This is a genomic window from Sphingopyxis sp. LC363 (assembly GCF_000756385.1).
Classification (GTDB): domain Bacteria; phylum Pseudomonadota; class Alphaproteobacteria; order Sphingomonadales; family Sphingomonadaceae; genus Sphingopyxis.
The window spans coordinates 1-57,671 of sequence record NZ_JNFC01000072.1 but is presented as its reverse complement, the minus strand read 5'-3'; the positions used below and the strand labels follow the sequence as shown (position 1 = coordinate 57,671).

51 protein-coding genes (1 of these 51 running past the window's edge) are annotated in these 57,671 nt (G+C 66.0%); 22 read left to right on the top strand and 29 right to left on the bottom strand.

Features of this window, described 5'->3' with window-relative positions:
• On the bottom strand, window positions 1-331 hold the 5' portion of the coding sequence (locus FG95_RS18750; RefSeq protein WP_037557838.1) for a TetR/AcrR family transcriptional regulator. Its footprint begins 296 nt before the window's first position; the window shows 331 of its 627 coding nt (coding positions 1-331); it begins with the start codon at window positions 329-331; its stop codon lies beyond the left edge, outside the window.
• Window positions 332-492: 161 nt separating this feature from the next.
• Here FG95_RS18750 and FG95_RS18745 point away from each other — a divergent pair, with 161 nt between their 5' ends.
• Both FG95_RS18745 and FG95_RS18740 read left to right on the top strand, forming a co-directional pair.
• On the top strand, window positions 493-1,350 hold the full coding sequence (locus FG95_RS18745; RefSeq protein WP_037557835.1) for a metal-dependent hydrolase: 858 nt from the start codon (window positions 493-495) through the stop codon (window positions 1,348-1,350).
• Window positions 1,347-1,760 carry a DUF2147 domain-containing protein gene (locus FG95_RS18740; protein ID WP_037557832.1) on the top strand — a complete coding sequence of 138 codons (414 nt, stop codon included), beginning with the start codon at window positions 1,347-1,349 and terminating at the stop codon, window positions 1,758-1,760. The genes FG95_RS18745 and FG95_RS18740 overlap by 4 nt, the downstream gene beginning before the upstream one ends.
• A 57-nt stretch (window positions 1,761-1,817) precedes the next feature.
• On the opposite strand, the gene FG95_RS18735 is transcribed toward FG95_RS18740, so the two are convergent.
• Complete coding sequence (locus FG95_RS18735; RefSeq protein WP_037557830.1) at window positions 1,818-2,576, bottom strand: AraC family transcriptional regulator; 759 nt, start codon at window positions 2,574-2,576, stop codon at window positions 1,818-1,820.
• 176 nt (window positions 2,577-2,752) lie between these two features.
• Here FG95_RS18735 and FG95_RS18730 point away from each other — a divergent pair, with 176 nt between their 5' ends.
• From FG95_RS18730 to FG95_RS18720, 3 genes are read left to right on the top strand one after another with little or no spacing between them, the layout of a single operon-like run.
• On the top strand, window positions 2,753-3,709 hold the full coding sequence (locus FG95_RS18730) for an alpha/beta hydrolase (RefSeq protein WP_052182517.1): 957 nt from the start codon (window positions 2,753-2,755) through the stop codon (window positions 3,707-3,709).
• On the top strand, window positions 3,706-4,284 hold the full coding sequence (locus tag FG95_RS18725) for an FMN-binding negative transcriptional regulator (RefSeq protein ID WP_037557827.1): 579 nt from the start codon (window positions 3,706-3,708) through the stop codon (window positions 4,282-4,284). Before FG95_RS18730 ends, FG95_RS18725 begins: the two co-directional genes overlap by 4 nt.
• A complete protein-coding gene (locus FG95_RS18720) occupies window positions 4,281-5,294 on the top strand; it encodes a histone deacetylase family protein (protein WP_037557825.1) in 1,014 nt (337 codons plus the stop codon). Before FG95_RS18725 ends, FG95_RS18720 begins: the two co-directional genes overlap by 4 nt.
• Window positions 5,295-5,598: 304 nt before the next feature.
• Here the strand turns inward: FG95_RS18720 and FG95_RS18715 are convergent, their stop codons facing one another.
• Window positions 5,599-7,791, bottom strand: coding sequence for a TonB-dependent receptor (locus FG95_RS18715; RefSeq protein WP_037557823.1), 2,193 nt, complete (start codon window positions 7,789-7,791; stop codon window positions 5,599-5,601).
• Between the two features lie 292 nt (window positions 7,792-8,083).
• Here FG95_RS18715 and FG95_RS18710 point away from each other — a divergent pair, with 292 nt between their 5' ends.
• Both FG95_RS18710 and FG95_RS18705 read left to right on the top strand, forming a co-directional pair.
• A complete protein-coding gene (locus FG95_RS18710) occupies window positions 8,084-10,213 on the top strand; it encodes a S9 family peptidase (protein WP_200880226.1) in 2,130 nt (709 codons plus the stop codon).
• Window positions 10,214-10,555: 342 nt separating this feature from the next.
• The gene (locus FG95_RS18705) at window positions 10,556-11,692 is read left to right on the top strand and encodes a sensor domain-containing diguanylate cyclase (protein ID WP_081933262.1); all 1,137 of its coding nucleotides are present in this window, start codon (window positions 10,556-10,558) and stop codon (window positions 11,690-11,692) included.
• Between the two features lie 71 nt (window positions 11,693-11,763).
• Here FG95_RS18705 and FG95_RS18700 read toward each other — a convergent pair whose 3' ends face one another.
• The 20 genes from FG95_RS18700 to coxB all read right to left on the bottom strand — a co-directional run bounded on the left by FG95_RS18700 (window position 11,764) and on the right by coxB (window position 35,758).
• Window positions 11,764-13,068 carry a sugar MFS transporter gene (locus tag FG95_RS18700; RefSeq protein ID WP_037557821.1) on the bottom strand — a complete coding sequence of 435 codons (1,305 nt, stop codon included), beginning with the start codon at window positions 13,066-13,068 and terminating at the stop codon, window positions 11,764-11,766.
• Window positions 13,069-13,114: 46 nt separating this feature from the next.
• The gene (locus FG95_RS18695) at window positions 13,115-15,595 is read right to left on the bottom strand and encodes a glycoside hydrolase family 3 protein (RefSeq protein ID WP_037557966.1); all 2,481 of its coding nucleotides are present in this window, start codon (window positions 15,593-15,595) and stop codon (window positions 13,115-13,117) included.
• A 100-nt stretch (window positions 15,596-15,695) separates the two neighbouring features.
• A complete protein-coding gene (locus FG95_RS18690; RefSeq protein WP_037557820.1) occupies window positions 15,696-16,889 on the bottom strand; it encodes an MFS transporter in 1,194 nt (397 codons plus the stop codon).
• A complete protein-coding gene (locus tag FG95_RS18685) occupies window positions 16,882-17,943 on the bottom strand; it encodes a LacI family DNA-binding transcriptional regulator (RefSeq protein ID WP_152567711.1) in 1,062 nt (353 codons plus the stop codon). The genes FG95_RS18690 and FG95_RS18685 overlap by 8 nt, the downstream gene beginning before the upstream one ends.
• Window positions 17,943-18,884 carry a glycoside hydrolase family 16 protein gene (locus FG95_RS18680; RefSeq protein WP_052182515.1) on the bottom strand — a complete coding sequence of 314 codons (942 nt, stop codon included), beginning with the start codon at window positions 18,882-18,884 and terminating at the stop codon, window positions 17,943-17,945. Before FG95_RS18680 ends, FG95_RS18685 begins: the two co-directional genes overlap by 1 nt.
• The gene (locus FG95_RS18675; protein WP_037557817.1) at window positions 18,884-20,383 is read right to left on the bottom strand and encodes a tryptophan halogenase family protein; all 1,500 of its coding nucleotides are present in this window, start codon (window positions 20,381-20,383) and stop codon (window positions 18,884-18,886) included. The genes FG95_RS18680 and FG95_RS18675 overlap by 1 nt, the downstream gene beginning before the upstream one ends.
• Entirely contained in the window at window positions 20,380-21,411 is a 1,032-nt protein-coding gene (locus FG95_RS18670) for a cupin-like domain-containing protein (RefSeq protein ID WP_037557815.1), read from the bottom strand. Before FG95_RS18670 ends, FG95_RS18675 begins: the two co-directional genes overlap by 4 nt.
• The gene (locus tag FG95_RS18665) at window positions 21,404-22,123 is read right to left on the bottom strand and encodes a SapC family protein (protein ID WP_037557814.1); all 720 of its coding nucleotides are present in this window, start codon (window positions 22,121-22,123) and stop codon (window positions 21,404-21,406) included. The genes FG95_RS18670 and FG95_RS18665 overlap by 8 nt, the downstream gene beginning before the upstream one ends.
• Window positions 22,120-23,679 carry a tryptophan halogenase family protein gene (locus FG95_RS18660; RefSeq protein WP_037557812.1) on the bottom strand — a complete coding sequence of 520 codons (1,560 nt, stop codon included), beginning with the start codon at window positions 23,677-23,679 and terminating at the stop codon, window positions 22,120-22,122. The genes FG95_RS18665 and FG95_RS18660 overlap by 4 nt, the downstream gene beginning before the upstream one ends.
• A 105-nt stretch (window positions 23,680-23,784) precedes the next feature.
• Window positions 23,785-26,796 (bottom strand): TonB-dependent receptor, encoded by a 3,012-nt coding sequence (locus FG95_RS18655; protein ID WP_037557810.1) that lies wholly within the window; start codon window positions 26,794-26,796, stop codon window positions 23,785-23,787.
• Window positions 26,797-26,968: 172 nt separating this feature from the next.
• The gene (locus FG95_RS18650) at window positions 26,969-27,847 is read right to left on the bottom strand and encodes a class I SAM-dependent methyltransferase (protein WP_037557962.1); all 879 of its coding nucleotides are present in this window, start codon (window positions 27,845-27,847) and stop codon (window positions 26,969-26,971) included.
• 4 nt (window positions 27,848-27,851) lie between these two features.
• Complete coding sequence (gene thrC, locus FG95_RS18645) at window positions 27,852-29,249, bottom strand: threonine synthase (protein WP_037557809.1); 1,398 nt, start codon at window positions 29,247-29,249, stop codon at window positions 27,852-27,854.
• A gap of 27 nt (window positions 29,250-29,276) precedes the next feature.
• Complete coding sequence (locus FG95_RS18640; protein WP_052182514.1) at window positions 29,277-29,936, bottom strand: SURF1 family protein; 660 nt, start codon at window positions 29,934-29,936, stop codon at window positions 29,277-29,279.
• Entirely contained in the window at window positions 29,929-30,306 is a 378-nt protein-coding gene (locus FG95_RS18635; protein WP_037557959.1) for a DUF983 domain-containing protein, read from the bottom strand. Before FG95_RS18635 ends, FG95_RS18640 begins: the two co-directional genes overlap by 8 nt.
• A gap of 19 nt (window positions 30,307-30,325) precedes the next feature.
• Entirely contained in the window at window positions 30,326-31,201 is an 876-nt protein-coding gene (locus FG95_RS18630; protein ID WP_037557806.1) for a cytochrome c oxidase subunit 3, read from the bottom strand.
• Window positions 31,202-31,281: 80 nt separating this feature from the next.
• On the bottom strand, window positions 31,282-31,830 hold the full coding sequence (locus tag FG95_RS18625; RefSeq protein ID WP_037557957.1) for a cytochrome c oxidase assembly protein: 549 nt from the start codon (window positions 31,828-31,830) through the stop codon (window positions 31,282-31,284).
• Between the two features lie 8 nt (window positions 31,831-31,838).
• On the bottom strand, window positions 31,839-31,988 hold the full coding sequence (locus FG95_RS20970; RefSeq protein ID WP_168707817.1) for a hypothetical protein: 150 nt from the start codon (window positions 31,986-31,988) through the stop codon (window positions 31,839-31,841).
• Window positions 31,985-32,911: a heme o synthase gene (locus tag FG95_RS18620; protein ID WP_200880225.1), complete on the bottom strand. Its 927-nt coding sequence runs from the start codon at window positions 32,909-32,911 to the stop codon at window positions 31,985-31,987. Before FG95_RS18620 ends, FG95_RS20970 begins: the two co-directional genes overlap by 4 nt.
• 57 nt (window positions 32,912-32,968) lie before the next feature.
• Window positions 32,969-34,636 (bottom strand): cytochrome c oxidase subunit I, encoded by a 1,668-nt coding sequence (gene ctaD, locus FG95_RS18615; protein ID WP_037557804.1) that lies wholly within the window; start codon window positions 34,634-34,636, stop codon window positions 32,969-32,971.
• 15 nt (window positions 34,637-34,651) lie between these two features.
• Window positions 34,652-35,758, bottom strand: a complete 1,107-nt coding sequence (gene coxB, locus FG95_RS18610; RefSeq protein WP_037557802.1) for a cytochrome c oxidase subunit II — start codon at window positions 35,756-35,758, stop codon at window positions 34,652-34,654.
• Window positions 35,759-35,989: 231 nt separating this feature from the next.
• Between coxB and pyrE the strand changes: the two genes are divergently transcribed.
• The 5 genes from pyrE to FG95_RS18585 all read left to right on the top strand — a co-directional run bounded on the left by pyrE (window position 35,990) and on the right by FG95_RS18585 (window position 39,847).
• A complete protein-coding gene (pyrE, locus tag FG95_RS18605; RefSeq protein WP_037557801.1) occupies window positions 35,990-36,577 on the top strand; it encodes an orotate phosphoribosyltransferase in 588 nt (195 codons plus the stop codon).
• Entirely contained in the window at window positions 36,574-37,317 is a 744-nt protein-coding gene (locus FG95_RS18600; protein WP_037557799.1) for a pyridoxine 5'-phosphate synthase, read from the top strand. Before pyrE ends, FG95_RS18600 begins: the two co-directional genes overlap by 4 nt.
• A gap of 139 nt (window positions 37,318-37,456) precedes the next feature.
• The gene (acpS, locus tag FG95_RS18595) at window positions 37,457-37,858 is read left to right on the top strand and encodes a holo-ACP synthase (protein WP_037557798.1); all 402 of its coding nucleotides are present in this window, start codon (window positions 37,457-37,459) and stop codon (window positions 37,856-37,858) included.
• A 7-nt stretch (window positions 37,859-37,865) separates the two neighbouring features.
• Complete coding sequence (gene lepB / locus FG95_RS18590) at window positions 37,866-38,711, top strand: signal peptidase I (RefSeq protein ID WP_037557796.1); 846 nt, start codon at window positions 37,866-37,868, stop codon at window positions 38,709-38,711.
• A gap of 17 nt (window positions 38,712-38,728) precedes the next feature.
• Complete coding sequence (locus FG95_RS18585; RefSeq protein ID WP_037557794.1) at window positions 38,729-39,847, top strand: AI-2E family transporter; 1,119 nt, start codon at window positions 38,729-38,731, stop codon at window positions 39,845-39,847.
• Window positions 39,848-39,897: 50 nt separating this feature from the next.
• Here FG95_RS18585 and FG95_RS18580 read toward each other — a convergent pair whose 3' ends face one another.
• Together FG95_RS18580 and rpsU are read right to left on the bottom strand one after the other, a co-directional pair.
• Window positions 39,898-40,428: an FKBP-type peptidyl-prolyl cis-trans isomerase gene (locus FG95_RS18580; RefSeq protein ID WP_037557793.1), complete on the bottom strand. Its 531-nt coding sequence runs from the start codon at window positions 40,426-40,428 to the stop codon at window positions 39,898-39,900.
• Between the two features lie 392 nt (window positions 40,429-40,820).
• Window positions 40,821-41,027, bottom strand: a complete 207-nt coding sequence (rpsU, locus tag FG95_RS18575; protein WP_037510267.1) for a 30S ribosomal protein S21 — start codon at window positions 41,025-41,027, stop codon at window positions 40,821-40,823.
• 278 nt (window positions 41,028-41,305) lie between these two features.
• Here rpsU and FG95_RS18570 point away from each other — a divergent pair, with 278 nt between their 5' ends.
• From FG95_RS18570 to FG95_RS18550, 5 genes are all read left to right on the top strand, one after another.
• Window positions 41,306-42,070 (top strand): class II aldolase/adducin family protein, encoded by a 765-nt coding sequence (locus FG95_RS18570; protein ID WP_037557791.1) that lies wholly within the window; start codon window positions 41,306-41,308, stop codon window positions 42,068-42,070.
• A gap of 27 nt (window positions 42,071-42,097) precedes the next feature.
• Window positions 42,098-42,643: a (2Fe-2S)-binding protein gene (locus FG95_RS18565; RefSeq protein WP_037557789.1), complete on the top strand. Its 546-nt coding sequence runs from the start codon at window positions 42,098-42,100 to the stop codon at window positions 42,641-42,643.
• 133 nt (window positions 42,644-42,776) lie between these two features.
• Window positions 42,777-43,727, top strand: a complete 951-nt coding sequence (locus FG95_RS18560; RefSeq protein ID WP_037557954.1) for an RcnB family protein — start codon at window positions 42,777-42,779, stop codon at window positions 43,725-43,727.
• Between the two features lie 279 nt (window positions 43,728-44,006).
• The gene (locus FG95_RS18555) at window positions 44,007-45,278 is read left to right on the top strand and encodes a metal-dependent hydrolase family protein (RefSeq protein WP_037557787.1); all 1,272 of its coding nucleotides are present in this window, start codon (window positions 44,007-44,009) and stop codon (window positions 45,276-45,278) included.
• A gap of 136 nt (window positions 45,279-45,414) precedes the next feature.
• Window positions 45,415-46,653: a mechanosensitive ion channel family protein gene (locus FG95_RS18550; protein ID WP_037557784.1), complete on the top strand. Its 1,239-nt coding sequence runs from the start codon at window positions 45,415-45,417 to the stop codon at window positions 46,651-46,653.
• A 16-nt stretch (window positions 46,654-46,669) separates the two neighbouring features.
• On the opposite strand, the gene FG95_RS18545 is transcribed toward FG95_RS18550, so the two are convergent.
• Entirely contained in the window at window positions 46,670-49,309 is a 2,640-nt protein-coding gene (locus FG95_RS18545) for an EAL domain-containing protein (RefSeq protein WP_037557782.1), read from the bottom strand.
• A 414-nt stretch (window positions 49,310-49,723) separates the two neighbouring features.
• On the opposite strand from FG95_RS18545, the gene FG95_RS18540 reads away from it, so the two are divergent.
• Window positions 49,724-50,755: a fatty acid desaturase family protein gene (locus FG95_RS18540; protein ID WP_037557780.1), complete on the top strand. Its 1,032-nt coding sequence runs from the start codon at window positions 49,724-49,726 to the stop codon at window positions 50,753-50,755.
• On the opposite strand, the gene FG95_RS18535 is transcribed toward FG95_RS18540, so the two are convergent.
• The 3 genes from FG95_RS18535 to FG95_RS18525 are packed head-to-tail and all read right to left on the bottom strand — an operon-like array spanning window position 50,756 to window position 53,333.
• Complete coding sequence (locus FG95_RS18535) at window positions 50,756-51,238, bottom strand: asparaginase domain-containing protein (RefSeq protein ID WP_081933265.1); 483 nt, start codon at window positions 51,236-51,238, stop codon at window positions 50,756-50,758.
• A complete protein-coding gene (locus tag FG95_RS18530) occupies window positions 51,235-51,720 on the bottom strand; it encodes a DUF3291 domain-containing protein (protein ID WP_037557776.1) in 486 nt (161 codons plus the stop codon). The genes FG95_RS18535 and FG95_RS18530 overlap by 4 nt, the downstream gene beginning before the upstream one ends.
• Before the next feature lie 11 nt (window positions 51,721-51,731).
• Window positions 51,732-53,333, bottom strand: a complete 1,602-nt coding sequence (locus FG95_RS18525) for a lysine--tRNA ligase (protein WP_037557773.1) — start codon at window positions 53,331-53,333, stop codon at window positions 51,732-51,734.
• 185 nt (window positions 53,334-53,518) lie between these two features.
• On the opposite strand from FG95_RS18525, the gene FG95_RS18520 reads away from it, so the two are divergent.
• The 4 genes from FG95_RS18520 to FG95_RS18505 all read left to right on the top strand — a co-directional run.
• Window positions 53,519-53,887, top strand: coding sequence for a PilZ domain-containing protein (locus FG95_RS18520; protein WP_052182511.1), 369 nt, complete (start codon window positions 53,519-53,521; stop codon window positions 53,885-53,887).
• Between the two features lie 79 nt (window positions 53,888-53,966).
• Complete coding sequence (locus FG95_RS18515; RefSeq protein ID WP_037557770.1) at window positions 53,967-54,284, top strand: GIY-YIG nuclease family protein; 318 nt, start codon at window positions 53,967-53,969, stop codon at window positions 54,282-54,284.
• A 52-nt stretch (window positions 54,285-54,336) separates the two neighbouring features.
• Window positions 54,337-57,087 (top strand): ATP-dependent DNA helicase, encoded by a 2,751-nt coding sequence (locus tag FG95_RS18510; RefSeq protein WP_037557768.1) that lies wholly within the window; start codon window positions 54,337-54,339, stop codon window positions 57,085-57,087.
• 56 nt (window positions 57,088-57,143) lie between these two features.
• Window positions 57,144-57,671, top strand: a 528-nt coding sequence (locus FG95_RS18505) for a SixA phosphatase family protein (RefSeq protein ID WP_037557766.1), incomplete at its 3' end; no start/stop codon positions are given.

Genomic DNA, 57,671 nt, shown 5'->3' with positions numbered 1-57,671 from the left:
CGCCGCCCTTGTCGAAAGCGTCGAACACGCGGTCGGCCACCGCGCGCGGCGCGGCGCTGTCGGTTTTCATGAGTTCGACGACATTGCCGAGCGCGTCGGTCAGGTCGCGCACCATCGATTCCATCAGCGCCGACTGCAGCCCCGCCGCCGAGCCGAAATGATGGAGCACATTGGCGTGCGACATGCCGATCGCCTGCCCCACATTGGCGAGCGTCACCGCGGCGGGCCCGCGATCGAGGAGCAGCCCGCGTGCCGCCGCCAACCCCTCCTCGCGAACCTCGGCCCCCGAACGCTTGCGCCGTTTCTGGTGCGGCCGCGCTTGCTTGTACATGCACAATTTCCTTGCGGCCCCGCGCCCCGCGACGGCCTTCGCTTCAAAAGCCTTACCCGAAAGCGGCGGATTGTCACCCTCATCGTCCCGCTTGCCGTTTCGGAAATCACATGATATATACATTGATGTTAATGTAACTTTGATCGCAGAAAGGTTGCACGATGACCATCCCCCTCCGCACCCCCGACGACATCCGGATCGAAAAGCGCGACCTCAAATTCGGGCGCGAGACGCCGCCGCCGCGCTGGTGGCACAGCGGCGACCCCGGCCGCACCGCCTTTTTCAACGCGCTGTCGTCGACCTTCCCGGTCGGCGAGAAATTCTTCATGACTTCGGTGCGCCATTATCGCGAGGGCACGCCCCAGCCGCTGCGCGGCCAGATCGACGATTTCCTCTATCAGGAATCGATGCACAGCCGCGAACATGTCGTGTTCAACCGCCAGGCCGAGGACGCGGGCTTCGACATCGCGTCGGCCGAGGATCGCGCGCGCCGGACGATCGCCTGGGTCAAGCGCCGCTCGCCGATCCAACAACTCGCCGCGACCTGCGCGCTCGAACATTTCACCGCGACGCTCGCGCACGATGCCCTCGCCAACCCCGTCCATCTGGGCGGCGCGGCCGAAGAGGCGCGGCAGCTGTGGCGCTGGCACGCGATCGAGGAGATCGAGCATAAGGCCGTCGCCTTCGACACCTATCTCCACGCCGCGCGGACGATGACCCCGCTGCGCCGTTGGCTGAAGCGCAGCACGGTGATGTGCGTGACGACGATGCGCTTCCACTATGTTATCTTCCGCAACACCGCCGACCTGCTCGCGCAGGACAGCCACAACAATTGGGCGACATGGAAAGGTCTGCTGGCATGGCTCTATGGCCGCGACGGGCTGATGCGCGCGCTGCTGCGCGGCGTCTTCACCTATATGAAGCCGGGGTTCCATCCGTGGGAGCTCGACGACCGGCCATTGCTCGAAGAGGCGCTCCGCCTGCTCGAAGGCGGCAAGGCGAAGGAGCTGGCCGCATGAGGCGGGCGCTCATCCTTCTCGCCGCCGCCGCATTCGCTACGCCCGCCGCCGCGGCCGACATCACCGGCGTCTGGGCGACGGGCAGTGAGGGCGGGCGCGTCGAAATCTATCGCTGCGGCAAGGCGCTGTGCGGCAAGGTGGTCGACGCCAAACGCCTGCGCGCCAACCCCGACCTCCGCGACGTGCGCAATTCGGACCCCGAGCTGCGCCAGCGCAAAATCAAGGGCCTCGTCGTCCTCAACGGCTTCACCGGCGGCCCGACCGAATGGAAGGGCGGCCCCGTTTACGACCCGGAAACCGGCGATGGCGCCGCGAACGGCCGGCTCAAACTGCTTCCCAACGGCAAACTCGAGCTCAAGGGCTGCATCGCCTTTTTCTGCCGCACCAAGATCTGGACCCGCACCGGATAGAGCGCGATCCTATTGACGAGATAAGGAAGGCAGTGTTTCAATCTAGCGCGATCGCCCTCAATGCTTCAGATACTGGCTCGGCGGGACGCCGAAGGCGCGGCGGAACATCGCGGCGAACCCGCTGGGGCTGTCATAACCGACATCATAGGTGACCTGCGTGATCGACGCGCCCGCCGCGAGCAGCGACAGCGCTTCCATCAGCCGCACCTGCTGCCGCCAGACGGCGAGCCCCATTCCCGTTTCCTGCTTGAAGCTGCGCGTGAAGGTGCGCCGCCCCATCGCCGCGAGCGCCGCCCAGTCGTCGATGTCGCGCGGGTCGGCCGGGTCGGCGATGATCGCGTTGCAGACGCGCAGCAGCCGCGGATTCGACGGCATCGACACCTGATAGGGCGCGTTGGGCATCCGGGCGATCTCGTCGAGCAGCAGCGCGATGATCCGCCCTTCGCGCCCGTCGACATCATAGAGCGCCGGAAAATCGACGACCTCGAGGATCAGCGATTTGACGAGGTTCGACACCTCGAACACGCGGCATTGCTTCTCATGCTCGTGCCCCGCGCACGGCAGATAGAGCGTGCGCAGCGACACCGGGCCGCGGCACGCGACCTCGTGCCGCGTGCCCGCGGGCAGCCATACCGCACGCTGCGGCGGGATCACGAAGCTCGTCTCGGGCGTGCGCACCGACATCACCCCGGCCGAGGCATAGAGGATCTGGATATGGTCGTGGCTGTGCATCGGGTCGACGAAGCCCGCGGGATATTCATCCTGCAGCGCCATCACCGGCCGGCCGGCTGTCAGGACATCGACACTATGCTTCATGGCCCGATCCTCGCAGATATTGGACAAATACGCCATATAGGCCGAACGCCGCGCTGACCAGCCGCGCAGCCTCCACTGGCCTGTCCCGTGCGGTGATTGGCCCGTTTGGGCGATAGAAGCGAGCCTGTAAAAGCTATCAGACGATCAAAGGATCGTTTCGAGAGGATATACCAATCATGTCAAAGGGCTTGAGTGCCATGCAGGACGACATGGCCGACCCCGACATCCGCCGCTTCGTCGATGCGATCAACGCCGCCTATGCCGAACATGCAGCTCCGGCCGGTGCAAGCATGGCGCTGCGCCGCGCGGTCGCCGAACGCGTGCGCCGGCCGTGGCGCGAGGGTGGCCCGATAATGGCAGAGACCCGCGAAATGGATATGGGAGGCGTCCGCCTGCGCCTCCACTGTCCGGTCGCGGACGAAAAGCTCCCCGTCATGCTCTATATCCATGGCGGCGGCTGGATGTTGTTCAGCATCGACACCCACGACCGGCTGATGCGCGAATATGCGGCGCGCGCGCGAATAGCGGTGATCGGGATCGATTACAGCCTGTCGCCCGAAAGCAAATTCCCTGTCGCGCTCGAGCAATGCGCCGCCGCGCTCGACTGGATCGGTGCGGAGGCCGACGCGCTGAACCTCGACGCGGACCGCGTGCTCATCGGCGGCGATTCGGCTGGCGCCAATCTGTCGGTCGCGACCTGCCTGCTGCAACGCCAGCGCGGACGCCCGCTGCCCGCCGCAATGTTGCTCAATTACGGCGCCTTCGCGCCCGAACGCACATCCAGCTATGCACGCTTCGGCGCGGGCGATTATTCGCTCGAGGCCGACGAGATGGATGCCTTTTGGGCCGCCTATATCGACGGGCCCGAGCAGCTCGCCGACCCGCTCGTCGCGCCGCTGCGCGCCGACCTGACCGGGCTCCCGCCCGCGTTCCTGGCGATCGCCGAATGCGACATCCTCGTCGATTGCAACGACGCCTTCGCCCGCAAGCTCGAAGAAGCCGGCGTCCCGACCCGTACCGTCACCTACGGGGGTGCGACGCACAGCTTCCTCGAAGCCATGTCGATCGCGCCGCTCGCGAACCGCGCGCTCGACGAGCAGGCGGCGTGGATCCGTGATACGCTGAAAATATGACCTCGCTCTACGATCCGCGCGACGCCGCCGACGTCGGCCGGCTGATCGCCGGCTATCCGCTCGCGTGGCTCGTCTCGCGCGATTTTCACGCGAGCCCGCTGCCGCTGATCGCCGAGACCGACGCGAACGGAGCGGTGACGGCGCTGTTCGGTCACTGCGCGCGGCGCAACCCGCTCGTCGCCGATTTCCGCACCGACCCGCGCGGGCTGATCCTGTTCACCGGACCCCAGGCCTATGTCCCGACGGCCTTGCTGTCGAAGCCCGACTGGGCGCCGACGTGGAACTATGCCGTGCTGCGCTTCACGGTCGACATCGAGTTCGTCGAGGGCGAAACCAAGGAGGCCATCGAGCGGCTCGTCGCGAAGATGGAAGACGGCACCTGGTCGACAGCGAACCTCGGGCCGCGCTATGCCAAGATGATCGATCAGATCATCGCCTTTCGCGCGCATGTCCGCTCGGCCGAGCACAGCTTCAAGCTCGGGCAGGACGAAAGCGCCGGTGGCTTTGCCGAGATCGTCGCGGGCCATAGCGACCGGACGCTCGCGGCGTGGATGGAAGGACAGGCAGACAGGTGAAGCTTTTCTTCGACGACCGCCAGATGGCCCACGCGCCGGCACGCGAATTGCATAATGGCGACTGGGTGCCCTATGCCGAAAATATCGAGCGGCCGCGTTCGATCGTCGAGGCTTTCACCGACTGGCACGCAGTGCGCGACTTCGGCATGGCGCCGCTGCTCGCCGTGCACGACGCCGGCTATCTCGCCTTCCTCGAACGCGCGCATCGCGACTGGATCGCCGCAGGCCGCAATGGCGATGCGATCGGCTACACCTTTCCGGTCAGGCGGCGGCGGCCGCTGAGTTTCGGGCGCATCGATGCCGATCTCGGCGCCTACAGCTATGACGCCGGGACGCCGATCGCGGCGCGAACCTGGCAGTCGGCCTATTGGTCGGCGCAGGGCGCGCTGACCGCGCTCGACCATCTGGCGACGAGCGGCGAGACACACGCCTTCGCGCTCTGCCGCCCCCCCGGCCACCACGCCGGACGCGACTATATGGGCGGCTATTGCTACCTCAACAACGCCGCGATCGCGGCGCGCGCGGCACGGGACCGCGGCCTTGGCCCGGTGGCGATCCTCGACATCGACTATCACCACGGCAACGGGACGCAGGACATCTTCTACGAAGATCCCGATATCTTTTTCGCCTCGATCCACGCCGACCCGCGCACCGACTATCCCTTCTATTGGGGGCATGCCGACGAGCGCGGCGAAGGCGCGGGCGAAGGCGCGACGCTCAACCTCCCCCTGCCCCGCGGCACCGACGGGCGAAGCTATGCGCCCGCGCTCGACGCCGCGCTGGCCGCGATTGCGGACTGGGGCGCGAAACTCCTCGTCCTGTCCTTCGGCGCCGACACGCACAGCAGCGACCCGATCTCGAGCTTCGCGCTAGAGCGCACCGACTATGTCGAGCTGGCGGGCCGCATAGCCGCGCTCGGCATCCCGACGCTGATCGTGATGGAGGGCGGCTACGCGGTCGGCGACCTCGGCAAGAATGTCGCGGCATTCCTGTCGGGATTTGTGGAATAGGGTCAGCTCTGGAGAGAGAGAGCTGCCATTGCCAACGTTCGTCGGTTTCCATCTTTTCGTCATCCCGGACTTGATCCGGGATCCCGGCGGCGCTGAAGTCATGGACCCCGGATCAAGTCCGGGGTGACGATGATTGAGAGGTCCGCTTCCGGTCGTTAGCGGACGCCCTCAAAAATCCCGCTCGCATCGACTTCGCTCGATGCGAGCGGAGCAGGTTGGGCTGCTTCCGGTCGAAACCAGTCACCCCCACCTCGGCCACGATAAAAAGGCCGCCCCGCCTCCCGACGGGGCAGTCCTCCTCACATCAATCCAGGCTAAACCGCACCGTCGCGCCCAGCGTCCGCGGCCGGGCGACCGAGCCGGCGAACGCAAAGGGCGCATTCAAAATGCCATATTGGTTGAACAGATTCTTCGCGAACAGCCCGAGTTCGATCCGGTCGTTCACCGTCACCGACGCGTTGAGGTCGACGAGGTGGAAATCGCCCTTCTCCAGCGACCCCGCAAAATCGACGGGCGCGCTCGACAGATAGCGGTGCGCGATGCCGAAGCGCGGTTTCAGCGGCGCGTCGGCGAAGCTCAGGTCGAGCGAGTTCGACAGCGTCCATTCGGACGCTCCCGGCAACCGCGTGCCCTTCGCATAGCCGCCGCCCGGCGCGAAGCTGTCGGGCAGCAGCGTCGACAGGCGTGCATCATTATAGGTGATGTTCGACGAGAAGCTGAGGTTGCGCGTCGGCCGCAGGTTCAGGCTGATCTCGACCCCGTCGATGTCGGCACCGCCGCCGTTCACCGTATAGGCGTCGAAATCGACCGGCGTGAACAGGCGCGCCTGCACATTGCCCCAGTCGATATGATAGGCTGTGACGTCGACGCTCAGCGTCCGGTCGATCAGGTCGAACCGCGTACCGATCTCGTAGTTCTTCGTCGTGTCGCTTTCGAAAGTCAGCGGCAGGCCGGGGACGGCGGCCGAATAGACGTTGACCCCGCCGATCCGGAAACCTTCCGAATAGAGCGCATAGATCATGAAGTCGTCCGACGGCTTGTACGTCAGCGAGGCCTTCGGAATGAAATCCGAATCCTTGTCCGCCGCCGGCGCGAAATCGAACGGGTCGACCAGATTGGCGTTGGGCAGATATTGCAGCCGCGGCCGCGAGCGATATTCGAACAGGCGCCCGCCGAGCGTCAGCGTCAGCGTGTCGATGATGTCGAACGACGCTTCGCCGAAGATCGCCTTTTCGGTGACGCGGTTGCTGCTGATCGTCCGCGTCGCAAGGTCGCCGGGGGCGAGTTCGCTGCCCGGCCGCCCGCCGAACTCGCCGGGGTTCGCGTCGATATAGTCGGCGATGCCCTCGACAAAGGTGCCGTCGGTGTTGTTCGAGCGCAGCCGGGTATAATTGGCGCCGAGCAGCCAGCGGAAACGCCCGCTGTCGGGCGAGGCGAGCCGCAGTTCGCCATATTCGGTCTTCGACTTGCCGTCGCTGCTCGCCAGTTCGGGCGTGTCGGTGCGCGGGTCGTTGCCGTTGAAGATCGAATTGTCGAAGGCGAGGTTCGCTTTTTTCTCGGTATAGCTGCCGACCGCGGTCAGTGTCGCAAAGCCCAGATCCTGCTCGATCCGCAGGCTGTGCATCATGAAGCTGGTGTCCTGATATTCGGCGACGTTGGTCGCGCGCTCGAAGGTCTTGGGCGGACCGAAGATCACATAGGTCTGATCGTCGAGATCATATTCCTGATACATGCTCAGCGCCGAAATGCGCGTCGCCTCGGTCGGGGTGAAGACGATCGACCCGCGCAGTCCCCTGACCCTGAGGTCGTTGCTGCCGTCCTTGCCGAGCAAAGTGTTGTCGAGATAGCCGGCGTCGTAGCGCTGGAGCGCGACGAGGCGAACGGCGAGCTTGTCGGTGACGATCGGCAGGTTGACCATACCCTTGACCGCATAGCTGGCCTCGCCGGCGCGCTTGGTCGTCGCGACATTCCCCTCAAACCCCGCGTCGAACCGGGCGGGATCGGCCTCGTTCACGACATAATTGATCGCGCCGCCGAGCGAGGAGGAGCCGAACAAAGTGCCCTGCGGCCCGCGCAGCACCTCGACGCGGCTGACGTCGAAGCTGTCAACGTCGGGGATGACGAGCGGGAAGCCGGGTTCGATCAGCGGCACTTCGTTGAGATAATAGCCCGTCGTCGCCTGATTGGCTTCGTGATAGGTCGAGGAAGCGACGCCGCGGATCACGACTTCGGACACGCCCGGCTGATAATCGTTGAATATGACGCCGGGGACGCGGGTGATATAATCCGAGAGGCTCTGGGCGTTGAGTTTCTGCAGCGTCGCTTCGCTGACCGCACTCACCGATCCGCTGACGTCGCGCACCGACTGTTCGCGCTTGGCGGCGGTGACGACGATCTCGCTGTCGTCGGTCTCCTGCGCCAGCGCGCCCGTCGCATAACCCAGCGCCAGGATCGAGATACCGCATGCGGCGACCCGCCGGATCGATGCAAACCCCATTTTTGCCTCCCTATTTGATAATGCCTATTGGTAGGAAAATCCGACGCTCAAGCTATCACGCGAAACTGGCGTGACGGCGATGGTCGGGCCATTATCCAGCCGGATCGGGCCAGCGCGTGCCCGTAGGAAAGCGCAGTTTCGCGGGGGCTTGCGATCAAATTGCCCGATCGATGGATTGGGCGGCCTGATCGGCGCAGTAAGCCATCGGCGCCGTCATAGACTGGACCGAACATCCCGCCGGTCGAAAGAGGGTCGCATGCGCAGCATCGGAAATATGGGTCGGAGAGCGTTTATGAGCGGTGCCGCGATGGCGGTCTTCCTGCTCGGAAACCGCGCTGTTTGGGCCAAGGGTCCCGCCCGACGCTGGCCCGCGGTCGCGCCGCCGCAATCGCCCCGCATTTCGGACGTGATCGAGCAATTGGGCCGCACGCGCGACGATGCTTATAGCTGGATGAAATTCATTCCGGAAAGCGGCGAGCGCGACCGGACCAACCTGCCCGCGCCGGTCGCGAAGATGCTCGCCGACGAAAACGCCTATGCCGATGCGGTGCTGAAGCCGACCGAGGCGACGCAAGCCGAGTTGGTCCGCGCGATGCTGGCGCGCGGTTCGGATGCCGCTGCGGCGCCCGCGCTCGAAAAGGACGGCTGGACCTATTCCTCCGCGATCCCGCCGGGTGCGACGCACGCGCGCTACAGCCGCCAGCGCGGCGACGATAAGGCCGAACTGCTCGTCGACGAAAGCGTGCGCGCCGAAGGCCAGCCCTATTTCCGCAGCACCGGCCACCAGCCGAGCCCCGACCATCGCTGGTTTGCGTGGGCCGAGGATGTCATCGGCAACGACCGCCACCGCATCTGCATCCGCGACAATCAAGACGGCGCGATCCGCACGATCGTCGACAAGGACGCCTATGGCTATGGCGGGCTCGTCTTCTCGCCCTCGTCGCGCTGGCTGTTCTGGATCTGGCGCGACGCGCGCAACCGGCCGACGCGGCTCTATCGCACGTCGGTCGACGGCAAGACCACCGATCTCGTCTATGAGGAGAAGGACCCGGCGATCTTCATGTCGGTCAAGCGCACAGCGGCCGATGGCTTCGTCGCGCTGACGCTCGCGGGTCCCGAGACCGCCGAAGTCCGCCTCGTGCCCGCGCGCGACGAAACCGCCGCGCCTGCCCCGGTCTGGCTGCGCAAGGCGGGCGTGCGTTACGAAATCGACGAATGGGACGGCGGTCTCGTCGCGCTGACCGACCGTGACGATGCCTTCGACATGCAGTTGCTGCGCCTCGACCCAAAGGATTTCCGCACGCTCGCCGCGCTCGTCCCGCACCGCCCGGGCACGCCGATCCTGTCGATCCTGCCGTTCCAGCGCGCACTCGTCCGGCTCGAACGCGCCGAGGGCCTGCACCGCCTCGTCATCCTCCGCCCCGACGGATCGGAGCAGGCGATCTCCTTCGACGATCCCGCCTATGCGATCGAACTCCCGCCCGAACAAAGCTATGACGCGGCTTCGGTGCTGATCGCGCACCAGTCGCCCAAATCGCCGCGCCGCTGGATCCGCGTCGACCTCGCGAGCGGCGGACAGACGGTCGTTCAGCAGCAGAAGGTCGAAAGCTTCGACCCCGACGATTATCAGGTCGAACGCCTGTTCGCCCCCGCCCCCGACGGCGAATTGGTTCCGATCACCTTGTTGTCGCGCCGCGGCGCGCCCAAGGACGGCAAGGCGCCGCTCCTCCAATATGGCTATGGTTCCTACGGCGTGCCGAGCGATCCCGAATTTTCGATTCCCGCGCTCGCGCTCGTCGATCGCGGCTGGCGCTACGCGATCGCGCATGTCCGCGGCGGGTCGGAGAAGGGCCGCCGCTGGTTCCTCGGCGGCCGCAAATTCACCAAGCGCAACAGCTTCACCGATTTCGTCGCCTGCGCCGAATATCTCGCCGCCGAAGGCTATACGGCGAAGGGCAAGGTCGTCGCCTATGGCCTTTCGGCCGGCGGACTGCTGGTCGGCGCGAGCATGAATATCGCGCCTACGCTATGGGGGGGCGTGATCGCAAAGGTGCCGTTCGTCGACATGCTCAACACGATGAGCGATGCGACGCATCCGCTCGTCCCGCTGTTCCGTCCCGACTGGGGCGACCCGCTCGCCGACCCCAGGGCCTATGACTATATCGCCTCGATCTCGCCCTATGAAAATGTCCGCGCGGCCCCCTATCCGCCGCTGCTCTGCACCGCCGGGCTCAAGGACGACCGCGTCGCCTATTGGGAGCCGGCGAAGCTGGTCGCCGAGGTGCGGCAGAAGTCGACGAGCGGCAATCCCGCGATGTTGATGACCGATATGGACAGCGGCCACCAGGGCAGTGCCGACCTCGCGAGCGAATATAAGGAAATGGCGCTCTTCTGGGCCTTCGCCATGCGCTGCGTCGCGTGAGCGGAAACGCTAAACACTGAGTTCCAACCTGGCCCGCATCCCCGAGCGAAGACGAGGGGCTATGCCGAGCGAAGTCGAGGCAGCGTCACTACGCGGCTCTCGCTCCGCTCGAGCGAGCCCCTCGTCTTCGGCCAAAGGCCGAAGTTTATCCTGAGCGCCCGCCAGGGCAGTCGAAGGGCTCGGGGATGCGGATGATTTAGATTTCGCAGTTCGATCTAAGTCTCTGTTTTGACGAATGGATCGCAGTTCCTCCATCCATGACGCCGCTTGCCACCGCCAAATCCCGCCGAAACGGAGCAAAGTCGCGCTTAAATCCGGCCGCGCGCGCTCGTTAAAGCTCGCATGACCACCAAAGCGACAGCATCGAACGAGCCGGTAGGGCGGCTCCTGGGTTGGCTGGGGCTTCGCCACGCACGCGGCAGCGCCCCCGATGGCGGCCTTGCGCCCCCCGACCCCGGCGGCCCGCGCCATCTGGCGCGCGAGGCGCGTTACGAGCTCGCCGCTTCGATCACCTCTTTCCTCGTCGACAACGACCTCGACGTGTCGCCGACGAACCTCCTGATCGCGCATGGCGCCTTTTCGGGGCGCAACCCGCGGCTCGCGCGACAGATCGTCGCGCAGGCGCAGACCGCCGAGGGGATCAGCCAGAAATGGCTCAACGAACTCGATGATCAGGAAGCGGGCCAGCCCGATCGCGTCGAAATCGACCGGCTGATGACGCGGCTCGAAACGAATATCGAGGCCTTTCAGGCGAATACGAAGGAAGCCCGGACCGTCACGAGCGACTATGGGATCGAGCTCGAACAGCATGTCACCGATCTCGAGCAGCTCGAGAAGACCGGCCGTATCGTTTCCAGCCTCGCGGATCTCGCCAAAGTGATGCTCGACCGCACGCGCAAGGCCGAAGACGATATGCGCAAGAGCGAGGACGAAGCGAAAGCGCTGCGGCGGAGCCTCGAACGCGCCAAACGCGACGCCGAGCTCGACTATCTGACCGGCTTGCCCAATCGCCGCGCCTTCGAGGTCCTGCTCGACCGGCACCACAAGGAAGCGCGCGCCGCTCTCGAACCGCTGAGCGTCGCCTTCTGCGACATCGACGAGTTCAAGAAAGTCAACGACATCCACGGCCACGAGGCGGGCGACCGCGTGATCAAGGCGATCGCCGATACGTTGGCGCGCATCTCGAACGATCATTGCCATGTCGCGCGGCACGGCGGCGAGGAATTCGTCATGCTATTCCGCGGCCTGACCCCGACCGAGGCCGCAGCCAAGCTCGACGACGCGCGCGAAGCGCTTGCCGACCGGCGGCTGATCAACCGCAAGACCGACGAACCTTTCGGCCAGATCACCTTCTCGGGCGGGGTTGCCGACGTCTTCGGCTATGGCGACACGCGCGCCGCGCTCAAGGCGGCGGACGAGGCGCTCTACAAGGCCAAGGCCGCCGGCCGGAACTGCATCCGCATCGCCGACCCGGCCTAGACTTCACTTTCCCGCAAGGGGGGCGGGGGCCCGCGGGCGGCCGGCCCCAGCGCCGGCCGCCCGCGGCACTATCATGCCGTCGCCGGGCGCGTCGTCCACCACCCGAAACTCGCGATGATCGCATAGCAGATCAGCGGGACCGCCAGCGCGATGCGGATATCGCCGCTGAGATCGGCCACCGTTCCGAACAGAAACGGGACGATCGCCCCGCCGATGATCGCGGTGCACATGATGCCCGACCCCTGCGGCGTCCGTTCGCCCAATCCCTCGGTCGCGAGGCTGAAGATCGTCGGGAACATCAGCGAATTGCAGAAGCCCACCAGAATCAGCGCCCAGCCGGAGAGCGCCCCCGTGGTCACCGCCGACAGGATGATCAGCGAAATCGCGCCGGCCGCAAAGGTCGCGAGCACCCGTCCCGGCTTGGCCAGCCGCAGGATGAAACCGCCGAGCAAACGGCCGACCAGCGCGCCCAGCCAGTACATCGCAACCAGCTTGCCCGCCGCCTGGAGCCCCAGCCCCATCACGCTCGGCTCGGCGAGATAGGCCATCAGGTTCGACCCGATCGCCACTTCGGCGCCGACATAGACGAAGATGCACAGCGCGCCGAACTGGACGCGTCGGTTGTGAGTCAAGAGGCCCCAGGTGCCCTCCAGCTTCACAGCGTCGGTCCTGGCGTGGTCGAGCGCCGACCGGTACATCCAGAACACTGCGGCGATGACCAGCATCAGCACGCCGAGCCACATATAGGCGGTGCCGATCGAAGCACCCTCGGCGACGCGATAGGCCTGAATTTGTGCCTCGGTAGAGGTCTCGGCGTCGATCGGCTGCTCATCGCCGAGCAGAAAGGCCGCGCCGCCATAGACCATCAGGAACACGCCGATCGAATTGAACGCCTGCGCAAAGGTCAGCCGGCTGTGCGAGGTTTCGACGGGCCCCAGCGTCGTGATCACCGGATTCATCGCGACCTGAAGCACCGTGATCCCCGCGCCGATGCAGAAGAGCGCGGCAAGAAATCCGGGATAGGATGCCGCGGCCGACGCCGGGATGAACAGGAAGGCGGCGGCCGCCACGATGATGAAGCCGAGCACGAAGGTGCGGATATAACCGAGCTTCGACATGATGATCCCGGCGGGGATCGAAAAGGCGCCATAGGCGATAAAAAACGCCATCTGCACGAGGTTCGCCTCGGCATGCGTCAAATGGAACATCGGCTTGAACTTGCCGACGAGCAGGTCGTTGATGTTCGTCACCCCGCCGAGCAGGAAAAACACCGCGAAGGCGAGGATCAGCACGACTTTGGTGCCGCCCCCTCCCTTGCCGGGCTGTTCGACCGCGTTCGGGTCCACACTCGTCGCAACGCTCGGCGCCAATGCCATGTCTCTCTCCAAACCTTGTTTTCTGGCTATCCCGCGCCCGGTCTTGTCATTTTGCGGCGGGCGGGCAAGGCAGATTCTCGCCGACGGCCTCGACATTCGTATTCAGCAGCGTCGCGGCAAAGCCCTTGTCGGCCTTGACCGTCACCGCATTGTCGACCTGCCGCAAATTCGCCTCCGCATCGGCGAAGCAGCGCAGCGGGACCTTGATCGTCGAAACCTGACCCCGCGCCGCCGCCTTGACCACCTCCGAAATGTCGAACGCCTTGCCGCCCAGCGCGAGGCTGACCGGCGCGCCGCCGGCGGCATCGACCCGCCAGTCGACGCGAAGCGCGAAGCTGTTATTGAGCTGGCGCGACAGGTCGGCATAGGGCCCGGTCAGCTCGAGCGTGGCCGGGCCGGTCCAAGTGAAGCTCTTGCCGTCTTCCTGCGCGCGCACGTCGACCGAGCGCGCCGCGATCATGCCGCCGGGGCTCGCGATCGGCGCCGATTCGACCGGGCGCTTGCCCCCCGCATCGGTGATCGACAGCACCCACGGCGCCCGCGCGCGGCCGCCCGAGAAGAAATTCTCGACGTTCAGCGCCGCCGAAATATCGACGCCCAGCTCTTCCGAGAGCTGCGGCACCGTCGTCGTATCGCCATATTTCAGCCCGTAGCCTGCGGCAAATTGTGGCTTTTCGACCGGCGAGCGCGCATCGGAGGGCCAGGCGAAGGGCAGCGTGCCGGTGAAGCCGCGCGCGGTCTTGCCGTCCTTGCCCGCGACGAGCACGTCGGCGACGCCCGCGCCCTGCGAGCCCGGCAGCCAGGCCGCGACGAAGGCGTCGGCGACGTTGATTTCGGGGTTGGTGAACATCGGCCGCCCCGAGAGGAAGAGCGCGACCACCGGAATGCCCGCCGCCTTCAGCTTCTTGAGCGTCGCCAGATCGGTGGCTTCGGTCGGCTGATAATCGAGCGTCGCGACGTCGCCCTGGAACTCGGCATAGGGCGCTTCGCCGAACACGACGATCGCGACGTCGGGCTTTTCGGCAAAGCTCCCGCTTTCCGACAGCACGGCCTTGCCACCCGCATCGCCGACCGCCTTGTCCAGCGCTTCCCAGATCGTCTGCCCGTTCGGGAAGTCCGACCGCACGACGTCGGTGCCCTGCCAGCTGATCGTCCAGCCGCCCGATTGCATCGCCATATTGTCGGCGCCCGGACCCGTGACGAGCACGCGCGCGCCGGGCTTGACCGGCAGGACATTGCCATTGTTTTTCAGCAAAACGAGCGACTTGGCGACGGCCTCGCGCGCCACGGCGACATGATCGGGCGTCCCGACCGCCTTCACGGCGCTGCGGTCGACATGGCCTTCGGGAAACAGCCCCAGCTTGTATTTGACGCGCAGGATGCGGCGCACCGCATCGTCGAGGCGCGCAGCGGCGATCGTGCCGTCCTTCGCCTGTTTCAGCGTCGTTTCGTAAAGACCCTTCCAGCTGTCGGGCGCCATGAACATGTCGAGCCCGGCGTTGATCGACTGCGCGCAATCGGTGACGCTGCACCCCGCGACCTGCCCATGGCCGTTCCAGTCGCCGACGACGAAGCCTTCGAAGCCCATCTTCTCCTTAAGCGCGTCGGTCAGCAGCCCCTTGTTGCCATGATGCTTGACCCCCTGCCAGCTCGAGAAGCTCGCCATCACGGTCAGCGCGCCCGCGTCGATCGCGGCGGGATAACCCATCGCATGTTTCGCGATCAGTTCCTTCTCGTCGACCTTGGCATCGCCCTGGTCCTTGCCCTCGAACGTCCCGCCGTCGGCGAGGAAATGCTTGGCGGTCGCGGCGACATGGCTTGCATCGACGGTCTTGCCTGGGGCGAGCTTGCCCTGCAGCCCCAGCACCATCGCTTTCGCATATGCGGCGACGAGCTGGGGATCGGCGGCATAGCCTTCATAGCTGCGGCCCCAGCGCAGATCCTGCGGCACGGCGAGCGTCGGCGCGAAGGTCCATTCGATGCCGCTGCCCGCGATCTCGGCCGCGGTGACCGCGCCGATGCGATGGATCAGTTCGGGATCGCGCGCCGCGCCGAGCCCGATATTGTGCGGAAAGAGCGTCGCGCCCGGGATATTATTATGCCCATGGACGGCATCGACCCCGAAAATGATCGGGATCGCGACTCCATTCGCCTGCGGCTTCATCGAGACGGCACGAAATTCGCCGACAAGCTTCGCCCAGTCGGCGGCGCTCGAACGTTCATTGCCATTGGGGCCGCTGTTGCCGCCCGCGAGGATCGACCCGAGCGGATAGGCCTCCAGATCCTTAGGCGTGATCGTGCTGATGTCGCCCTGGATCAGCTGGCCGACCTTCTGCTCGATCGTCATTTTCTTCATCAGCGCGTCGATGCGCGCCTCGGTCGCGGCGTCGGTGATGGCGGCCGGGCTCTTCGCCGCGGGCCAGAGTTCGGGATGGACGGTCGCCGCGCCGCCGGAGTCCTGCGTCGCTGCCATTGCGGTTCCCGCCAGAAGCAGCGCGGTCGCGATCACCATTGCCTGTCGGCGCATCGTCTCTCCCATCCCCATAATGTGAACGTTATCAATATTCGATGTCGCATAGGGGCCGAATGAAATCAAGCACTCTGTTGGGCTTGTTCGGGAGGGTGCGTCAGCGTGGACGCGGCATCGTCGCGAGCAGCAGCACCGCGATCGCGGTGAGCCCGGCAAGCAACAGGAAAAGCGCGTCGAATCCGAAGCCGGGGACGAGCGAAATGGTCAGCCACGGCATGATCAGCGACGGCATCGTATTGGTCAGGTTGAAGATGCCGAGATCGCGTCCGCGCCGGTCCGAACGCGGCAATATGCGCAAGGTCTGGCTGGCATGGAGCGACAGGAACACCGTCGTTGCAACGCCGAACACCAGATAGCTCGCCTTTGCCGTGTCGAGCTCGATCGCGAAGGCCATGCCGATCATCCCGGCTGCCGACACGGCCGCGCTGGCAACGAGCGGCAGGAAGGGCCGGTCGTTGCGGTCGGCCCACCGGCCGCTCGCCAGCGCGATCGGTATCGCAAGCGTCAGCGCGACCCCGAATATACGCGCCTTTTCATTGTCGTGCATATCGGGATCGATCGAACGGAACCAGAAATAGAGATAGGCGAAGAGCGCCGCCTCGGCGATCTGGACCAAGAGGCGCGCGAGCCACATCCGCACCGCCGGCCCGCTCGGGCGCTGCCGGGGCGCATCGGCGGCGCGCGCCGGGGGCGCGGTCAGTTCGGGAAAGGCGCGCGGCCGGCCGAACAGCAACACCGGGAGCACCGCGCTCGCGACGAGCAGCGCGATGACGGCCAAGCGGCTGTCGCCCGAAACGAGGCCCGGCCAGGTCACGAGCGCGCCCGACCAGGCGCCGAGCGCGGGCGAGAAAGCGAGCAGCCCGCCGAGCAGCCCCTTTTGCGCATCGGGGACGCAATCCCCCGCCCAGGCCGAAAGCGGCCCGAGCATCATGTTGAGTGCGAGTTGCCAGCCGAGGATGATAGCAACGAGCGTCCAGACATCGTGCGCGCGCGGGACGAGGAGCAGCAGCGAAATGCTGAGCACCAGCCCGGCCAGCACCCAGCCGCGCCGATTGCGCGTCCGGTCGCTGAGCCAGCCGAAAAGGATGCCCCCGGCGCTCGCCGCGATCGCCCCGAAGAAGGTGGTATAGCCGAGGGTCTGAACATCGGCCGCTCCGGCCAGCTCGGTCATGCGCGCCGGCAGCCAGATCGTCAGGAACGGAACATAGGCGATCGCCCCACCCGCCCAGGCAAGTGCATAGAGGAGCAGGAAGGGAAGCGACTGGCGCCGCGCTGCGACGCTGTCAGCCATGGACGATTGCCGGCGCGGCGGTCGATCCTCGCGGGACCAGCCCGCCCTGCACCCGCGTCGGTTCGGTCGGGCGCGGGGCACCGCGCTGCGCCGCGATGATCAGCTCGACCGCGCGCGACGCGGTCTCGGCGACCGGCTGATCGACCGCGGTCAGCGCCGGCTGGGTGAAGCGCACCACGGGCGTATTGTCGAAGCTGACGATCGAAAGCTCGCCGGGCACGTCGAGCCCTCTTTCGCGCGCGACCTCCAGCGTCGCCAACGCCATCTGGTCGCTGCTCGCGATGATCGCGGTCGGTGGGTTCGCACCGTCGAGCAGTTGCCGCGCCGCACTCGCCCCCGACGCATAGGTGAAATCGCCCTCGACGAGCAGCCCATCGGTCGCGAGCCCCGCCGTCGCCATCTCGCCCGCCCAGCCGTCGATGCGCCAGCGGCTGAGGCTATATTCGGGCGATCCCGCGATGAAGCCGATCCGCGTGTGACCGAGGTCGATCAGGTGGCGCGTCGCGCGCCGCGCCGATCCCTCATCGTCCATCGTCAGCGCGATTCCCGCCGCGCCGCCGCGCGATCCGATGCGCGCGAAGGGGATCTTCTGCTGGTCGAGCAGCCCGACGATCAGCGGGTTGTCCGAATGCGGCGGGGTCAGGATCACGCCGTCGGGCTGGAGCGCAGCGATCGCCGCGCGCAGTTCGCGCTCGACATGGTCGTTGTGCGTGTCAACCAGCTCGAAAATCATGCGATAGCCATATTCGGCGCATTTCAGCATCCCGCCGAGCAGCATCTGGTCGACCCAGTCGACCCCCTGCCGCCCCTGCCAGTCGGCGATCGTGCGCTCGCGGTCGTTGATCGCGAGGATCAGATAGGAGCGCGACCCGCTCATCCGCTGCGCCGCGATCGACGGGACATAGCCCAATTTGTCTATCGACGCCTGGACGCGTTCCTTCATCTCGGGGCGGACATTGGGCTCGTCGTTGATGACGCGGCTCACCGTCTGCAGCGACACGCCCGCGTCGGCTGCAACATGCTTGATCGTGACCGACTGCCGCCGACGCCCCATTATTCGCCTTGATCCCCCCTGCTGCCGCAATCGCTAACGGCATCACCGCCACATTGCCAGACGCGAACCCAATCTATTTCCATGTTTTTCGGATATCCGCTTTCGTCAACACCCTTCAGCCCGCGTCCTTCGGCGAGCCCGCCGCCGACCGCGAGGTTCAGGATCAGGTGGAAGGGGCGGTCGAACGGCGCCGCGGGATCGTTCGATCCGCTCGTCGACCATTCGCTCGCGACGCGCGTCGCATAGGGCTTGCCGTCGACCGTCCAGACGATCTTGCCCTTTTGCCAGACGATGCCGAAGATATGGAACCCGTCGAGCGGCGCGGGAAGCGCGGTTTCGTCGCCCTTATATTTATTATCGGGCCATTGGCCCCCGAAATGCAGCGTGCCGAGGATGCGGTTCTCTACCCCGCCCGCGCAGGTATCGCACTGCACGCCCAGGTTCACCGCCTCCAATATGTCGATCTCGCCCGATGCCGCCCAGCTGCCGTAACGATTGGCCTCGGGCAGCATCCAGATCGCCGGCCACGTCCCCTGCCCCTGCGGCAGCTTTGCGCGTACCTCGATCTTCCCGTAGGTCCACGCCGCCTTGCCGCGCGTGACGAGCCGCGCCGAGGTAAAGGGCTTCGTCGCCTCTGCCTTCGCCTTTTCGGGGTCGCCGCGCTGCGACAGCGGGAACGCCGGCCCGGTCATCGCCTCCTTGCGCGCGGTGACGACAAGCTTGCCGTCCGCGACCACCGCGTTCGCGGTTCGGTCGGTATAGCATTGGCGCTCGCTATTGCCGCCGCCCCAGCAATCGACGTCGAAATCCCATTTGCCGCGATCGATCGCGCGTCCGTCGAACTCGTCGGACCAGACGAGCCGCCATCCGGCGTCCGCAGGCTGCTGCGCCGCGGCGACGGCCGGCGCAGCGGCCAGCATCAGGATCGCTGCTGCGCGCATCAAGCCGCCTTCGGCTCCTCGGCGCCGCAATAGCGCGCGACATAGGAGTGGTGCTCGGGCAGCGTCGCGACCGTCTGCTCGATATTGTCACGCAGCGTCTGGAACAGGCGCTCGACCTCGTCGTCGCGCAGCTTGGCGGCGATCGGGTGATAGGTCTGCGGCTCGATCCCCTGCCCCATCATCACCTGCACCCAGCTATTCTCGGCGAACAATTCCTCATTCTTGCGGAAGACGCGCCCCGTTTCGCGGAACAGCTCGATCTTCTGCTGCAGCGAATCGGGGATCGGCATCGCCGCGACATGGCGCCAGAAGGGGCTGTCGCGCCGGTTCGTCGCCTTATAGTGCAAGACAACGAAGTCGCGGATCTGCTCGATGTCGAGCCGCTGCTGGTCGTTGAACTCCATCGCGTCGCGCTCGCTGACGCGGCCGTTCGGCATCAGCCGGATGAAGCGCAGCACCGCGCGCTGGATCAGATGCACCGTCGTCGCCTCGAGCGGCTCGACGAAGCCTCCTGCAAGCCCCACCGCGACGCAGTTGCGGAACCATTGCTTGCGCCGCACCCCGCCCCGGAACTTGATGTCGAAGGGTTCGATCAGCGGCTCGCCGACGCTGCTCATCAGCCGCTCATACGCCGCATCGCGCGACAGATAGCCGCTTGCATAGACGATCCCCGCGCCCATGCGGTGCTGCAGCGGGATGCGCCATTGCCAGCCCGCGTCGTGCGCGATCGCCTGTGTATAGGGCATCGGCGGCCCCAGATGTTTCGCCTGCACCGCGATAGCGCTGTCGTTGGGCAACCAATGCCCCCAGTCCTCGAACCCCGCGTGCAATGCGCCTTCGATCAAGAGGCCGCGAAAGCCCGTGCAGTCGACGAACATATCGCCCTCGATCCGCCGCTCGCCGTCGAGGTGCAGCGCCGCGATGTCGCCGCTTGTCCCATCGAGTTCGACACGCGCGATCTTGCCTTCGACGCGCTTGCAGCCGTCGGCCTCGGCCAGTTTGCGTAGATAGCGGCCATAAAGCGTCGCATCGACATGATAGGCATAGTTCATGCGCTCTTCGGGAAGGTGCGCGAACTTGCCCTGCATCCCCGCGACGAGCTCGAGGCAATAATCGGCATAAGGCTGCTCGTGCCCGCGCTCGCGCGCGTTGAGCCAGAAATGCTGGAAGCCCGCCGACCAGTGATCCTTCCCGCTGAGGCCAAAGCTGTGGAAATAGCTGTCGCCGTCGTGCTTCCAGTTATCGAACAATATGCCGAGTTTGAAGGTCGCCTGCGCCGCGCGCATGAACTCGGTTTCGGCTATGCCGAGGATGCGGTTGAAATTGACAAGCGGCGGGATCGTCGATTCCCCGACACCGATCGTGCCGATCGCCTCGGACTCGACCAGCGTCAGATCGACGGTATGTCCCATCGTGCGCGCAATCGCCGCCGCCATCATCCAGCCCGCGGTGCCGCCGCCCGCGATCACGACGCGCTGAACCGGTTTCCTGTCGCTCATTTACTCAAGGCCCTCAGCAAGAAGGCGCGCAGCCGCCCCGCCGTCTCGGACGTGAGCGGGGCGAGGATGCTGCGCGCGGTTTCGGGAATATGGTCGGTGACGCTGGCGTCGTTTTCGAAGACATAATGGTCGAACTGTTCACGCCAGATCGCCTTGTCTTCGGCCGGCAGGTCGCGGATCGCGAGGATCGCGTGGTTGAGCGCCGCCTGCGGCTGGCCGAGCCATGCCGGGGTGCGGCGCCACCAATAATTGACGAGGATGTTGAAGTCGGCGAGCCCCTCGACATGGTGCCACCACATCGACGGGATGAAGATCGCATCGCCGGGTTCGAGCTCCACCGTCAGCGCCTCGGCCATCGCCTCGACGAAGCGCGGATGCTTCGCGAGGTCCGGCGCGTCGAAATCGACCATGCTGACGACGCGCCCCGCGGGCGTATTGTCGATCGGCCCGAGATAGAGGTTGCGGAACGCGCCCGGTGGGAACAGCGTGAAGCGGCGACGTCCGGCGGCGCAGCACGCCAGATTGTCGGGAAAGTCGTTGTGCGCCGCGATCTTGGTCCGCGTGCCGATCCAGATGCTCTTCAAAGGATCGCGTGTCCCAAGCTCGACCCCGTTCGCTTCGTCGAGCCCGTCGAAATGCGACGGAATATCGATCGATGCCAGATAGACGGTGCGCGCCTCGCCGCGTTCCTCGGCCGTATCGATACCGGCAAAAATATCCGCGAGCTTGCCCGTCCCGACGCGGAAATTCATTTGCATTTCGTTGTCGTAGAACAGCCGCCCGTCGTGCCCCGGCGGGCCGATCGACACTTTGAAGGGCCGATCGCGCGCATGGTCCAGTAGATAGCGCCGCGCATCGCGCGCCGACTTCCTGCCCGCTTCGACGAGCGGCCAGTCGGCGACGAGCCCGCGCAGGACAAAGGGCTCGCGCGCGCCTTCCAGCAACGCGCCCGGCCCCGCCCCCTTGTCCCATGGCCGCTCGGGCACCCGCGCGAGGCGGCCGGTAAAGGCGCCGGGTTGTTCAGCCACCGCCGAGCCTGCGGTTCTTGCGCGCGACGAGCGCCGACAGTTGCGACAGCGACGCGAGCGCCATGAACATCGGCATCAGATGCCCCGCCGCGTGCAGCGCGCCGAGCGCCTCGGCGTCGAGCCCGCGCAGCTTCGCCTCGTCGATGATATGGAAACCGACGAGCGAATGAACCGAACCATCGTCGAGCGTGACCTCGAGGCTGAAGGGTTCGAGCAGGTCATAGGCGAGCAGCGCATCGTAAAAGGCCTTGCTCTCGCGATAGCCTTCGTCGAGATCGCCGAGCCGCTCGGCGATCTCGTCCAGATAGGGGGTCGCTTTCCCTTCGCCGTCGAACAGCCGCACGCCGTCGCTCGCGCCGGCGATCCGCGGATGGTCGAGGTCGATATGGACCTGCCCCGCCCCCTCGCCGCCCGCCGGCCGCCCGATCAGGAACGGCCCGATCGCAAGCGACAGCGGGCGATAGCGCGCATCCCAGCGTGCCCCTTCGAGGAACAGATTCTCGCCATTCTGGAATCCGAACATCGCGAGCGCGGTGAAATCGTCGCGTCCGGTTTCGCGGCGGAACAGGATCGGGAAATGCGCCTGCACGCGCCGGAACTCGGTCGGCACGGTCAGCGTCGCCATGACATCGTCGCCCAGTTCCGCCCCGGCGTCGGTGCGCACGCGCAATTCGCGGTGGGTCATATTGTCGAGAACGGCGTGGCGGGTCATCCAATTCCTTCCTGTCGCGCCGCGGCGGCATGGGCGCCGGGTCGCAGGGCGTCGAGATAATCGCGATTGGCGGGCAGCGCCGCGGCGAGCGACCGCGCGCGCTGGCGGTTGTCGGCAAGCAGCCCGGCCGCACGCCCGCCCGTCGCCGGCAGATCGGCGGGGACCGGAAAGCCCATGCCATAGAGAATATATTGATGGCTCTCGGCGGAGAAAATCTCGTCGACGCGCGGGAAGTCCCAGACCGACGGCGGCTGGTCGCGCCAGAGCGCCAGCATCTCGGCCAGCCGCGGCGGGATATGCGCCGCGTCGCGCTGCGCCAGCCAATAGGGCTCTTCGCGCCGGCTGAGCGCGTAATGCAGCTTCAGAAACTCGACGATGCGGTCCCAGCGATAGCGGAACAGCTCGTTGAACCGCGCGGCGTGGATCGGCAGCGCCGCGCGGCTCGCGGGAAAATTGTCGATCAGCGCGTTCAGCGACAGTTCGATCATCACGATCGCCGAGGCTTCGAGCGGCTCGATGAAACCCGCCGACAGGCCGACCGCGATGCAATTGCCTTCCCAGAAGCGCGCGCGATGCCCGGTCGGGAAGCTCAGCCGCCGCGCCGGAACCTCGGGCGCATCGGGCAGCGCGCGCGCGATATAGGCACGCAGCACCGCCTCCGCCGCATCGTCGTCCATGAAGCGGCTCGCATAGACGCAGCCGATGCCGCGGCGCCCCGGCAAGCCGATGTCCCAGATCCAGCCCGCTTCGTGCGCGGTCGATACCGTCTGCGATGCGACCGGGCTGCCCGGCGTCACCGGCACCTGCGCCGCGAGCGCGCGGTCGTTGAACAGCGTATCGCCGCGGTCGATCCAATCGACCCCCAAATGCCCGCCGATCAACAGCGACGCATGGCCGGTGCAGTCGATGAACAGATCGCCCGCGATTTCACCATTCTGGTGCGTGGAGACCGAGGCGATTCCGCCCGCTCCGTCTGCATCGATGCCCGTGACATGATCGGCCACATGCCGCACGCCCAGTCGCTGCACCGCGTGGCGCGCAAGCAGCGCCGCGAATTTCCCGGCGTCGAGATGATAGGCATAATTCGCCGCACCCTGATAATCGGGCATCGCCCGCTGCCGCGGCGCGAGGTTCAGGTCGCAGACATGCGCCTGCGGCGTCATCGCCGCGGCGAAAGACAGGTCGGCGGCGCCCGAGCGCCACGCCGCAAGCAGTTCGGTCGTCGGCGCCGCGGGCGGCGCGGTGAAGGGGTGGAGATAGCGGTCGTCCGCCGCGCCGGTGACCCAGCCGTCGAACCGCGACCCCTGCTTGAAAGACCCGTCGCACGCGGCGAGAAATTCGCCCTCGCCGATACCGATCGCCCCGAGCGTTGCGCGCATTGTCGGCCAGGTGCCCTCGCCGACACCGATCGTCGGAATATCGGGCGCCTCGATCAGCGTCACCGAAAGCCGGCCCGCCATCGCCCGCGGCGAACTGGCGAGGCGTGCTGCCGCCAGCCAGCCGGCGGTGCCACCGCCCACGATGACAATCCTCTCGATCGCGCTCGCGCTATTCATTGTCTTCGATCCTAGGCCGCGAAACCGCCCTCGTCACGCAAAAGAGCCGCGCCCGAAAAAGGCGCAACTCTCTTGCCTGCGACCCGGCGGAAATGGCCCGCCGCCCTAAAAGCTGAACCTGACCCCTGCCGCGTAGCGGGCGAAGCCCGGCTCGACGAAGTTGACATTATTCTTGTGGCGGAGGTGCCCGCGGCGCCCTTCGCCGGTCAGGTTGATCGCCTCGACAAAGCCTGTGAGCCCCGGGATGAACTCGTAACTCGCGCTGGCATCGATCTGCCAATATTCCTCGGTATAGAAGGGGTTGGGGCCCGTTCCTGCCAGGAATTCGTCGCGCCAGTTCCATGCGACACGCGCCTGGATGCCATTCTTGTCATAGAAAGCCACGGCGTTGGCGCTGTCGCTGAGGCCGGTCAGCGCGAACTGCGGGACCGACGACGGCAGCCTGTTGTCGTAAGTCGCATCGCCGTTGACGATCGTATAGTTCAGGATCACGCCGAAACCCGTGTCCCAGAAACTGTGCTGGAGCGCGAATTCCCAGCCGTTGAGCGACGCGGTCTGGTCGCTGTTCACCGGCGTCGTAATCTCGAAATTGACCAGCGGATCGCCGGGCGCCGCGTTGATGATGTTGCCCGTGACCGTGTCGGGGAAGGTGTCGATGATATATTCGCGGATGTCGGCCACGGTCGCGTCTGCGCCGAGCGCGGCGATCGCGGCATTCCAGCGCGGCCCGCCGACCGGCGTCGTCAGGCCGAAGGCGCTCGCGTCGATCCGCGTCGAGGAAATGAAGTTTTTCACATCCTTGTGGAAATAGCCCACCGACAGATAGGAATCGCGGCCGTAATACCATTCCGCCGACAGGTCGATATTCTTCGATTTATACGGGATGAGCCCCGGATTGCCCTGCGCGCCAAAGCCGCCGCCGACGCGGAACAGCGTGTCGATCGTCCGCCCGCCCTGCATGCTGGCATAGTCGGGGCGCGTGATCGTGTGGCTGTACGATGCGCGCAGCTTGACGTCCTGCATCGGCGAGATGTCGAAATCGATCGCGGGCAGCCAATTGTCATAGGAGCCTTTGAACCGCGTGAAGTCGCTCTCGCCCGAAAAGACGACGTTGAGTTCATTGTCGCCGATCCAGCGGGTGGTGACGGGCACCGGCACCAGCGCCGCCGACGAAATGTCGGTCGTCTCGTAGCGGATACCGGCGACCAGATGCGCCGGATTCTCGAACAGGTCGAATACGGTCGCCACCTGCAAATAGGGCGCCAGCGTCTTTTCGGTGATGCGTCGATCGGTGTTGAAGTTCGCCAGGCAGGTTCCCGGTTGGGCGGAGCCCGTCGCGGGATTGCTGCAAACCTGATAATTCTGCTCGTTGAGATCAGCCAGCCGTTCGAAATCGAAGCTATAGAAGCTCTCGATCATTCCCGATTGGGCAAGGCCCGGAAACTTGTCGGGCAAGGTGACCAGTTTGAAAATGTCGTCGGGAATATCCGACGCGGGCCCCGCCCCGCCCCAGGTGTCGTCGTTCTGGACCGTACCGAACGCCGAGCGCACCTTGCTGTCGACATAGGACACGCCGAAATCGATGCTGTCGAGGAAGCCGTCGTCGTGATCATATTGGCCGCGCAACTGCACCTGGTTGATCCGGTTGCGGAAAAAGGCGTTGCGGAAGGCGTTGCCCGTCGGCGTGATCAGCGACGCATCGAGCGGATCGATGCCGGGGTACATGCCATAGGATATGACCGGCAGGTCATTCTCGAAATTGATCGTCTGGTTCTGGACGCCGAACACGGCATTGCCCAGCGACATGCTCGACCCGAAGCGGTTGACCGGATTGACCTCGGCGGTCGAATGATGCGCGTCGAGCTCGAAGGTCACGCCGTTCGTGCCCTTCCATTCGAGGTTGAACCCGAGCGAATTATTCTCCGCCCGGTTCTCGATCAGCGCGCCGCTGTACGACAGATCCTTGCCGCCATAGAGCGCATCGGGTCCGGGCGTCCCGTCCGGCGCGGCAAATTCCTCGCTATAGAAGATCGGCCCGGCGACCGGCCCGTCGGTCCACGCGCTCGACGTGTTTTCATGGTTGAACCACACGCCGACATTGCTGTTCCGCGTTTCGACGGTGTTGCGCGAATAGATATAATCGACCGTCGCGGTCAGCTCGTCGGTCGGCCGGAACTGCAGCACCGCCTGCCCGTTGATGCGCTCGCGGTTGATGTCGTTGAGGTCGTAGGACGCGTTCTGCGGCACTTGATAAACATCGTCCGGCCCCGGCCGGTTCGTGATGTTCGCATAGCGCGGATCGGGCACTTCCACCCCGTCGACGATACGGGTCGGGTTGGCCAGCGAACCCCAGTTGTTCTCGTTACCGAGATAGCCGTCGCGCCAACCGACGTTCGCCCGGTTGGTGCTCGACTTGCGCTTTTGATACGACCCCGCGACCATGATGCCGACGCGATCGTCGGCGAAGGTCGTGCTGAAGATGCCCGATACTTCGGGCGTGACCGTATCGCCCCCGTTGCGCGACGTATCATAGACGGCCTTGGCCGACAGGCTGCCGCGCATCCCCGGATTGTCGAGCGGGCGCGGCGTGCGGATATTGATCGACGAGCCGATGCCACCCGACTCGATCGTCGCGCGGCCGCTCTTATAGACCTCGACCGACGCGATGCCTTCGGACGCGAGGTTGGCGAAGTCGAACGAACGCGACGACGGCGCGCTGCCGCCGTCGCCGATCAGCGCGGTCGGCATCTGGCGGCCGTTGAGCGTCACCAGATTGAATTCGGGACCGAAGCCGCGAACCGTGACCAGCGAGCCTTCGCCGTTCGAGCGGTCGATCGACACGCCGGTGATGCGTTGGAGCGATTCGGCGAGGTTGGTGTCGGGGAATTTGCCGATGTCTTCCGCCGAAATCGCATCGACGACGCCCTGCGCCTCGCGCTTGATGTCGGCCGAGGCCGCGAGCGAGGCGCGGATGCCGGTGACGATGATCTCGTCGCCGTTCACTTCGCTGTCGGCCGGCGCTTCCTGCGCGACCGCGACCTGCGCGACGCCCATCATCGACAGCGCCGAAGTCCCCGCCAGAAATTTGGCAAGCCACTGTTTTTGAGATGCCCGCATCCCCGTTCCTCCCACATAGCCGCTCTCTTTTGGTGGCGGCATTCCCGTTATGTGAACGTTATCTAAATGGGAACGTTCTCATTGTCAACGAGTCGAGCGCGGCATTTGGGTCACAATGCTGCGGTTTTTTGTGCGGCAAACGTATGCAGCAAACGCCGGGCGCGGAAAAGCGTCAGCGGCTCCAGCGCGCAAAAATCGCGGTCGGCAGCAACAACCCCCGCGCTGCCTCGCGCACCGCGAGTTCGCCGCACTCGATCTTGCCGGGCAGGTCGGCGAAAAGCTGCGCGAGCAGTTCGCCGATCGCGAGCGCCGACATGCGCACGGCATAGACGGTCAGGAACAGCGCCCGGCTGTCCGCGTCGAGCAAGCGGCGGCAATCGGCGAGCAGCGGCGCGAGCCCCTCCTCGATCTGCCAGCGTTCACCACCGGGACCGCGTCCGAACTTCGGCGGATCGAGCAGGATCGCGTCGTAACGCCGCTCGCGCCGCACTTCGCGCGCGGTGAATTTCCCCGCATCGTCGACGATCCAGCGCACCGGCTTGTCGCCCATGCCGGCGAGCGCGGCATTTTCGCGCGCCTGTCCGACCGATTTCTTCGACGCATCGACGTGCGTCACCGACGCGCCCGCGGCGGCGAGCGCCTGGCTGCCGACGCCGGTATAACCGAAGAGGTTGAGGAAAGCGGGCTCGGCCTTGTCCGCCACTTGCTCGCGCAGCCAGTCCCACACCGGCGCCATGTCGGGAAAGAAGCCGAGATGGCGAAAGGGCGTGCACGACGCGGTGAAACGCGTCTCGCGCCACGCGAGCGGCCAGCCTTCGGCCGGAACCGGCTTGTCGTAATACCAGCGCCCCCCGCCATCGTCGTCCGACGCCGGGATGAATTCGCCGTCGGCCTTGTCCCATTCGCTTTGCGGCAGCGCGGGCGCCCACATCGCTTGCGGCTCGGGGCGGATGAAGCGATAGCGGCCATAGCGTTCGAGCTTGCGCCCGTTCCCGCTGTCGACCAGCCCATAATCGGCCCACGCCTCGCCGACGAGCGTGACGAGGGGCAGCAGATCAGCCACGCGCGGCTTCCGCGAGGATGAACGCCTTCACCGCGTCATAGTCGCCGGGAAGCTTCGTATAACGTTCCTCGCGCTCGAACAGATTGCCGAGCCGCGCGGGCAGCGGCGGGCGCACGCCGGTGGCGCGCTCGACCGCCTCGCGGAATTTCGCGGGATGCGCCGTCGCGAGCGTGACCACCGGAATGTCGGCATCGATGTCGAGCGTGCGCGCCGCGGCAAGGCCGACCGCGCTGTGCGGGTCGATCACCTGCCCGCCGCGCTCCTGCGCCCAGCGCAGCGCGAGCGCCATCGTGTCGCCGTCGATGCTCGCGCTCGCGAACAGGTCGCGCGCGCCCGCCAGCATGTCGGCGGGGATCGTCATCGCGCGGTCCGTGTCGAATTCGCCCATCATCGCGGTGATCGCGGCGCCGTCGCGCCCCGCGAGGTCGAAGAGCAGCCGCTCGAAATTGCTGCTGACCTGAATGTCCATGCTCGGCGTCGCGGTCGGCGTGACCGTCCCGGCGCTGTAATCGCCGCTGGTCAGCGCGCGGTGGAGAATGTCGTTGACGTTGGTCGCGACGACGAGCCGCGCGATCGGCAGCCCCATCTGCGCCGCGACATAGCCCGCGAACACGTCGCCGAAATTGCCCGTCGGCACAGAGAATGCAACTGCGCGGTCGGGCCCGCCGAGGCGAACCGCGGCATAGAAATAATAGACGATCTGCGCCATCAGCCGCGCCCAGTTGATGCTGTTCACGGCCGACAGCGTCACATGGCTCCGCGCCTCTTCGTCGCCGAACAGCCGCTTCACCATGGCCTGCGCGTCGTCGAAGCTGCCGTCGATCGCGATATTGTGGACGTTCGGCGCTAGCACCGTCGTCATCTGGCGGCGCTGGACGTCGCTGACGCGGCCTTCGGGGTGGAGCATGAAGATGCGGATATGCTCGCGCCCGGCGACCGCCTCGATCGCCGCCGACCCCGTATCGCCCGAGGTCGCGCCGACGATCGTGATATCGGTCTCGCCGCCCGCGAGGAATTTTTCGAACAGCTGGCCGAGCAGTTGCAGCGCGACGTCCTTGAACGCGAGCGTCGGGCCGTGAAAGAGTTCGAGCAGCCAGTGACGATGGTCGAGCTGGACGAGCGGCGTCACCGCGTCGTGGCTGAAGCGGCCATAGGCGGCCTTGCACAGCCCGCGCAGCTCGTCCTCGCTCAGCGCGCCTTCGACGAACGGCGCCATCACCCGTACCGCGGTTTCGACATAGTCGAGCCCGGCGAGCGCGCGGATTTCGTCGGTCGACATCCGCGGCCAGTTCGCCGGAACATAAAGCCCGCCGTCGCCGGCAAGCCCCGCGAGCGTCGCGGCACGAAAGTCGAGGGTCGGCGCAGAGCCGCGGGTGCTGATATATTCCATGACGCAGATGCGCCTAGCGGGGGGCGATCAAGGTCGCAAGCGGCGACGGACAGCCAATATATAGATGACGAGCGCCGCGGCGGCGAACAGGAACCATTGCACCGCATAGGCGAGATGGTTGTTCGGCGTATCGTCGGCCGACGGCACTCCGCTCGCGCGCAGGCCAGCCACCGGCGCATCGGCGACGAGCATCGCGCGCGCGGGCGCCGCCTTGCCCGTCGCCCGCTCCATCACCGTCGGCTGCTCGGGGCCCGGGACGATCGTTCCCTGCACCGTGCCGCCCGCCCATTTCGGCGGTTTGAAATCGTCGCCGATGCCGACGTCGACGAGCACGCCGGGCCCTTCGGCGCCGGCGCGGCAGTCGGCGATCATGCGGATGCCGGACCTCCCCTCGCGGTCGGTGCCGCTGCGCGGGTCCCAGCGCACCGGTTCGAGGCACACGACGCTGCTCTTGCGATAGAGCATCGCATCGGGAACCGGCGGCAGTTCGGGGTAGGTCACCAGCGACGACATCGCCATGTTGCGCTGGTAGAGCGCGATCAGCGCCTCCTTCTCGCTCTTGCGCTGCAGCTGCCAGACGCCGAGCGCGATCATCACCGCGACCGCGGCGAGGACGAGCAGCGTCGGGATCAGCGGCCAGCGCCGCGCGGGCACCGGATCGTTCGCGGGTCCGGCGGGATCAGTCATTTTCGTCCTCCACCTTACGCCCCTCGCCGGCCTGGCGCTGATGCTCGCTCGCCAGCAAAGCGGCTTTGCCGACGCGCAGGCCGTAAACGACCGCGGCGGCGGTCAGCGGCACCCACAAGAGCACATGTACCCAGAAGGGCGGCCGGACCAGCGCATCGAGCGTCAACGCGATCGCGATCAGCAACGCACCGATGATCAGCGTCAGGAACGCCGCGGGCCCGTCGCCGACATTATAGCGGCCGAAATCGAGCGCACAGACGCGGCAGTGCGGCGCGAATTTCACCGGCCCCTCGAACAATGTCTGCGCGCCGCACTGCGGGCAGAGGCCAAAAAGGGCAGCGCGCCAGACCGGCGGCTGCCCCTTTTGCATTTGGTTGTCGTCGGGCAATTTAGTGCGCTGCGACCGGCGCGCCCCAGCCACCCCAGACATAGACGATGATGAAGAGGAACAGCCACACGACGTCGACGAAGTGCCAGTACCACGCCGCGGCTTCGAAGCCGAAATGCTGCTGCGGGGTGAAATGGCCCTTATAGGTGCGCACGAGGCAGACGATCAGGAAGATCGTGCCGACGAGGACGTGGAAGCCGTGGAAGCCGGTCGCCATATAGAAGGCCGAGCTATAGTTGCTCTGCCCGAAACCGAAGGGCGCATGGGCATATTCATAGGCCTGGATCGCCGAGAAGACGGCGCCGAGAATGATCGTCAGCCACAGGCCTTTCTTCAGACCTTCGCGGTCGCCGTGGATCAGCGAATGGTGCGCCCAGGTGATCGTGGTGCCCGAGCAGAGCAGGATCAGCGTGTTGAGCAAGGGCAGCGAGAAGGCGTCGATGACTTCGATGCCCTTCGGCGGCCACATGGTGATCGCGTCGGCGCCGTCCTGGCCGAACAACGAGGTGACCGCGCCTTCGGCATATTCGATCGGAACCGGGAAGAGCGAAAAGTCGAACCAGGCCCAGAACCAGCCGACGAAGAACATCACTTCGGACGCGATGAACAGGATCATGCCGTAACGCAGGTGCAACTGGACGACCGGGGTATGGTCGCCGGCATGCGCTTCGTTGATGACGTCCGACCACCAGCTGAAGAAGGTCGCGATCACGCCCATGAAGCCAAGGCCGAGAACCCATTTCCCGACGCCGCCGAAATGGTCGGCGTGCATCGCCATCACCAGACCGAAGAACATCGTCAGCGCCGCGACCGAGCCGATGAGCGGCCAGACGCTGGGATTTACGAGGTGATAGTCATGATGTTTGGCACCGGCCATGTCACAATTCCCGTTTTTGCTGCCCCAGCATGACGATTCCCCATCATCTGCCGGCCCTTGTTAGACTCTTGTTCGCGGCCTTAGCTCGCCTTTTTACCCTCGTCTACAGGGTGAAAGGTATAGCTTAAGGTGATTTCCTGCACGTCGCGCGCGTCAGGGTCGTCCTTGATCTTCGGATCGACGAAGAACAGCACCGGCATGCGCATCTGTTGCCCCGGCTCCAGCCGTTGCTGGGTGAAGCAGAAGCACTGGATCTTGGTGAAATATTGGCCTGCCTGCGTCGGCGTGACGTTGAAGCTCGCGGTCCCGACCACCGGCTGGGCCGAATTATTCTCGGCGATGAAGATCGCCATGTCGCGCGCGCCGATGCTGACCGTATCGGTCGGATGCTCGGGATAGAATTTCCACGGCAGGTTCGGCGAGACGTTGGCGTCGAAGCGCACGGAAATGGTGTCCGACAGGATCTTCGGTTCCTCGGCCGCGGCGACGGGGTCGTAACGCTGCGTCGTGCCGCCGAAACCGGTCACGCGGCAAAAGAGATCGTAGAGCGGCACCGCCGCGAAGCCGAGGCCCACCATCGCCAGCGCGAGCAGCGCGGCGAGGCTGGCGGTCTTCGCGTTGGGGGACATGCGGGCGATCATGCGAAAATCTGCATCTTGGCGATGGTGATGAAGAAAAAGAGGATCGCGAGCGCGCCGAGCATCCACGCCATCATGTTGGCGCGGCTGCGCTGGCGGCGCCGATATTCGGCTTCATCGAAGGGCTCGAGATTGGGTTCGTCGGTCATAGCGGCCACCAATGGTCGGCGACGACCGCGCCGAACAGGATGAAAAGATAGGCGATCGAATAAGCGAACAGCCGCTTTTCGGGTTGCATCGTATCGCCCTCGCCCGTGCGGCGCGTGCCGACCTGGATCGACAGCAGCACGAAGATGGCCGACAGGATCACCGCGGTCCAGCCGTAAAGCGCGCCGGTGTAACCGAGCGGCCACGGCGCGATCGCGCCGATCGCCATGATGATCGCATAGAAGAGAATCTGGCGCCGTGTCGATTTCTCGCCCGCGACGACGGGCATCATCGGAATGCCCGCGGCGGCATAGTCCGAGCGGACGAACAGCGCGAGCGCCCAGAAATGCGGCGGGGTCCACAGGAAGATGAGCAGGAACAGCAGCACCGGCAGCGGCGCGATCGACCCCGTCGCGGCGACCCAGCCGATCAGCGGCGGAAAGGCGCCCGCCGCCCCGCCGATGACGATATTCTGCGGCGTCCGCGGCTTCAGCCACATCGTATAGACGAAGACGTAGAAGAGGATCGAGGCGAGCAGCAGCAAGGTCGCCTGCCAGTTCGACGCGAACAGCATCAGGAACAGCGAAAAGGCCGCAAGCCCGACGCCGAACTGCAACGCGGTCTGGCGGTCGAGCCGTCCCGCGGGAAGCGGCCGCCCGGCGGTGCGCTTCATCTTCGCGTCGAGCCCCGCCTCATACCATTGGTTGAGCGCGCCCGACGCCCCTGCCCCCAGCGCGATCGCGAGGATCGACGAAAAAGCGAGCACCGGATGGACCTCGCCCGGCGCCGCGAGCAACCCGCACAGCGCGGTGAACACCACCAGCGACATGACGCGCGGCTTGGTCAGCGCGAACAGGTCGCGCCAGTCGGCGGGAAGCGCCGTTTCGCCGTGGGTCAGGCTCTGCGCCATGGTCACTCCGGCCATCAGGGAAACGCCCCCTGCCGATTGTCGGCAGGAGGCATAACCGATCAGGCGATAACGTTACGCGATCCGGGGCAGTTCGTTGAACTGGTGGAACGGCGGCGGGCTCGACAGCGTCCATTCGAGCGTCGTCGCGCCTTCGCCCCACGGATTGTCGGCGGCCCGCTTGCCCGCGAACAGCGAGTAGAGAATGTTCGCGAAGAAGATCAGCACGCCCACGCCCATGATCACATAGCCGTAAGACGAGATCAGGTGCCAGAAGGCATAGGCTTCCGCATAGTCGGGGTACCGGCGCGGCATGCCCTGCTGGCCCAGGAAGTGCTGGGGGAAGAACAGGACGTTCACGCCGATGAAGAAGATCCAGAAGTGCAGCTGGCCCAGGAACTCGCTGTACATCCGGCCCGACATCTTGGGGAACCAGTAATAGAAGCCGGCGAAGAGCGAGAAGACCGCGCCCAGCGACAGCACATAGTGGAAGTGCGCGACCACATAATAGGTGTCGTGCAGGTTGGTGTCGACGCCGCCGTTGGCGAGCACGACGCCGGTCACGCCGCCCACGGTGAACATGAAGATGAAGCCAAGCGACCAGACCATCGGGGTCTTGAAGCTCATCGAACCGCCCCACATCGTCGCGATCCAGCTGAAGATCTTGATACCCGTCGGGACCGCGATGACCATCGTCGCCGCGGTGAAATACATCTTCAGGTTCACGCTCATGCCGACGGTGAACATGTGGTGCGCCCACACGATGAAACCGACGACGCCGATTGCGACCATGGCATAGGCCATGCCGAGATAGCCGAACACCGGCTTGCGGCTGAAGGTCGAGATGATCTGGCTGACGATGCCGAAACCCGGCAGGATCATGATGTAGACTTCGGGGTGGCCGAAGAACCAGAAGAGATGCTGGTAGAGGACGGGATCGCCGCCGCCGGCCGCATCATAGAAGGTGGTGCCGAAGTTGCGGTCGGTCAGCAACATGGTGATCGCCGCGGCAAGCACCGGCAGCGCGAGCAGCAGCAGGAAGGCGGTGACGAGCACCGACCATACGAACAGCGGCATCTTGTGCAGCGTCATGCCCGGCGCGCGCATGTTGAAGATGGTGGTGATGAAATTGATCGCGCCGAGGATCGACGCCGCGCCCGCGAGGTGGAGCGAGAAGATCGCCATGTCGACCGCCGGCCCTGCCGAGCCGCTGGTCGACAGCGGCGCATAGACCGTCCAGCCGGTACCGGCGCCAAGCCCGCTGCCGCCGGGGACGAACATCGATCCGACGAGCATGACGAACGCGACCGCGGTCAGCCAGAAGGAGACGTTGTTCATGCGCGGGAACGCCATGTCGGGCGCGCCGATCATCAGCGGCACGAACCAGTTGCCGAAGCCCCCGATCATCGCGGGCATGACCATGAAGAACACCATGATCAGGCCGTGCGCGGTGATCATCACGTTCCAGAAATGCTTGGCCTGCACTTCGCCCGCCGATGCGTCGAAGAATTGCGCCCAGCCGACCAGATGCTGGATGCCGGGTTCCGCCAGCTCCCAGCGCATCATGCCCGAAATCACGCCGCCGACGATGCCGGCGACGATCGCGAAGATCAGGTAGAGGGTGCCGATGTCCTTGTGGTTCGTCGACATGAACCAGCGGACGAAAAAGCCCGGCGTGTCGTGGTCGTCATGCGCGTGATCGGCATGGCCGTGCGCGGGTGCAGTCGCTGCGATATCGGTCATCTGTCGGACCCCTTGTTAATTCTTGGCGGCCGGCGCGGCGGCGGGAGCCGCTGCGGGCGCAGCTTCGGTCGTGGCGGGAGCCGGCGTCGCGGGCGCGGCCGCCGGCGCGACGGCGGGCGCCGTCGTGGTGGCGGCCGGCGCGGCTGCGGGCGCAGCGGCGACCGGACCGGCGGGGTTGCCGCCCTTCGAGCGGACCCATGCTTCCCACTTGTCGACCGGAAGCACTTCGACGGCGATCGGCATATAGCCGTGATCGACGCCGCACAGTTCCGAACACTGGCCGTAATAGACGCCGACCTTGTTCGCGGTGAAGGTCGTTTCGTTGGCGCGGCCCGGGACCGCGTCCATCTTGGTCCAGAAGGCCGGAACCGCGAAGCTGTGGATGACGTCGGCGCCGGTGATGATCAGCTTCACCTGGCGGCCGACGGGAACGACCATGCGGTTGTCGACGGCGAGGTGATAGGGCTCGCCCGCCGCCTCGGCCTTGTCCTTGGGCAGTATCTTGGAGACATATTCGCCGATGCCCTGGTCGGGATAGGCATAGCCCCAATACCATTGATAGCCGGTGACCTTGATCGTCAGCGCGTCCTTCTTGGGCGGTTCATATTGCGCCGCGAGCAGACGGATCGACGGAACGGCGATCACCGCGAGGATCAGCACCGGAATCGCGGTCCAGATGATCTCGATAAAGGTGTTGTGCGTCGTCTTCGACGGCACCGGATTCGCCTTGGCGCGGTAGCGGAACATCGCCCAGAGCAGAAGCCCGAGAACGATCAGCGTGATTATCGTGATGACGGGCAGCAGGATGACATGGTTGAACCAGTAAGCCTGTTCGCCGATCGGGCTGACCTGCGGCTGGAAATCGATGCCCGCATCGACCGGCTGGCCGACGCCGGGGGTCGGCTTCATCGGCACATAGGTGGCATCGCCCGCCGAAGCCGCGGCGGTCGTCGCCGCCGGGGCGGCCGCATCGCTGGCGGCCGGAGCCGGATTCGCCGGAGCCGTTGCGGCGGGGGCTTCGGCCGGCGCCGCAGCCGGTGTTGCCGGCGTTTGCGCATGACCGGCGCTCACCGCGCCGAGCGACAAAGCCGCCGCAATTACAAGGGTTTTCAAGCTCTTCATAAGGATAGTGCCGCCCGTTGCCTGTTGTATTTATGATGCCCCAGCCTGCCCTTCCCCGCTGCCGGACATGCGCCCGCGCAGCCATCGGACAGGCTGAATCTCGCGGGCGCTATAGACCCGCTTGCCGCTTGCCTCAAGCATCTCTAACACTATTTTGCGGCTGGCAAATCTTCGCCGCTTAAACCCGCTCGCCCGCCACGGGCGGCGCACAGGACAAAAGAATAATCCTTCATGACCGACGATGAAATCCTGGCCGAATTCCGTGCCGCCGACGCCTTGCTCCAAGGCCATTTCCTTCTTTCCTCCGGCCGCCACAGCGAATATTATCTGCAATGCGCGCGCGTGCTGATGGATACCGAGCGCGCCGGGCGGCTCGCCGCCGCGCTCGCCGCGAAGCTGCCGCGCGACCTTCGCCAGGCGATCGACATCGTCGTGTCGCCCGCGATGGGCGGCGTCATCATCGGCCATGAAATGGGCCGCGCGCTCGGCAAGCCCGCGATCTTCGTCGAGCGCCCGACCGGAACCTTCGAACTGCGCCGCGGCTTCGCGATCGATCCCGGCGCGAAAGTGCTGATGGTCGAGGACGTCGTCACCACCGGCCTCTCGTCGCGCGAGGCGATGGACGCGGTACGCGCCGCCGGCGGCGAAGTGGTCGCCGAAGCCGCGCTTGTCGACCGCTCGGCGGGCAGCGTCGAACTCGGCGTGCCCTTCTATCCGCTCGTCGCGATCAATTTCCCCACCTATGCCGAGGACGAACTGCCCGAGGCGCTCGCCGCGACCGAAGCGGTGAAGCCCGGCAGCCGGAGCAAGGCGGCTTGACCGGCCCCGCCTCCTCGCGCCTGCGGCTCGGCGTCAACATCGACCATGTCGCGACGATCCGCAACGCGCGCGGAGGCGAGCATCCCGATCCGGTGCGCGCGGCAGAGATCGTCGCCGCGGTCGGCGGCGACGGCATCACCGCGCATCTGCGCGAGGATCGCCGCCATATCCGCGACGACGATCTCGCGCGCATCCAGGCCGCGACCGACCTGCCGCTCAATCTCGAAATGGCGGCGACCGACGAAATGCTCGAGATCGCGCTGCGCCACAAGCCGCACGCCGCGTGCATCGTCCCCGAAAAGCGCGAGGAGCGCACGACCGAGGGCGGGCTCGACGCCGCGGGCCAGCACAATCACCTCGCCCCCATCGTCGCGCGCCTCAACGACGCGGGCATCCGCGTCAGCCTGTTCATCGAACCCGACCCGCGCCAGATCGAGGCCGCGATGCGCCTCCGCGCGCCCGTCGTCGAATTCCACACCGGCCGCTACGCGCATGTCGAGGGCGAGGAACGCGCCGCCGAACTCCGCCGTCTCGCCGACGCCGCCGCGCTCGCGTGGAAGAACGGCATCGAACCGCACGCGGGCCACGGCCTCACCTATGACAATGTCGTCCCCGTCGCCGCGATCCCGCAACTCGCCGAACTCAACATCGGCCATTATCTGATCGGCGAGGCGATCTTCACCGGGCTCGAAGATGCGGTGCGCCGGATGCGCGCGCTGATGGACGAGGCGCGAGGGTGAGTGTGAGTGTGAGTGTGAGTGTGAGAAATAACCGTCGCCCCCGCAAAGGCGGGGGCCGTTGTCGGCTTGTCACGACAGCATGGTCCAAGGCCGACAGCGGCCCCCGCCTTCGCGGGGGCGACGGCCTGTCGGGGCCGTCATGATCATCGGCCTCGGCTCCGACCTCTGCAATATCGAGCGCATCCAGAATTCGCTCGACCGTTTCGGCACCCGCTTCGAAAATCGCGTCTTCACGGATATCGAGCGCGCGAAGGCGGCGCGCCGTCCCTTCACGCGCGCCGGAACCTACGCCAAGCGCTTCGCCGCGAAGGAGGCCTTTTCCAAGGCCGTCGGCACCGGCTTCAAGCGCGGCGTGTTCATGAAGGACATCGGCGTCGTCAACGCCCCCTCGGGCGCGCCGACGCTCGCGCTGACGGGTGGTGCCGCCGACCGCCTCGCGCAGATGGTCCCGTCGGGATATCGCGCGCACATCCATCTGACGCTGACCGACGACCATCCGTGGGCGCAGGCCTTCGTCATCATCGAAGCAATCAAGGACTGACATTTTCATGGCGAAGCGTGGTTCGAAAAACAGGGCGAAGGACGACGGCTGGGGCAAGCTGATCCGCGATATCGTGGTGATATTGCTGCTCGTGCTCGGCATCCACAGCTGCGTCGCCAAGCCCTTCTATATCCCGTCCGATTCGATGATGCCGGTGCTGCGCAACGGCGACCGGCTGATCGTCAGCAAATATCCCTATGGCTGGTCCTATTCGTCGGTCAGCTTCCACCTCGCGCCCAAGGTCGAGGGACGGATCTTCGGCAAGCTGCCGCAGCGCGGCGACATCGTCGTGCTTGAACATCCGGTGACGCGCATCGACTATATCAAGCGCGTGATCGGCCTGCCCGGCGATACGATCGAGCTCCGCAACGGCGAACTCAGCATCAACGGCAAGCCGGTGAAGCGCGAGGTTCAGCCGATGCTCACGATCCCGGTCGATTCCAACCTGCCCGGCCCCGACAGCAGCCTGTTCCGGTTCGTGAACCGCGACGCGGGCGGCAAGCCCGTGCTCGAACTCCCGATCGTCCGCGAAACCCTGCCCGGCGGCGCCACTTTCGACACGATCGACATGGGGCCCGGCTATGCGACCGACGATTATGGTCCCGTCACCGTGCCTGCGGACCATCTGTTCCTGATGGGCGACAACCGCGACGGTAGCGCCGACAGCCGCGTCGACACCAGCCAGAAGGGGCTCGGCGGTCCCGTACCCTTCGACGCGATCGCCGGGCGCGCGGAGATCATCAGCTTTTCGACCGACGGAACCGCCGAATGGTATAATCCCTTGAGCTGGTTTGGCGCGCTCCGATCGGGCCGCGCGGGAACCGATCTGCGCCCGGAACGTCAAGGCGAATAGGACAACAGGGAGCAACCATGGCGGCGACACGAAAACCGGCGGCCACACGCACCGCCGCCTCTGCCGCCGCCAAGGCCGAGGCGCACCGCGAAGCCCCCGGCCCCACCGAAATCCGCAGCCAGCTCGTCCGCGCCGAACTTTTGAAGGCGGGTGTCTGGCTCGGCCTCGCGTTGCTCATCGGCGTGTGCATCGTGCTCATCCAGCCGATCCTGCTGATTTTCGCCGGCATCGTCATGGCATCGATGCTCGACGGCGGCGCCCGGCTGCTCGGCCGCGTGCTGCCGATCGCGCGCGGCTGGCGGCTACTCATCGTGTGCCTTTCGCTCCTCGCCTTCCTCGGCTGGACGATCCTGTTTGCTGGGTCGCAGATCGCCGATCAGGCCGCAACGCTGCAAACCGTCGTCATGGCGCAGATCGAACGCATCGCGGCCTGGGCGAGCGACCATGGCATGGGCAGCTTCCAACTCGATACCAAGACGATCACCGAAAATATCGCCGGCACCGTCGGCCGCGTCACCGCGGCGGTCGGCACCGTTCTCGGGGGCCTCACCAGCCTCGTGATGATCGTCGTTCTCGGCATCTTCATCGCGATCGAACCGCGTCTCTACGAGCGCGGCGTCGCGTGGATGCTGCCGATGAAGGCCCGCGAGAATTTCTATATCACCACCGCGCGCATGGGCTTCACGCTCCGCCGCCTGATGGCGGGCCGCCTGCTCGGTATGCTCGTCGAAGGCATCGGCACCTGGCTCGCCTGCATGGCGGTCGGCATCCCGATGGCGGCGTTGATGGGGCTGCTCACCGGCCTCCTCGCCTTCATTCCCAATATCGGCGCGATCGTGTCGGGCGTGTTGCTCGTCCTCGTCGGCTTTTCGGCGGGGACCGACACGGGACTCTATGCGATCCTGATCTATCTCGTCGTCCAGACGGTCGACGGCTATCTGATCGTCCCGATGGTCGCCAAAAAGACCGTCGACCTCGCCCCCGCGCTCGTGCTCGGCGCGCAGATTCTCTTCGGCACGCTGCTCGGACTGATGGGCCTGTTCCTCGCCGATCCGATCGTCGCGATGATCAAGGTCGCGCTCGAACGCGAGGCCGAGCGCAACGCCGGTGCGGCAGACTGGAAGACGACCAGCTAGCAAACCCCACAATCGTCATCCCGGCGAAGGCCGGGATGACGGAATAAGGATCAGGGCTGCGGCGCACCCGGCGGCGGGCCCGCCGGACCACCGGGGGCGCCCTGCATCATCTGTTGCTGCTGCATCTGCTGCATCTGCTGCTGCATCGCGCGAACCTCGGCCTCCGAGCGGAAGTCGAGCAGCGTGACGGCGAAGTGCAGCGTGCTGTTCGCGGGGATCGGCCCGACCGCGCGGTCGCCATAGCCGAGCTGCGGCGGAATCGTGATCTTGTATTCGCCGCCCTTCTGCATCCGCGTCAGCGCCTCGGAAAAGCCCGGGACGACCTGCGCGACCTGCATCGGCGCCTGTTCGTTGGCGTCGAAAACCGTGCCGTCGTCGAGCTTGCCTTCATATTTGACCAGCACGACATCGGCCTTCGTCGGGCTCGGCCCGGTGCCGGCCTTGACAACCTCGAACCCGATGCGCGGGGTCATATGCCAGGCAAAAGCAGCGCCCGCGACCAGCAGCGCGGCGAGGCCGAACCACATCAGCCACAGCCCGCCCTTGCTCACCGGACGCAATGGAACCGTCGTTACGCTCATCTTGGCTAATCCTTCCGCTGCCCCGGCCGGGGCGAAAATGCTGGCGAGGCCTATAGGCGGTGCGGCGCGGACCGGTCCAGAGGCAATTGAGCATCAGAAGCGCACGCGAGAGAATGTCGGCATTGGGGTGGGAAGCGGACGTTGCCATCCTCCCTGTGGCGAAGCCATGGGGAGGGGGACCGTCGCCGTAGGCGATGGTGGAGGGGCGGCGACGGTGCGTCATTGCCCCTCCGTCAGCGCTTCGCGCTGCCACCTTCCCATCGCTTCGCGACAGGGAGGATCAAATGACTGCTTCCGGTCGAAACCCGCCATCCCGCTCCGCACAAACGAAAAAGGGCGCCGCGTTGCCGCGGCGCCCTTTTCACGAACGGGATCCCGAACGGGAGACGGTCTTACTTGATACCGTCGCGCTCCATCCGCTTGCGCTCCATCTTGCGGGCGCGGCGGACGGCGGCGGCGTGCTCGCGCGCACGCTTTTCGCTGGGCTTCTCGTAGTGACGGCGCAGCTTCATTTCGCGATATACGCCCTCACGCTGCAGCTTCTTCTTGAGCGCGCGAAGGGCCTGGTCGACATTATTGTCGCGAACGATGATCTGCATACGCCGTGTCGTCTCCTGTTCGTCAAAACGGTTCGGGCCACCGGTGCGTCCGGTCCGCCGTAAACCGCCGATATTCGGGCAATAAAAAGAGCGCCGCGAAAGCGCGACGTTCCGATGCTGCGCCAACTAAAGGGATTCGCGCCGAAATGCAAGCCCAAAGGCGGTGAACCGCGCCGGTCGCATCGCCGGACCGCCCTGCCCTCGCCGGGATTGTGCCCGGCCGGTGGCTTGTGGCATAGGTAGCAGGACGAAACCAATCAATATGTAAGGGACAGGCCATGGCGACCCAGCTCAAGCGCAACAGCAAATATAGCGAAGCCGAATGGACGGCGCGGCAGGAACTCGCCGCCTGCTATCGCATCTTCGCGATGATGGGCTGGGACGAGATGATCTTCAACCACATTACGGTGAAGGTCCCCGACGAGGACGGCGCCTTCCTGATCAACCCCTATGGCATGCACTTCAGCGAAGTGACCGCGTCGAGCCTGATCAAGATCGACATCGACGGCAACAAGCTCGACGAAGACAATCCCTGGCACGTCAACAAGGCGGGCTTCGTCCAGCACAGCCTGTTCCACCGCGTCCTGCCCGACGCGCATGCGATCATCCACACGCACACGACCGCGACGATGGCGGTCTGCGGGCTCGAAGGCGGGCTCCAGCCGACCAATTTCTATGCGTGCAACTTCATGGGCCAGCTCGCCTATCATGACTTCGAGGGCGTGACGGTGCGCGAGGAAGAGGGCGAGCGGCTCGTCAAAAACCTCGGCGACAAGCGCATCCTGATGCTGCGCAACCATGGCCCCGTGGTGATGGGCAAGTCGCTGACCGACGCCTTCATCAAATATTGGGCGCTGCAGCGCGCGTGCGAGATCCAGCTCGCGACGATGAGCATGGGCAAGCCGGTTCTCGTCGACGAGGAGGTGATCAAGGTCCACCAGCGCGACCTCTATATGGCGGCGATTCCGGGCCAGTCGGGCAAGGCCGAATTCGACGCGATGGTGCGCAAGGTCGACAAGATCGATACGAGCTGGCGTGACTAATCCGCTCGCTGCGCTAACAGGGGCGGCATGACGCGATTCTCGGTCAACGACCGCCCGGTCGAATATCGCATGGACCCCGAAACGCCCCTTCTGTGGGCGCTGCGCGACGCATCGAACCTGACGGGGACCAAATATGGCTGCGGCACCGGCGATTGCGGGGCGTGCACCGTCGACATCGACGGCGAGGCGATTCGCAGCTGCCTCGTCACGATTGCCGAGTGCGAGGGCCGTTTCGTCACGACGATCGAGGGGCTCTCGCGCGACCGCAGCCATCCGGTCCAGCAGGCGTGGGTCGCCGAGCAGGTGCCGCAATGCGGCTTCTGCCAGTCGGGGATGATCATGTCGGCGGCGGCGCTGCTGCGCGCCAACAGCAACCCGAGCGATGCCGAGATCGACGCCGCGATGACGGGCATCTGCCGCTGCGGCACCTATCCGCGCATCCGCACCGCGATCCGTCTCGCCGGCCGCGTGATCCGCGGCGAGGAACGCATCGCCGCCGCCCCGCCCCCCGGCATCCGTCCCGAGGACGCCGCGCGCGCCGTGCCCGCGGTGCGCCCGCCGCGCGGCAGCTGAATGCGCGCGTTCATCTAGCTGAACCGGAGGCAACGACGCGGTCAGCCATCGATCATCTTGCCAATGGTAAGAATCGATTCATCATCCCGGCTGGCGTCTCCAGCAAACGGGACTTGAGTTGGAGAATGGCGAGATGAAGAAGATGTTCGGAGGGTTGCTGATCGCGGCGACGATCCTGACCCCCATTGCCCCGGCGGCCGCGCAGGCGGCCGGCGAAAGGGTACAGATCGCGCAGCGCGGCGACCGTGGCGACCGGGGCCCGCGCGGCCCCGAAGTGCGGCGCGGCGGCAACCGCGGCGGCGAAGCCCGTCCGCAGCGCCAGCGCAGCGAGCAACGGCAGGTCCAGCGTCAGCAGCGCAGCGAAATGCGGCAGCGCAGCAATGATGAGCAGCGTCAGGCGCAGCGCCAGCAATGGCGACAGCGCGGCGATAATGAGCAGCAGCGCCAGGCTCAGCGCCAGCGCAGCGGAGTCTACGACCGCAACAACGATGGCCGTATCGATCGCCGGTGGGACCGTAACCGCAACGGTCAGGTCGATGGGCGGTACGATCGCAACGACAATAATCGCGTCGACCGGCGTTACGACCGCAATCGCAACGGCGACCTCGATCGTCGCTGGGATCGCAACAACAACAACCGCATCGACCAGCGCGACCGGCGTTACGATCGCAACCGCGACGGCCGGATCGATCGGCGGTACGACCGCAACAACAACGACCGCGTAGACCGGCGCTATCGCGACGGCCGCCACGACCGCTGGGATCGGAACCACAATCGCTGGAACCGCGACTGGCGCAGCGACCGCCGCTACGACTGGCGCAGCTATCGCGACCGGAACCGCAGCTATTACCGCCTGCCCCGCTATTACAACCCGTATCGCGGCTATGGTTATACGCGCTTCAGCATCGGCTTCACGCTCGGCTCGCTCTTCTACGGCCAGCGCTACTGGATCAACGATCCGGGCTATTACCGCCTGCCGCCCGCCTATGGGGGCTATCGCTGGATCCGCTATTATGACGACGCGCTTCTGGTCGATACCTATTCGGGCGAAGTGGTCGACGTGATCTACGATTTCTTCTGGTAATATTCCTTTCGGTTACCCGAAGACAAACTGAGGGGCCGGTTCGCCGGCCCCCTTTTTTGCATGGCTGCTTGCGACCGAACCTAGCCGTCGCCCCCGCGAAGGCGGGGGCCGCTGTCGTTTTACACAATGCCGCTGAGTAAGGCCGCTAGCGGCCCCCGCCTTCGCGGGGGCGACGGCTGTGGAATGTCCGCTCTTCACCCCAAAGCAGACATTTCTCACCCCCCCTTGCCCTTCCCCGCCCGCTCCGCCACGATGGCGCGATCAAACAGGGGAGACTTCATGCGTAAACTGGGAATGGTCGCGGCAGCAACGCTGGCGCTGCTCGGAACGACCGCGCACGCGAAAACCACGGTGATCTATGCAGCCCGCATCATCACCGACGCCAGCAAGCCCACTGGCGGTCCCTCGACCGTCATCGTCACCGACGGCCGCATCACCTCGATCGCTCCCGGCCGTGCCGGAGCCCCCGCGGGCGCCGAAATCGTCGACCTCGGCGACAAGACCTTGCTTCCCGGCCTCGTCGACCTCCACGTCCACCTGACCGGCGACCCGGGCGGCGACTATCGCAGCGAAGCCGTCGATCCCGACGAATGGGGCGTCGTCGTCGGCGCCAAGAACGCCGCGATCACCTTGCGCGCGGGCTTCACGACGGTGCGCGAGGCCGGATCGGCGCAATATACCGCCTATGCGCTGCGCCGCGGCACCGCGAACGGCTTTATCGAAGGACCGCGCATCGTCGCCGCGGGTCCGGCGCTGTCGATCATCGGCGGCCACGGCGACGTCACCGGCTTCCGCGAGGATGTTCACGACGTGCTCGATCAGGGCTACACCTGCACCGGCGCGCTCGAATGCGCCGAAAAGGTCCGCAAGGCGTCGCGCGCGGGCGCCGACGTCATCAAGATTACCGCGACCGGCGGCGTCCTGTCGCAACAGGCGCGCGGGCTCGAGGGCCATTTCACCAGCGCCGAACTGCAAAGCATCGCCGACACCGCGCACTCGCTCGGCCTCAAGGTCATGGCGCACGCGCATGGCGCGGGCGGCATTACCGCGTCGGCCGCCGCGGGGATCGACAGCATCGAACATGGCACCTTCGCCGACGATGCGACGCTGAAAGTGATGAAAGCCAAGGGCACCTATCTCGTCCCCACGCTGATGGCGTTCGAGGGGATCCGCGAACGGCTCGGCAAGGGCATCTATACCCCGACGGTCGAGGACAAGGTGCGCATGACGCTGAACGATGTCGGCAAGGCGGTGACGCGCGCCAAGGCGCTCGGCGTCCCCATCGCCTTCGGCACCGACGCGGGCGTGTTCGAACATGGCCGCAACGGCGGCGAGTTCGCGCTGCTGGTCAAATATGGCCTGACCCCGCGCGAAGCGCTCGCCAGCGCCACGACGGTCGCCGCGGAGCTGCTGTCGATGGAAAGCGAGATCGGCCGCATCGCGCCCGGCATGTCGGCGGACATGATCGCCGTGAGCGGCGACCCGCTCGCCGACGTCACGGCGCTCGAAAAGGTCGACTGGGTGATGGCGCGCGGCCGCATCGCCGACTGAGTATCGGCCGCCGCGCCCGCGCCGCGCGCTTTGGTCGTTTGACACGGCCGTTTGACACGGCGGGCCGCGTCGTCCACCCTCGCGCCTTCGCTCACAGCCAAAGGAGATCGACCCGCCGCCTTGCGGGCATGACGCTATGCGCCAGTTCACGATTGAAAGCCTTTCGACCGCCGATTCCATCCCCTTCCTCGCCGACCTCCCGCCCTGGGCCGAAACGCTGACCGGCCTCGGCCTGCTCGCATTGCTTGCGTGGACCGGCTATTTCATCGTCAAGCATGTCGTGCTGCGCATCGTGACCCGCTGGCTGCCGCACGAAGGGCTCACCCCGCTTCCCGTCGCGGCGCGCCTCGCCTTCATCGTCCCCGCGCTCATCATATCGAACGGGATCGCCGCGGTGCCGCATCTGCCGCCGGCCGCCGTCACGGTGGTCAGCAATGTCGCCGCCGCCTCGATCATCCTCTTCGTCGCGATGGCGGTCAGCCGCGCGCTCAGCCTCGGCAACCAGATTTACGACCGCCGCCCCGACGCCGCCAGCCGGCCGATCAAGGGCTATGTCCAGCTGCTGAAGATCATCCTCTACGGCGGTGCCACGATCCTCATCGTCGCCGCGTTGATGGACCAGTCGCCGGTCCTCCTGCTGTCGGGGATCGGCGCGATGGCGGCGGTGCTGCTCTTGGTGTTCAAGGATACGATCCTGTCGCTCGTCGCCTCGGTCCAGCTCACCTCGAACGACATGCTGCGCGTCGGCGACTGGATCGAAATGCCCGCGCTCAACGCCGACGGCGACGTGATCGACATCGCGCTCCACACGGTCAAGGTGCAGAACTGGGACAAGACGATCACCACCATCCCGACGCACCGGCTGATTTCGGAAAGCTTCAAGAATTGGCGCGGCATGTCCGAATCGGGCGGGCGGCGGATCAAGCGCTCGCTGTTCATCGACCAGAACGGCATCCGTTTCCTGACGCCCGACGAAAAGCAGGCGCTGCGCCGCTTCCAGCTGCTCGACGATTATCTCGGGCACAAACAGGCCGAACTCGGCGAATGGAACGCCGCCGCCGAACGCGCCGGGCGCGATCCCATCAACATCCGCCGCATCACCAATATCGGCACGCTGCGCGCCTATATCGTCGAATATCTCCGCGCCAATTCGCATATCGCCACGGATATGACGCTGATCGTGCGCCAGCTCGATCCCACGCCGCAGGGGCTGCCCATCGAACTCTATTGCTTCACCAACACCACCGCGTGGAGCGCGTACGAGGATATCCAGTCGGACATCTTCGACCATCTGCTCGCGATCCTGCCCGAATTCGGTCTCCGCCCGTTCCAGGAACCGAGCGGCCTCGATCTGCAGCGCGGCTTGGCGGCCTGATCGCGACGGGGCGGCGTCACGCCGCGCGGCGGACCCGTCCCCGCGCCGGTGCGGCCGCCTTCAGCCCGATCAGCGCCTCGATCTCGACCGCTGCGGCGAACTGAACACCGACGCGGTTGCCCGCCGACCAGCGCGCTTCGGCGTCGACCGGCTGGCCGGGCCCGAATTCGAGCGTCAGCGGCGTTCCCGTCGGCACATTCCACAGCCCCTCGATCAGCGCGCCGCGCGACGACATGTTGCGGACGATCGCTTCGTAACGATGTCCGCCGCTGTCGATCTGGATCGTGCGGAAGATCGTGAGCCGCGCCTCGCGCGCGCTCTTATACCCCTTGGCCTCGACGCGCCCGCCGCCCTCGCGGAGCATTTCGAGCACTTCGGTGAGGTCCATCGGCTTGCCATAGATATAGCCCTGAACATGGCTGCACCCGAGCCCGCGGACCAGCGCGAGATCGTCGTGCGTCTCGACTCCCTCGGCGGTCGTCTCCATATCGAGCGCGGTCGCAAGCCCAACGATCGACGAGATGATCGCGGCGTTCATGCTGTTCTTGTCGGCGGCGCCGAGCACGAAGCTCTGGTCGATCTTGATCTTGTCGAACGGCGCCTTCTTCAGATAGCCAAGCGCCGAATAGCCGGTCCCGAAATCGTCGAGCGCCAGCCGCACGCCGGTGCGCTTCAATTTCTGGAACATCGCCAGATTCTCGGGGCTTTCGTCGAGGAATACGCCCTCGGTGATCTCGAGCTCGAGCTGTTCGGGCCGGATCCCCGCCGCCGACACCGCGTTCACGATCGTCGCCGGCAGTTTTTCGTTGGCGAACTGGCGCGGCGAGACGTTCACCGCAACGCGGTAATCGGGACCGAGTTCGGCGATCGCGGCGCAGGCCGATCGGATGATCCATTCGCCGATCGGGACGATCAGGTTCGATTCCTCGGCGACGGGGATGAATTTTGACGGGCTGATCGTGCCCGCCGTCGCATGATGCCAGCGGATCAGCGCCTCGAAGCCCGAAATCCGCTCGCTCGCGACGTCGACGATCGGCTGATAGAGCAATTGCAGCTCGTCCTTCGCCAGCGCGTCGCGCAGCGCATCCTCGATCGCCTTTCGCTCGCTCGCCTGATTGTGCATCGCGTCGGCATAGAAACGATAGACGCCGCGACCCGCATCCTTCGCGGCATAGAGCGCGAGGTCGGCGTTGCGGACGAGCGCGGAGGCGCTCACCCCCTGCCCGTCCGACACCGCGATCCCGATCGACGATCCGATCCGCACCTGCTCGCCCTCGATCGCGAACGGCTTCGCGAGGCTCAGGATGATCGCATTGGCGATGCCCGCGAGCTTCTCGGGCTGGCTCATCTGCGGAACGACGATCTGGAACTCGTCGCCGCCGAGGCGCCCGACCTGTCCCTTGTCGCCGATGATCTGCGTCAGCCGCCCCGCGACCTGTTGGAGCAGCTGGTCGCCGACAGGATGCCCCAGCGTGTCGTTCACCGCCTTGAACCGGTCGAGGTCCATCAACAGCAGCGCGCACGGTTGCGGCTGGCCGCTGTGGCTCTTCAGCGCGCGTTCGAGCAGGTCGGTGATGTGGCGCCGGTTCGCAAGGCCGGTCAGCGTGTCATAGCGCGCGAGCTGGTTGATCTCGCGCTCCGACCTCTTCTGGTCGGTCAGGTCGGTGCCGCTGCCGCGGAACCCCTGGAAATTGCCGAACTCGTTGCTGATCGGCTGGCCCGAGATCGACCACCAGCGCTCCTCGCCCGGCACCGCCGCCTGCACCGTCAGCTCCTTGAACGGCGTGCGCGACGACAGGCTAAACCCCAGCGTCCGCTCCTCGCTCTCGTCCTTGCCGACGCGCTTGCGGATGATGTCGGTAAAGGGGTGGCCGAGCAGATGGGCGAGCGGCCGGTCGAGGCGCGCCGCGACGGTGGGCGAGATATAGACAAGCCGTCCTTCGCGATCGGTTTCCCAGAACCAGCCGCGCCCCGCACGCTCGAAATCGCGCATCAGGTTGAGCGCGCGTTGCTGGTCGCCGACCGCGAGGCGCGCCGCGCGCGTCGCGCGCCGCTGATGGCGGACATCCTCGCGCATCATCGCGGTGAGCAGGCCCAGGAAGATGAAACCGGCGACGCCGAACGGCCACGACGCGACCCCGATCGCACCGCCGAGCACCGTCGCCCCGGCAAAGGTGAAGAAGGCGGGCCGCACGATCGCCGCCGCCGACGCGGCGACCAGCAGCGACCCGACATGGATCGCGGTGAAGGCGTCGAAATAGCCGCCTCCGTCGGGAACCGCGATCGCGGCGAACATCGCCGCCGCGTTGAGCAAGGAACCGAGCGCGATCAACGCCATGCACAATATCGCCATCGTCCGCACGCGCTGGTGCGCGATCGGCCGGGGACGGCGCATCGCCTGGCCGATCACCATCAGCGCCACGTCGCACGGCAGCCCGGCCGCCATCACCAGCCAGTGCGAGGCATGATCGAGAAAGCCGGCGGCGCCCGGCAAAAAAGCAAAGCTCAGGAAAGCAAGGACGCGGCCGATGAGCACATAATGCCACAGCTTCGCGACGCGCATGACGTCGGTAACGAACGCGGGCGAATCGAACGGCGATTCACCTGTCGCCAGATCGCCCGCTCGCGGCTGGATGATGGTGCGCCTTACCCCCAATGTCCTGATTTTCCCGCTTTATGTGATGGCGGTTTCACTGGCCGCAGGGGGTTACCAAATCCTTACCGCAGCGCGCCGGTTTCCGCCGATACTGTGCCAAAACGGAGACGGTCATACCGATGCAACTCGCCGGAGGATGTTGGCTTTGGGGTGGTGGGCGGGCGTCAAAATCCTCCCTGTCGCGAAGCGATGGGGAGGGGGACCGCCGCCGCAAGCGGTGGTGGAGGGGCTGCGACGTAGCTTCATCAGCCCCTCCGTCAGCGCTTCGCGCTGCCACCTCCCCATGGCTTCGCCACAGGGAGGATCGTCCGTCCGCAATCGGTCGAAACCGGCCGTGCCGCTATCGCGGTTAAAAGCCATGACCGTCAAAACGGAAGGGGTTACGTTTCGGTTCGCAACTTGTTATGGTGCGGCATGCCTGCCGTCCGCCTGTTCCCGCCCGACCGCTTTTTCGACCGCGCCGAATGGTCGGCGATCACGCGCGCGTCATCGTGGCGCGGTATCTGGCTGGTGGCGCATGCGTGGATCGTCAGCATCGCGCTCGTCAGCCTCGCCGCCTGGTCGCAGAACCCCGCCGCATGGCTGCTCGCCATCATCTTTGTCGGCGGACGCCAGCTCGGGCTCGCGATCCTGATGCACGACGCGGCGCATGGCGCGCTGCACCCGAACCGCAAACTCAACAATTTCCTCGGCCAATGGCTGACCGGCGCGGCGGTCGGCTCGGACCTGATCGCCTATCGCACCTATCACCTTCAGCATCACAAATTCACCCAGCAGCCCGAAGACCCCGACCTGTCGCTGTCGAAGCCTTTCCCCACGACGCGCGCCAGCCTGCGCCGCAAGATGCTGCGCGACCTCACCGGGCAGACCTTCTTCAAGCAGCGCATGGCGCAATTCACCTTCGCCTTCGCCGGCCTCAAGGCGATGCTGCGCGGCGAGGCGGCGCAGAAGGGCGGCGCGAGCACCAAGGCGGGGACGCCTTTCAACAAGCAATCCGACGACGGCATGACGTCACCGACGATCGACGTCGCGGGCGCGATGGCGGTAACGCGCGCGGTCGGGCGTTTCCTGATCGTTCAGGCGGTGCTGCTAGGCGCTTCGCTCGCGCTCTACGGCTGGACGCCTTACCTGCTCTGGCTCGCCGGGCTCGCGACGACCTTCCAGCTTTACCTCCGCATCCGCAACATAGCCGAACATGCCTGTACGACGACGGGAAGCGAGGATCCCTTCACCCATGCGCGCACCACCCATGCGGGCTGGCTCGCACGGGCGACGGTCGCTCCATATTGGGTGAATTATCACGCCGAACATCACCTGTTCATGGGCGTGCCCTGCTATCGCCTGCCAGAGGTCCACGCCGCGCTCGGCCGCGCGGGCAAGCATGATTCGATGACGATCGCGCCGAATTACACCGCAGTGCTGCGCCGCGTCACCGCTGCCGGCTGATCAGCCTTCCTGCACAAACCGCGCGCCCGCGCGATCCTTCACCGTCTTTTCGGGATCGAAAATCATCCCGTTCATCGCGACATAGACGCCGGGCGGCAGCGTCTGCACCGCCGCCAGTGCAAAGCCGACATTGAACTCGGCATCGCTCGCGCGCACCGAGGCGGGCTGCATCGCGCCGGTCATCACGATCGTCTTGCCCTCGATCCCGGCAAGCACGCGCCCGGTGACGACCATGGTGTCGGTGCCGTGCGTCACGAGGATGCGCGACGCGTCGCTCGCCGCCACCGCGGCGCGGATCGCCTCGCGATCGGCATCGTCGAGTTCAAGGCTGTCCTTGCGCATCAGCTGCGTCACCCGGTGCGCGACATGGACATTATTCTCGCGCAGCATGTCGGGGATCGCCGCCGGGCCGATCTGGAATTCGCTCAGCGCGTCGAAATAGACCTTGTCGATCGTCCCGCCCGTCGTGAAAATATCGATCACGCGCATTCATCCTGCACCGGCAGCGCCGGCGTGCCGTCGGGCGCCGCAAAGGGCCGCTTGAAGGTGAAGGCCTCTGCGGTCGGCCCCTTGGCCTCGATCACGGCGATCCGCGCCATGCCCTCGGCCACCGTCGGCCGATGCCCCGCCGGGACCCACCACAGCGCCTGGTAAACCGCCATATGCTCGAACCACTCCTTGCGCCGCTTCATCACCGTCAGATGATCGGGGGTGCGATAGACATAGGCCGCGAGCGCATCGATATCGCGCCACACCGACATGTTCGCGATCAGGTGCGGATCGTCGGTGACGGGCACGTCGGTGGCATTATTGCCGTCGCCGGTCAGCCGCCATACGAAGCCATCGGCCGCCTCGGCCACCGCATTCACATGGTCGAGCGCATCCATGAAGTCGCGATTCGCGACATGCTCGGGCGGCAGGCGAAAGCGCCCGATATTGATCTGCGCCAGCTCATAGGCCGCCATCTGCGTCTCCTTCAGGCCAATGCCTCGGCGATCAACCGCCGCGTGTTCTCGATCCCGAACAAGGCGATGAAGCTCCCCATCCGCGGCCCCGCGCTCGATCCGAGCAGGGTTTCGTACAGCGCCTTGAACCAATCGCGCAGATTTTCAAAGCCATAGGCCTCGTTCTTGCCGATCTCATAGACGATATTCTGGATATCGTCGGCCGACGCATCGGCAGGCAGCGCGGCGAGCTTCGCGTCGAGTTCCTTGAGCGCCGCGCCCTCGCCGCCCGCGGGCTTGCGGCGCTTCAGCGTCGGCGCGACATAGTCGCGGTTATACGCCATCGCATTGTCGATGAGGCCATCGAGCTCGGGATAGGTCGCGGCATCGGCGCCCGCGACATATTGGCCGAGGTAGCGCCAGATCTGCTCCTTCGACGCGTCGGCGCCCATCACCCCGACAAGGTTGAGCAGCAGCCCGAAAGTCACCGGCAATTCGGTCGCGGGCACGTCCTGCGCGCGCGCCACATGAACATGATGCACCGGGTTGCCGAGCTTCTTGTCGGGCTCCTGCGCCGGATAATTTCCGCGCATCTGCAGATATTCGTCGACCGCCTTGGGCACGACGCCGATATGGAGCTGCTTCGCCGCCTTGGGCTCGCGAAACGCGAAAAAGGCGAGGCTTTCCTCGCTGCCATAGCTCAGCCATTCCTCGATCGAGAGGCCATTGCCCTTCGACTTCGAAATCTTCTCGCCCTTTTCGTCGAGGAACATCTCGTAGATCAGCCCCTCGGGCTTGCGTCCGCCGAGCGCCTTGGCGATCTTGCCCGACTGGACGCCGCTGTCGGTCAGGTCCTTGCCGTACATTTCATAATCGACGCCAAGCGCGACCCAGCGCATCGCCCAGTCGACCTTCCACTGCAGCTTCGCGCCGCCGCCAAGGATCGAGTGCGTGATCGTCTCGCCCTCATCCTCGAACGACACCAGCCCCGCATCGGCATCGACGACCGTCACCGGCACCTGCAGCACGATCCCCGACTTGGGGCTGACCGGCAGGATCGGCGAATAGGTCGCGGCGCGCTCGGCGCGCAGCGTCGGCAGCATGATGTCGAGGATATCCTGATTGTGGCGGAGGACATTCTTCAGCGCGTCGTCGAACGCGCCCGCCTTATACTGTTCGGTCGAGCTGACGAATTCATATTCGAAGCCGAAACGGTCGAGAAACTCGCGCAGCATCGCATTGTTATGATGCGCGAAACTTTCGTGACTACCGAACGGATCGGGGATCGCGGTCAGCGGCTTGCCCAGATATTCGCGCAGCATGTCGCCGTTCGGCACATTGTCGGGAACCTTGCGCAGGCCATCCATATCGTCGCTGAACGCGACCAACCGTGTCGGCGCACCGCCGGTAAGGGCTTCGTATGCGCGGCGAACCATCGTCGTGCGCAGCACTTCGTTGAAGGTGCCGATATGCGGCAGCCCCGACGGGCCATAGCCGGTCTCGAACAGCACCGGATCGTTCCCCGGCTTGCCCTCCGGATAGCGTTTGACCAGCTTGCGCGCTTCCTCGAACGGCCAGGCCTTGGACGTTTGCGCGGGCTCGCGCAGCGAAGGATGAAGGTGCAAGTCGGTCATGCCGCGCCCATAGCGGCAAGGCGGGCGGAAGAAAAGCGCGCCCGTCGCCCCCGCGAAGGCGGGGGCCGCTGGAGACCTTTTTCGGCGTCGCTGCGTATACCGACGGCGGCCCCCGCCTTCGCGGGGGCGACGGGCGGCAGTCATCGTTACCGGAAAATTTACCATGAAAGCATAATGTCCCGGACATGGACAATTTCCGCCTTCCCGCGCCTCGCGGCCACAAACGCACCCCGGTGTCGATCGACGTCACCGTCAACGGCATCCTCAACTTCGTCGACGGCCGGATCACCGACCTGTCGGAGGGCGGCGCGCGCGTCGACGGAGCGAGCATGCCGGCGCGCTCGCGCTGCGAAATCCATTATGGCGGCGAAGTCACCTACGCCGTCGTCATGTGGTCCGAATTCGACCGCATGGGCGTGCGCTTTCCCTATGAACTCACGCACGGCGCGCTCCACAAGGCGCTCCAGAGCGCACGGAGCGCGGCGACGATCGAACCCGCGCAAATCTTCCACCGCAACCGCCCGGCGGTATTCGGGCGGCGCGGATTGAGCTGAACCTCTCAACCAAAGCGGACCTGAATTCCGTTCGCCCTGAGCTTGTCGAAGGGCCGTTCTTCCTTCTATCCAGACGTCTATGGCGTTCTGGGCATATATTCTGCATTGCCACGGCGGCGCCTATTATACCGGGCATACGGACAATCTACCGCGTCGCGTGGGCGAACATGAGTCTGGCATGATCGCTGGCTTTACCGCCGACAAATTACCCGTCACTCTCGTCTGGAGCCAAGAGTTCGCGACGCGGTTCGAGGCGTTGGAAGCTGAGCGTCGGATCAAGGGATGGAGCCGCGCTAAGAAAATGGCGCTGATCCGAGGAGACTGGGACAAGATTTCGGCGTTGGCAAAAGGAAAGAACGGTCCTTCGACAAGCTCAGGACGAACGGATGAGGAATAGCCGGGCTCCCGTCCGCCTTGCCGCGTTCGCCTTTTGTCCCTAGCGTGGGACGATGGCGCCCGACCCGCTTACTCTGCCCGCGATCCACGCGAGCCATATCGGCATCTGGATCGCCGACACGCACGGCCGCGTCCAGCGCGTCGGGCGCGGCGAGGCGATCGCCGCCGTCGCGGCAACGCCGCACCTGCTCCTGAACGCGACGCTCACCGGCGACCGGCTCGGCTATCCCGAACTCTCGGGGCTCGACCTGCTCGAGCTTTTCGCTTTTCTCTACCCCGCGCGCTTCGCGGTGCCGACCCCGGCGGGGATCGCCGCCGCCGTCGGGCTGACGCCGCCGAAGGCCGAGGAAGACATCGCCGCCTTCCTGCCCCAGGCCGCGGCGGCGATGCTCGCCAGCCTCACCGATCCCGACTGGCCCGAACGCGAAGGCGCGTGGCACGGCGTCGAGGCGCTCGCGCGCCAGCGCTGGTCGTGGGCGCCGCTCGTCCAGCCGCGCCTGTCGCGCCCCGACGCCAATGATCGGTGGCTCTTCGCCCGCCTCCCCGAATGGGAGGAGCAATCGCCGCGCGGCGCGCCGCGCCAGGTGACGATCGACGAAGCCGACGTCGCCGCGCGGCTCGACCGCCTCACCGGCGACGGCGCCGAGCGCCGCCCCGGACAACAGGATTACGCCCGCGCGACCGCCGCGATCTTCGGCCCGCGCGAGCGCAAGGACGCGCCGCAGATGCTCGTCGCCGAGGCCGGCACCGGCATCGGCAAGACGCTCGGCTATCTCGCCCCCGCCAAGCAATGGATCGACCAGTCGGCGGGCAGCGTCTGCATCTCGACCTTCACCAAGGCGCTGCAACGCCAATTGTCGCGCGAGACCGAACGGCTCTACCCCGACGCCGCGACCCACCGCGAAAAGGTCGTCGTGCGCAAGGGACGCGAAAATTACCTTTGCCTGCTCAACCTCGAGGATGCACTGCAGGGCGGCTTTTCGGGGCGCGCCGCGATCCTCGCGCAGCTCGTCGCGCGCTGGGCCGCCTATAGCCGCGACGGCGACATGATCGGCGGCGACCTTCCCGGCTGGCTCCCCGCGCTGTTCCGCCGCAACGGCACCACCGCGCTCACCGACCGGCGCGGCGAGTGCATCTATGCGGGCTGCCCGCATTTCCGCAAATGCTTCATCGAACATTCGGCGCGCGCCGCGACGCAGGCCGATATCGTCATCGCCAATCATGCGCTGACGATGGTGCAGGCGGCGCGCCCGCGCGACGGCGGCGCGCCCGCCACCCGCCTGATCTTCGACGAAGGCCATCACCTCTGGGACGCCGCCGACAGCATGTTCGCCGCCGCGCTCACCGGGCAGGAAGCGGTAGAGATCCGCCGCTGGGTGCTCGGGCCCGAGGGCAAATCGCGCGGGCGCCGCCGCGGCCTCGCCGCGCGCCTCGCCGATGTCGCAAGCTATGACGAGGCGGGAGACCGCGCGATTCAGGCCGCGATCGCCGCTGCCGCCGAACTCCCCGGCGACGGCTGGCTCGGCCGCCTGTCCGAGAATGAGCCGTGGGGCGCGATCGAGCGGCTGCTCGTCGCGGTGCGCGCCATGGTCTACGCGCGCGGCATCGACAGCCGCACCGCCGACACCGGCTATGGCCTCGAAACCGAGCTCGCCGATCCCGACCCCGAACTCGTCACCGCCGCCGCGAGCGCGAGCGACGCGATCGAGGCGCTGCTCCGCCCGCTGATGGCGCTCGGCAAAAGGCTCGAGGCACTGATCGAGGATCCGCCCGACTGGCTCGACGGGCAGGCCCGGGCAAGGGTCGACGGCGCGCGGCACAGCCTCGGCACGCGCATCGACACATTGGGCGGCTGGCTATCGCTGCTCGGGCGCGTCGGCGGCCCCGCCGACCCCGACTTCGTCGACTGGCTCGCGGTCGACCGTTACGACGGGCGCGAGTTCGACTGCGGCCTCCACCGCCACTGGCTCGACCCCGCGCGTCCCATCGCCGAAGTCGTCTATCGGCCGGCGCAGGGCGTGCTCGTCACCTCGGCGACCTTGCGCGGCGGCGGACACGGCAGGGGTGACAAAGGAAGCGGAGGCTGGACCGACGCCGACATCCGCACCGGCGCGCGCCACATGGACGGCGGCGTCCAGCATTTCGCCGTGCCGAGCCCCTTCGATTATGCGCGCCAGTCCGAAGTGCTGATCGTCACCGACATCGCGCGCGGCGACCTGCCCGCGCTCGCCGGCGCCTACAGCCGGCTGATCGAGGCGTCGGGCGGCGGCGCGCTCGGGCTGTTCAGCGCGATCCGGCGGCTGCGCATCGTCCATTCGCGCATCGCCGACCGGCTCGCGCGCGCCGGGCTGCCGCTCTTCGCGCAGCATGTCGACCCGCTCGACACCGGTACGCTCGTCGACATTTTCCGCGCCGACCCGCACGCCTCCTTGCTCGGCACCGATGCGCTGCGCGACGGCGTCGACGTCCCCGGCGATTCGCTGCGGCTCGTGGTGATGGAGGGCGTACCATGGCCGCGCCCGACGATCCTCCACGCGGCGCGCCGCGCGGCGCAGGGCGGCAGCGCCTATGACGACATGGTCATTCGCGCGCGTATCGGACAGGCGTTCGGCCGCCTGATCCGCCGCGCCGACGATTTCGGCCAGTTCGTGATGCTCTCGCCCAGCTTTCCCTCGCGGCTGCTCAGCGCCTTTCCCGAAGGAACGCCGGTCCGTCGCCTGCCGCTCGACGAGGCGGTCAATCATGTCGCCGCGGCGAATGTCGAAAGGCGAAAAAGCGCGTTTGCCGCCTTTTCACCGTCATAAGTTTGCGGCACAAGGCCCCGAATAAGGGCATAAGCGCGGGGACGCGGGGAGAAATTTTGAAAACCTTGACCATCCTGCGCCACGCCAAGTCGGGTTGGGACGTGGCCGTCGAGCGCGACTTCGACCGTCCGATCAACAAGCGCGGCGCGCGCGGCGCCGAACTGATCGGCCAATGGCTGAAACGGCGGAAACTGCCCGTCGACCGCATCGTCGCCTCGCCCGCTGTCCGCGTGACCGAAACGCTCGACATCTTCCAGCCCGCCGCCGGCCTCGACGCGCTCGAACCGCATTGGGACCGCCGCATCTATCTCGCCTCGGCCGCGACGCTGATCGACGTGATCCGCGACACCGGCCGCGATGCGCAACACCTGCTGATCTCGGGGCATAATCCGGGCCTCGAGGATCTGATCCTGATGCTCGTCCCCGAATCGGACGATGACGACCTCCGCGCCAGGGTCGAGGAAAAGCCCCCGACCTCGGCGCTCGCCCGCCTCGACCTCGACATCGCCGACTGGCACGATCTCGACACCGGCATGGCGCGCTTCGCCGACTTCATCCGCCCCCGCGACCTCGACCGCGCGCTC

Excerpts from the sequence above, each read along its gene's own strand:
- FG95_RS18680 (WP_052182515.1), bottom strand. The coding sequence starts at position 18,884 with ATGCGCGCAGCAGCGATCCTGATGCTGGCCGCTGCGCCGGCCGTCGCC.
- FG95_RS18530 (WP_037557776.1), bottom strand. The coding sequence starts at position 51,720 with ATGGCGGCCTATGAGCTGGCGCAGATCAATATCGGGCGCTTTCGCCTG.
- FG95_RS18740 (WP_037557832.1), top strand. The coding sequence starts at position 1,347 with ATGAGGCGGGCGCTCATCCTTCTCGCCGCCGCCGCATTCGCTACGCCC.
- FG95_RS18555 (WP_037557787.1), top strand. The coding sequence starts at position 44,007 with ATGCGTAAACTGGGAATGGTCGCGGCAGCAACGCTGGCGCTGCTCGGA.
- rpsU (WP_037510267.1), bottom strand. The coding sequence starts at position 41,027 with ATGCAGATCATCGTTCGCGACAATAATGTCGACCAGGCCCTTCGCGCG.
- FG95_RS18580 (WP_037557793.1), bottom strand. The coding sequence starts at position 40,428 with ATGAGCGTAACGACGGTTCCATTGCGTCCGGTGAGCAAGGGCGGGCTG.
- FG95_RS18685 (WP_152567711.1), bottom strand. The coding sequence starts at position 17,943 with ATGGGGCGTCGGCGGCAGTCGGTCACGATCAAGCATGTTGCAGCCGAC.
- FG95_RS18730 (WP_052182517.1), top strand. The coding sequence starts at position 2,753 with ATGTCAAAGGGCTTGAGTGCCATGCAGGACGACATGGCCGACCCCGAC.
- FG95_RS18695 (WP_037557966.1), bottom strand. The coding sequence starts at position 15,595 with ATGCGCCGACAGGCAATGGTGATCGCGACCGCGCTGCTTCTGGCGGGA.
- FG95_RS18725 (WP_037557827.1), top strand. The coding sequence starts at position 3,706 with ATGACCTCGCTCTACGATCCGCGCGACGCCGCCGACGTCGGCCGGCTG.
- FG95_RS18640 (WP_052182514.1), bottom strand. The coding sequence starts at position 29,936 with ATGACTGATCCCGCCGGACCCGCGAACGATCCGGTGCCCGCGCGGCGC.
- FG95_RS18570 (WP_037557791.1), top strand. The coding sequence starts at position 41,306 with ATGGCGACCCAGCTCAAGCGCAACAGCAAATATAGCGAAGCCGAATGG.
- FG95_RS18655 (WP_037557810.1), bottom strand. The coding sequence starts at position 26,796 with ATGCGGGCATCTCAAAAACAGTGGCTTGCCAAATTTCTGGCGGGGACT.
- FG95_RS18745 (WP_037557835.1), top strand. The coding sequence starts at position 493 with ATGACCATCCCCCTCCGCACCCCCGACGACATCCGGATCGAAAAGCGC.
- FG95_RS18520 (WP_052182511.1), top strand. The coding sequence starts at position 53,519 with ATGGACAATTTCCGCCTTCCCGCGCCTCGCGGCCACAAACGCACCCCG.
- FG95_RS20970 (WP_168707817.1), bottom strand. The coding sequence starts at position 31,988 with ATGACCGACGAACCCAATCTCGAGCCCTTCGATGAAGCCGAATATCGG.
- FG95_RS18510 (WP_037557768.1), top strand. The coding sequence starts at position 54,337 with ATGGCGCCCGACCCGCTTACTCTGCCCGCGATCCACGCGAGCCATATC.
- lepB (WP_037557796.1), top strand. The coding sequence starts at position 37,866 with ATGGCGAAGCGTGGTTCGAAAAACAGGGCGAAGGACGACGGCTGGGGC.
- FG95_RS18665 (WP_037557814.1), bottom strand. The coding sequence starts at position 22,123 with ATGACCCGCCACGCCGTTCTCGACAATATGACCCACCGCGAATTGCGC.
- FG95_RS18560 (WP_037557954.1), top strand. The coding sequence starts at position 42,777 with ATGAAGAAGATGTTCGGAGGGTTGCTGATCGCGGCGACGATCCTGACC.
- ctaD (WP_037557804.1), bottom strand. The coding sequence starts at position 34,636 with ATGACCGATATCGCAGCGACTGCACCCGCGCACGGCCATGCCGATCAC.
- FG95_RS18630 (WP_037557806.1), bottom strand. The coding sequence starts at position 31,201 with ATGGCCGGTGCCAAACATCATGACTATCACCTCGTAAATCCCAGCGTC.
- FG95_RS18715 (WP_037557823.1), bottom strand. The coding sequence starts at position 7,791 with ATGGGGTTTGCATCGATCCGGCGGGTCGCCGCATGCGGTATCTCGATC.
- FG95_RS18550 (WP_037557784.1), top strand. The coding sequence starts at position 45,415 with ATGCGCCAGTTCACGATTGAAAGCCTTTCGACCGCCGATTCCATCCCC.
- FG95_RS18585 (WP_037557794.1), top strand. The coding sequence starts at position 38,729 with ATGGCGGCGACACGAAAACCGGCGGCCACACGCACCGCCGCCTCTGCC.
- acpS (WP_037557798.1), top strand. The coding sequence starts at position 37,457 with ATGATCATCGGCCTCGGCTCCGACCTCTGCAATATCGAGCGCATCCAG.
- FG95_RS18525 (WP_037557773.1), bottom strand. The coding sequence starts at position 53,333 with ATGACCGACTTGCACCTTCATCCTTCGCTGCGCGAGCCCGCGCAAACG.
- FG95_RS18540 (WP_037557780.1), top strand. The coding sequence starts at position 49,724 with ATGCCTGCCGTCCGCCTGTTCCCGCCCGACCGCTTTTTCGACCGCGCC.
- FG95_RS18635 (WP_037557959.1), bottom strand. The coding sequence starts at position 30,306 with ATGCAAAAGGGGCAGCCGCCGGTCTGGCGCGCTGCCCTTTTTGGCCTC.
- coxB (WP_037557802.1), bottom strand. The coding sequence starts at position 35,758 with ATGAAGAGCTTGAAAACCCTTGTAATTGCGGCGGCTTTGTCGCTCGGC.
- FG95_RS18735 (WP_037557830.1), bottom strand. The coding sequence starts at position 2,576 with ATGAAGCATAGTGTCGATGTCCTGACAGCCGGCCGGCCGGTGATGGCG.
- FG95_RS18625 (WP_037557957.1), bottom strand. The coding sequence starts at position 31,830 with ATGTCCCCCAACGCGAAGACCGCCAGCCTCGCCGCGCTGCTCGCGCTG.
- FG95_RS18710 (WP_200880226.1), top strand. The coding sequence starts at position 8,084 with ATGAGCGGTGCCGCGATGGCGGTCTTCCTGCTCGGAAACCGCGCTGTT.
- FG95_RS18660 (WP_037557812.1), bottom strand. The coding sequence starts at position 23,679 with ATGAATAGCGCGAGCGCGATCGAGAGGATTGTCATCGTGGGCGGTGGC.
- FG95_RS18705 (WP_081933262.1), top strand. The coding sequence starts at position 10,556 with ATGACCACCAAAGCGACAGCATCGAACGAGCCGGTAGGGCGGCTCCTG.
- FG95_RS18690 (WP_037557820.1), bottom strand. The coding sequence starts at position 16,889 with ATGGCTGACAGCGTCGCAGCGCGGCGCCAGTCGCTTCCCTTCCTGCTC.
- FG95_RS18565 (WP_037557789.1), top strand. The coding sequence starts at position 42,098 with ATGACGCGATTCTCGGTCAACGACCGCCCGGTCGAATATCGCATGGAC.
- FG95_RS18515 (WP_037557770.1), top strand. The coding sequence starts at position 53,967 with ATGGCGTTCTGGGCATATATTCTGCATTGCCACGGCGGCGCCTATTAT.
- FG95_RS18700 (WP_037557821.1), bottom strand. The coding sequence starts at position 13,068 with ATGGCATTGGCGCCGAGCGTTGCGACGAGTGTGGACCCGAACGCGGTC.
- pyrE (WP_037557801.1), top strand. The coding sequence starts at position 35,990 with ATGACCGACGATGAAATCCTGGCCGAATTCCGTGCCGCCGACGCCTTG.
- thrC (WP_037557809.1), bottom strand. The coding sequence starts at position 29,249 with ATGGAATATATCAGCACCCGCGGCTCTGCGCCGACCCTCGACTTTCGT.
- FG95_RS18620 (WP_200880225.1), bottom strand. The coding sequence starts at position 32,911 with ATGGCCGGAGTGACCATGGCGCAGAGCCTGACCCACGGCGAAACGGCG.
- FG95_RS18675 (WP_037557817.1), bottom strand. The coding sequence starts at position 20,383 with ATGAGCGACAGGAAACCGGTTCAGCGCGTCGTGATCGCGGGCGGCGGC.